We start from the raw sequence: 56875 nt of genomic DNA on the forward strand, positions 1-56875 counted from the left end.
GGACTCGGCCGGACCGCCGCAACAGTGGGTGAATGCACCGGATTGAGACACCGGTTGGCAGCGGACCCCGAGGCGCGCCAGCTTTTCCTCGGGAACATCCGACAGCCCAAGATACCGACCATAGAAGCAGGGATCGTGGAGGGTCACCGTGCGCGTGCCGTCGGCCTGGGGAAGGTCGATTTTTTCGAAGTAGGGAGTGACCTCAAAACTTGCGCCGGTATACTTGGGGTAAAGCTCCTTGAGGGCATAGGTGGTATGCGGATCCACCGTGATCAGTCGTTTGATGCCGGCGGACTGCAGCTTTTTTGCCACCCAGCGGGCATGGCGCACGAAGCTTTTCTGGTCCCCGAGATCGTAGAGCAGTACGCCGCTGTACTGGTCCAGGCGGGGATCATAGAAGAAATCGACCTTCGAGGCCGTCAGAATCTTTACGATGTCAAGCAGGATCCGGTTGTATTTGCGTTTCTCCCGGTTGGGTGTCATCAGGGCCAGGCCCAGCCCAGAGACGAAGCCGGGAACATGGCGGGCATAGCGCAGATAGTCGGCCCACTCGGTGTCTTCATACTTTGCCAGGACCTGCGTGGAGGCTTCGATGTAGGGGATGAACTGGTACATCATGCCGGTGAATAAAAGCGTCTCCCCCGTGTATGGCAGTTTGCTGTCCCGCCACCAGCGGTTGACCAGGGCATTGGGAATGCCGAAGGGGTTGCGGGTTTGCCTGAGGTTCGCGGCGATGGTTTCGATAATGTCTCGGGGATTATACATCAGGACGCCCTCCAGTGATCGACCACCATACGTTTCAGGGAGAGGATGATCTCTCCGGGGTTGGCCTCCCGCGGGCAGGTCTGGGTGCACAGACCGCAGTGAAGGCATTTCCAAAGTTCGTCGGCATGCTCCAGGATCCGTTCCCGCGCGCCGATCTGGATGTAGCGGATCATTTTGCGGGGGAAATGTTCGTGGAGCAGCGGGCAGATGGCGGCACAAGTGCCGCAGTTGAAACAGGCCAGAGCCGTATCTTCGCCATATTTCATCATCTCCTGGGAAAAATCCGGGATGAGCGTTAGCATGGGTGATCTCCCGTTGGTCTTATGCATGGGTCGAGGCCATGGTGTAGCGGTAGTAGCCGCCATCCTTGCCGTCTTCGACGATCTGGCCATATTTTTTCATGGTGGCCAGGAACCAGAGGACCCGGTCGGTGGGCATGCCGGTATGCTCGGCGATTTCAGGTACCGTGGCCGCGCCCATGGCAAGCCTTTCTTTAATGGCCGTAAGGGTTTTGCGCTGGGTTTTCACGGCCGCCGTGGCCCGCAGGATCGATTCCCGGCGCTGATGACGCAGCGCTTTGAGGGCTGCTTTGGGGTCTGTATCGGAATGCATGACAATTCTCCCGGTTGGGGTGCATTGGGCGGGTAGCGTCGTTACGCCGCCTCGGTTTCGGCAACGATCATGTCGACCATCGCCTCGTACTGTTTCAGGGTCATGCCGTTGATATTGATGGCATTCTCCGGGCAGACGGCGACGCAGGCGCCGCATCCCAGACACAGGGCCGGCGTCACCTGGGCGCGTTGCACGGTTTGGCCTTCCACGTTGGTGTCGACCAGGGTGAGGGCCCCGTCGTTGAGGCAGGCGGCAACACAGTTGCCGGTGCCGTTGCAGCGCGACAGGTCAACCTCGGCCACGAAAGGATCCAATTCCACATGGCCGCGGGCCAGAAGGGCTGCTGCCTTGGCCGCTGCGGCCCCGGCCGCGCTGACCGATTCACCGATGTCGAAAGGGGCCTGGCAGGTGCCGGCCAAAAGAACGCCGCCCACGGGCAGTTCCACCGGCCGCAGCTTGGATGGACCTCCAACAGGAAGCGGTCGGCGCCGACCGGCAGTTTCATCATGTCGACCAGATCGGTTACACGGGTGGCTCCATGCCGGTGGCCAGAACGACCAGGTCCGCCGGCACGCCGATGGTCTCACCGAAGGTCAGGCCGTCGGTGACGCTAACCGTCAGCGGGTAGTCGCCGGTCGCGTCGTTCCGGTTGACCGCGGGGGCGTCGTCGGCCTCGAAGCGGGCGAATACCACGCCGCTTCTCGCCGCCGCCTCATAGACCGCTTCCTGTCCGCGACCATAGGTGCGGATATCCCGGTACATGTCGAACACTTGGGTGCCGGGACAGGTTTCACGGATGCGATTGGCCGTGGCCAGGGTGGCCGTGCAGCAGGTGCGCGAGCAGTATTCGTTCAGGTGGCCGGATTCGTCCTCCGGATGAATTCCCGGAATCTGGCGGCTGCCCACGCAGTGAATCATGACCATGCTGCGAATCCGGCGACCGTCGATTTCAAGGCAGTTGCGACCGGCCGGCTGATCCGCCATCTTTTCGATCAGTTGGGGCAAGGTGATCACATGCGGTGACTCCCCGAAGCCGTATTCGCCGTGCCTGGGCGTATACGGCGTGAACCCGGTGGCCAGGACGATCATGCCGGTCTCTAGGCTGATCGTTGACGGCTTGGCCGGTGGCGAGGCGGGCAGCATGCCGATAAAGGGGATCGTGCGGGTGGTATCGATCTTCTCGTCATCGATCCGTTTCAGGCGCTCGATGGTTTCGGCGTCCGTCGGCGGCGTCTGCCGTACGGAGAGGCGAAAATTGCCGATGTAGCCGCCGAATCCGTCGACCTGGGCGCAGGTGAGCACCGTGATGGATGGATGGGCAAGTACCTGACCTACCAACGCGTCGAGCAGGTCGGTGGCCTTTTCTTGGGTCGGCGCGATGCGATCCAGGCGGGATACCTGGCCGCCGAGAAAGGGCGAGCGTTCGATGAGGCTCACCGGAAACCCCCGCTGGGCGATATCGATGGCGGTGCGCAGCCCGGCCACGCCGCCGCCGATAACCGTGGCGTGCTGGGTGGCGTTCACCTGGATTGGCTGCAGCGGTTTGAGTTGTTGTGCTTTGGCGGCGGCCGCGGCCACCAGACGGGTGGCCTTTTCCGTGGCCAAATCGCCATGGTGCACCCAACTCACCTGCTCGCGGATGTTGGCGTGTTCGTAGATAAAGGGGTTCTCGCCGGCGCGTTCGATGGCGCTGCGGAAGGTGGCCTCGTGAAGGCTAGGCGCGCACGAAGCCACCACCACCCGGTCCACCGTTCCGCTTTTCAGGTCCTCCATGATCAGTTCCTGGCCCGGATCCGAGCACATGAACATATTGGTGCGGGCCACGGCCACGCCGGGAAGTGAGGCCACCCGTTCACGCACCGCCTCCACATCCACGTGGTCGGAAATATTGCCGCCACAGTAGCAAAGGTAGATGCCGACTTTCTTATTTGCATCAGGGGTTGATGATCGTTTTTCGTCCGTCATCTGGATGTCTCCCAATGAACGCTTGCGCTGCCGCCGTCGATCGCCGTCAGGCGGCGGCCGTTTTGCGGGATCGCGCGGTAAGGTAATTGGCCGCTTCGGTGGCGGCGCTGCCCGCTTCGGTGATGGTGTCCACGATATCCTTGGGACCGGCACCGGCACCGGCCGTGAAAACGCCTTCCACATCGGTCAGGGTGGGGGCGATTTTGGGCCGGATGGTATTAATGAAGTGATCGGACCCTATGGACACCGGACAGATGCCGGCGGGATTCCACGACGGAAGCATGCCCATGGAAAGCACGGTCAGGTCGTGCTCGGCCGTCGTGATGCCCCCGCCGAGCTGATCCTCGTAATGCAGGACCACATTGCCGTTGTCGCCGGCTTCGATATAGGCAACTTTGGCCTTGACGAAATTGATCCCCATGGCCTTGGCGTTCTGGTAGAACTGCTCATAGCCTTTGCCGAAGGCCCGGATATCCATATAATAGATGGTGATGTCCGCCAGGGGCAGGGCGCCGGAGAGCAGCATGGCCTGTTTGATGGCGTACATGCAGCACACCCGCGAGCAGTAGGAAACGCCCATGCTCTTGTCGCGGGAACCGGCACATTGAATGTAAGCGATGTTGTCCGGTTCCATTCCGTCGGAAGGCCTGAGCACGCGGTTGTAGGGGCCGTGGGGGGCGAGCAGACGTTCCATCTGCAGGGCGTCGATGGCGTTGGGGATGGTTCCGCGCCCGTACTGGGGCTTGTCCGTCATGGGGCTCAAGTCAAAGCCGGTGGTGAGGATGGCGGTGCCCGCCTCGATGACAAAGGGCTGCGGCTGCTGGAAGTAGTCGATGGCCCCGGTGGGGCAGACGGAGGCGCATTTCCCGCAGAGCATGCAGTGATCGGTGTCGAGGATGGCGAGCTGGGGGATGGCGTTGGAAAAGGGAATCGCAATGGCCTTGGTGGCGCAAAAGCCGCCCTGCTCCGCATCGGCAACCAGTACCGGGCAATTATATTCGCATTGGCGGCAGCCGATGCACTTGTCCGCATCCACGTATCGGGGACGCTGAACGACCTTGGCGCTAAATTCGTCGCCGTTTCGATCCAGGGACTTGAGATCGCAGTAGGTGAACAGGGTGATGTTTGCATGATGCGCCGCCGCCGCCATTTTGGGGGTCGTGATGCAACTGGCGCAATCCAGGGTGGGAAACACCTTGGACAGGCGAATCATCTTGCCGCCGATGGATGCGTCTTTTTCGACAATCGCCACGCGAAATCCCTGGTCGGCCAGATCCAGGGCCGATTGCAGGCCGGCGATGCCGCCGCCGACAACCAGTGCGTCGAAACGCTTTACCGTGCCGGATTCCATCATTTTACTTTCCTTTCTAGGCTGCCGATTTGAAAGTCGGTGGCCCCAGTTCCTGCACCAGGGCGTTCATATCGTTGACTTCCTTTAAAAACGCCCGGTTGCAGACCGTACAGATGGCGGTCAACCGCAGGCGGCGGATGTCGATATCGGCTGTCTTCATCATCTGGTAGACTCGGTCGAGGCGTTTGGCCAGGGCGTGGTAGGCCCCTTCGTAGGGACACTCCTCGCCGCAGGACATCACCAGGATACCGCTGATGCCCTTTTTGAAGCAGTCCAGGTAAAACTGCTCGGGGAACAGCACCGGGGCGCGGACCCGGAGAATATAGGTGTTGGCCGGATAGCTGGCGTGGGCCTGGCCCACCGAGTTGGCGCCCGGGTAGGCGCAGCTCTCGGTGGCCAGGATCAGGATTTTGCCGGTGCGATTGGCATTGGCAGTCATTGTCGCCCCACTATTTCTTGCGGCAGATGAAGTGTTTGTCATAGCCGTCGGCTTCGACGACGCCCAGGTAATCGTGGCCGACTTTCTTGGCCCAGGCCGGAATATCCGTGCGGGTGCCGCTGTCGTTGGAGTAAATCTCGAGGACTTCACCGACTCTGACCTTGCCGATGCCTTTTTTGGCTTCCAGCAAGGGGCCAGGACAGGCACTTCCCCGGGCGTCAACAGTACTTGCGGCGGTAAGGGCGGAGAGATCTTGTGACATGGTGTGACTCCTTCTTGTTTATGGGTTTGGGGTGATTATCGTTTTTTCAACCTGAGTTGAATCGCAGGCGTATCGCTCGTTATGATTTTTTTGCCGATCAGTTCGTAGGCAGACGCGGGAAGAATTCGCATGAGATCGTTGAAAATCTCGGTTTCCGTTTGATTGATGCCACAAAGCAGTTCCATCTCTTCTCCGGGTTGCATGGCATTGAACGCGTTGGTGATCTGCAGCAGCGAAAACGGAATCAATGTTCGGCGAAGATCGAAGGTTGCCATGCTGGTGCCTATTGTTGTCATGGTGTTGATCAGCCAGTTACCAGGCTTAAAAGCAATGGTGATGCCAGGGCGTCAAAGGAAAATATGAATGTTAAAATTTATTAATAATAACAAATATTAAATGTTTATCTGAGAAAAAAACCGGCGAGAAAAAGAGATGTCCTGAGGATTAAGTGTTGCCTGTGAAGGTGTTCACATGTTAACTTTATTTACGCAAAAAACGTCAACATAGTTAACAATGGTAGGGCCGATGAACGATTTGGATTTGAATGCATATTGGAAATCCATTGTCGACACGATTCAGGATGGCGTCATGGTGGTGAGCCCCCAGGGAATTATCATCTCGGTCAATCGCGCCTTTGAAGAGATCACCGGGTATCCCCATGGTGAGATTGTCGGCCGTGCCTGTACGACGCTCAACTGCACCTCTTGCGAAATCGCCCGGGAGAAACCGGGGTGCCATTGGTGCGTGATGTTCGAGAAAGGCCAGCTCAAAAAGCAGCGCTGCACGATCGCCCGCAAGGATGGGCGGTCGGTCCAAATCCTCAAGAACGCATCGGTATTGAAGGACCCTGGCGGGACCGTTTGTGGTGCCGTGGAGACCATTACCGACATCACCGACCTGGTCGAAAAGGAGACCCAGATCGCAAGTTTCCGGCGGGAACTGGCCGCCGAAGACCGCTTTCATGGCATGATCGGTGTCAGCCAGCCGATGCAGCGGGTGTTTGAATTGATTGGCAATGCGGCGGTTTCCGACGCGCCGGTAATTATCTACGGGGAGAGCGGGTCGGGCAAGGAGATGGTCGCCCAGGCGATCCACGAGGCCGGCAGCCGGCGCAAGGGGCCCTATGTGAAGGTCAACTGTGCCGCGCTGAACGAATCCCTTTTGGAAAGCGAGCTTTTCGGTCATGTGAAGGGCGCCTATACCGGGGCCCACAAAAGCCGGGAAGGCCGATTCGAGGCGGCGGATAGGGGTGACATCTTTCTGGACGAAATCGGTGACCTGCCCCTTTCCACCCAGGTCAAGCTGCTGCGGGTGTTGGAAGAGAAGGTGATCGAGCGCGTGGGAGACCACCAGCCCATTTCCGTTGATGTGCGCTTTATTTCAGCCACCAACCGCGATCTGCCGGCATTGATCGCCGCCGGTGCGTTCCGGGACGATTTTTATTATCGCATTAACGTGATACCCATCCGGATTCCCCCTTGCGGGAACGGGCCGAGGATATCCCGTTGCTGGCGCGTTCGTTTTTCAACCGCATCCTGCTCAAAAGCGAAAAGAAGCTTGATGGCATATCCAAGGCGGCCATGGACCGCATCATGGCCTACCCCTGGCCGGGCAATGCGCGCGAACTGAAAAGCGCCTTCGAGTTTGCCTTTGTCAGCTGTCCCGGCGGCATGATCGGGCCCGAGCATCTGCCGCCCCAAATCACGGCGCAACCTTCCGTATGCATCGAATCGCCGCCGGGCAACACCGGGCAGAGCTTGGACGAGATCAAGCGCCAGCGCTTGGTTGACGCCCTGGCGCGTGCCGGTGGCAATCGTACCGAGGCCGCCCGACTGCTGGGGCTTTCACGAACCAGTGTATGGAAGCAGATCAAGCGGTACAACCTGTGAACGGAGAAATGATGATGGAAATGGATATTACCTTTGCCGGTGGCAAGAAGGTCAATGCCCAGTACAAGGGCTTCACCCACCATACCGATCAGTCGGCAAGCGAAGGTGGCGGCGGATCGGCGCCCGAACCCTTCGACCTGTTCCTGGCGTCCATGGGCACTTGTGCCGGCGCGTATGTGGTCTACTTTTGCGAAAGCCGCAACATCTCCACCGATGGCATCCGCATGACGATGCGCATGCTCCAGAACGAGAAAACCCACTTGATGGAAACCATCGACATCGATCTTTTTTTGCCGCCCGAATTCCCGGAGAAGTACCGCAAGGCCGTGGTCCGTGCCGCCGGCATGTGTACGGTCAAGCGGACGCTGGTCAACCCGCCGGTGGTTAAAATTCATGCGCGATGATGGTTGTGCATTGGCTGGCCAGTGGCCGGATTCCGCTTTGGCGCCGGCTATATCGGGTTGCATGCCGGAGACGGGTCAGGTATAGAGATCGTGTAAGATCGGCACATCGAAAGGCTTTGTTCACGCATTTGCGTTTAATCGAAAGCGGACGGCGGCAGATGACAGCCGCAGCCATCTCAGCGGATAACCATGAAAACAATGCACACAAGTAAAACGGCCTACCGCGTGGGGTGGCTCATTGACGGGAGTGGACAGCCAGCCCTTGCAAATCGGATCATCATAGTGGACGGCGAACGATTCGAAGCCGTTCTCGAACCCGATGAAGCGCTGCCGTCGGAGGTGGGCATTGTCGATCTTTCCGACTGCACGGTCTTTCCGGCGCTGATCGACAGTCATGCGCACCTGCTCATGTCCGGTTCCACCGACCCGGTCGTGCGCAAATATCAACTGGAGAATACGCAGTGTTATGACGACCGCGCCACCATCATTGCCGAGCATCTCGCCCAGCACCTGTCCTGCGGCGTGCTGGGCGTTCGTGACGGCGGCGATCAGCAGGGTGATGTTCTGCGGTACAAAACGGATTCCACCCAACCGACTTCCCCCGTGACGATTGCCGCCCCCGGTCGGGCCCGTCACGCGCCGGGCCGTTATGGCAACCTCATCGGCATTCCCGTGGAGGCCGGCATGAGCCTTGCCCAAAGCCTTTTCAGCGGCAATACCCGGCGAGATCATGTCAAGATTGTCAACTCCGGCCTTAACAGCCTTACCCAGTTCGGCATCGAAACCCCACCGCAGTTCGATGCCGACGATCTGCGTGGTGCCGTGGCCGCAGCGCGCGAGCATGGACTCCCCACCATGGTGCATGCCAACGGCCACCTGCCGGTGAAGCTGGCCGTTGAGGCGGGGTGCAGCAGCATCGAGCACGGATTCTTCATGGGGCGGGAGAACATGCGCCGCATGGCCGATGAGGGGGTCGTTTGGGTGCCCACGACCGTGACCATGCAGGCTTACCAGGATTACCTGGCGAGCCAGGGGCATCGCAGTGACCCTTCCTTTGCCGAAGTCTCGCGGAAGAATCTCGAACATCAGCTGGAGCAGATCAACACCGCACGACAGTTGGGGGTGACCCTGGCCGTGGGCACGGATGCGGGTAGCCCTGGCGTCCATCATGGCACGGCCATGCAAACCGAAATTCAGCTTTTTATCAAGGCGGGCTTTCGTGTGGAGGCGGCGATCCGCTGTGCCAGCCGCAATGGCGCCCGTTTGATGGGCTTGCTGGATCGGGGAAAAATCAGCGCCGGTCTGCGTGCCGACTTTTTGGCCGTTCGCACGCCGCCCCAAACGCTTCCGCAAGCACTCCATGCGATTGTCTATCGGGTGGTCAACGGCCGACCGACTTGATTTAAAAGATGCCTGCACTGACGTCCCATTTGATGATCCGAACCGTGCAATTCAAGCAGGTTTACTCATCAATTGACCGTCTGCGATTGCCGATCCGTTCTTTTTGCCGACAGACTTTGTTGAAAAGTCGCCTGAGGGGGGTGGTCACCCTATTCATGGTCGACTCCCTGCTGCGGAAAATTTCTTCCAGGGAGAGATGCGGATCCCGGGCCGGGCTTCTCAGGTAACGCCTGAGGGCCGTCAAGCGATTCTTGATCTCCTTTTCCGCGCGGAATCTGAGAATTTCCTTTTTCCTCAGAATGGTTTCCTTGACCGCCTCGTCGGCACCGTCGCCTTGGTGTTTATCCAGCTTGTAGCGGATGCGGATGGTGATCAGCTCCTGAAGCAGCTGTTCATATTCCGGATCGAGGCAGATCACTTCGGGAACGAGATCCCCGAAATGGGTCACCCCCAAAATATCCTTGTCCTGGTTCCAGTAGTTCACCAAGAATTCCGGCTCCAGATCCATGTAATTCTTCAGCGGCATGTACATGCGCCGCAGATACATGAGCACCTTCTCGGTCTTTTTGCGTTGACCGCCGATAATCACCGAGCCGCCCACCTCGCCGCGCTTGACGCCCTTGGTCCATGGGGCACCGGTGATGCCGAAGTCATTGTATACCGGGATGTGCATCAGCGCCGACAGGGTATTGAGGGCCAGCGCGTAGCCGGCCGAAGGGCCGCCGACATTGTACGATGCCGAGAGCAACTGGTGATGGATGGTATAATTCTCCAAAAATTCGCCCAACAATCGTGCCGTGCTGACCTTGGGATCCATGTCCTGCAGATAGTTCTTGACCATGGTCAGGGCTTCGTGGGCGCTCTGCTGGGTCATTTGCACCGCCATCTCCATCTGTGCGCCGGCGGATGAAGAGGAGGAAACCGCACCGGTAACCATGACCTTTTCCGCGGAAAGGCTGTAGGTCAAGCTGGTGGCGATGGGCAGCAGCACACCGGTGACATCGTTGGCCCCCACACCGATGATAAATCCCACCTGCGGCTCCTGGCTCAGTTCGGCCTCCAGGAACTCGTCCAGCACGACCTTGCCTTTTTTGGTGGGGCTTTCGGAAATTTCATGACGCGCCGACCTGAGATGGCTGGGCACCATCGGATAGTCGCCGGGTTGCTGGATCGGCGCCAACAGGTCCAGCATGGCGGCGTAGTGGTCGATGAAGCGATCCGGCGCATTGCGCACGGTGGTTTTCAACTGGTTGTGGGTATCGATGGCCTCCAAAATGCCTATCAGTGTCTTGAAGTTGAACTTGAAAAAATTTTGGCGGGTTTTGGCCGGTTCGTGATGGATCTGGCGCAGGCGCTGGATCACCTCGAACTCGGTGTTTCGCAAGGCGCGAGCCTTTTCCACAAAGGCGGTATAATCGGCCGGTGTGTTGCAAACGCCCTTGGCCGCCTCGACGATGCTGGCCGTATTCAGGTCAGCGGAAAGCGGCATGCCGTCCAGCGCGTTATCGATGATCCGGATGATATCGTCCTTGTTCAAGAGCCCCTTGATTTCCATCACCTTGAGGCGCTTGGAACGGATCAGGGCCGGATCCAGAATGTCCAGGCGGTTGGTGGTCAGAACGGTGAAGACCTTGTGCAGGGGGGTCTCTCCGTCGATGAGGTTGAGGAACTTGTTGGTCAGCTTGTCCGACGGGTTGCCGCCCGTGTCGCTACGCCTGGGCGCCAGGGCATCGCCTTCATCAAAAAAACCACCGTTGGTGCGATCATCTTGGCGATGTCATAAACCCGTTCAAGGTTGTCCACGGCACCGTCCACGGGATTGGACGGATCCTGGAGCGCGCTGGCGCTGGTGGCGATGTCATGCACATCGGTATTTTCACTCAGCCAGGTGCGCACCAGGAAGGTCTTGCCGCTGCCCGGCGGCCCGTTGAGCACAACGCCTTTCTCCTCACTGACATTGTAATACAGGCAGTTGTTGGACATTTCCGAAAACACGTCCTTGACGCCGCCCACATAGCTTCCCATTTAACGTCACGGTCCATGCGGCCGACAATTTTTTTATACAGATCGCCATAGGAGTTCTGGGCCACCAGTTCAAAGGCCTTTCTGACCAGCATGGCATCGTCCAGATAGGCGGCGGCAAAACCGCCCCTGATCTGGATGATCGAGTGAATCAGCTTGCGCACATAGGAAGGGATTACCTTGAGGGTCCGCTCCTTGAAAATCGCGTAGAGCTTGTCCACGGTTTTCGAGATATCCTCGGGGAAAAGACATCCCCCGCGTTCGCAGACATCGCCGTTTTGCTGGGACAATACCAGGATATCATTGCGCAACAGCTCCAGGCGCACCACCTCGCGCAGGTTATCCGGGTTGGTCCAGTAGTCGGAGATGTTGATGATGCTGCCCTTTTCGACAAAGCGACGGTAAATGGCGCCATCGAAGCGCTCGGGTTGATCCGTCGTAGCGATCAACAGGCAATCCCGTTTGCCGCTGATAATCTCATCCAGCACGATATTGGAGGTATCCACCAGCGTGCGCTGCTGGCGGGTGACCCCGGAATCCCGACCGGTGGCCTTGCCGAAGGCACTGTGGGCCTCCTCGATATGGCGAATGGATGTGCGCCGCGGATCCCCCAAGGCCTTTTTGAAATAGTTGCCCGGTTCGCCGGCCAGGGCCGTCTGGAAGTCATTGGGGGTGACCATGGCGTAATCCACCCAGATCCCCTGTTCCTCGAGTTGGGAAAGGCCCCGGCCGATTTTGCCTTTGAGAATCCAGCGCAGGATCGGAATCCGTGACAAGCGCTTGTAATTTCGGATTCGCTGACGTCGGGAAATTTCGACGGCCAGGGTGGGATCGATCTCCTCGATGGTCTTCCAGAAGGGTTCGCTGGCCAGGGCTTCCTCTTTTTTGCGGCGCAGGTCAATCTCCGGGCGGACGTCGTTGCCGAAGATGATCCGCTCGATGGCCTGGTTTACCGTTGAGGTCTTCCCGCTGCCCGAAGGGCCCACAAACAGCAACAGCGCGGCTTTGGGAACGCTCGGATCCGAGATGTACTCCTTGCGCAAGTGGGCGCGATAGACTTTTTCGAAAAGCGCGTAAAGCTCCACCGGAATGTGAACATCCACCAGTTCTTTGTCGAGCAGGGAGAGCAGGTAGCGATAATCCTTGGACGAGACCTCTTTCTCGAGGATCCGGTTCCAAGCCTCCTGGGGATTGGTATGACCCGAAATTTCGAATCGTTTCTGCCAGTCGGTGAGGATGTCCGGATCCTTGAGCACGTCAAAATGTTTTTCCGGCGCATCCATGAAAATCGAGAGAACCGCTTCCAACAGGCTGTTGAGGAGTCCCATGGGCGGCCGGTACTGATTCAGCCGGGCCCGCATGAAGGATTTGGTCTCCTGGGGCCAGGCGGAAACCAGTTCGTTGATTTCACGAATCCGGTTTTCTGGCAGCTGGACGTAGGTGATCTCTCTAGTTAGCCGTCTGGCCATGGGTTCCTCCCTTGGGCCGGTTTTTAGCGGCATCGAATGCGGGAAGGGCGATTGCCGGGGTGTTGCCCTGGGTGTTCTGGATAACGACGGTGTTTTGTCCCTGTTGCTGCTTTTCGTAGGCCGTGGCCCATTTCTGCTGGGTGAGGAATTCCAGCAGCGCCGCATTGGTCGCGTCGTCCTTACCGCCCACGGCATGCTGCAGGTTTTTGATGCCGTCCAGGTATGCCGCATACAACTTGCGGATACGGCTGGCTTCCTGATCGGCCGCGTAATTTTCGGCTTCGGCGATCAATTCACGCCTTTTTTTCTCCTCCGAGGCTTCCACCAGCTTGTCGCCAAAGCGGCTCTCCTTGAGCACGAAGCTGACCACTTCAATGCCGTATTTCTTTTCCAGGGTCGGTCCGCCGACATTGATGGGACGGGATTTCAGCGCCTTGAAGATCGCTTCCTTGATGGTCTCCCGGTCACTGATCAAACGGTCCACGTCCTGGGCCTGGAGAATGTCCTTGACGATGCCGTCGTAGTCTCCCTGGAGCAGTTCCAGGGGGTTCAGATTCTCGATGGCCCAGCGGTGCAGGTCGCGAATCCGGTAGGTCAACACGCCCGATGTCCACAAGGCCACATTGCCTTTGGAGATGATGCGCATGGGCGCCGGGCTGCCACCCAATGGCATGGTCTGGTTCATTAGGGGGACTTCCTGTTCGATCCGGGTGAAGTAGGGCAGTCGCGCATGCCAGCCGACCTCGGTCACCGCCTGGCGTACGCCGCCGAATCGTTCGAGCACCACGGCATAATTCATTTTGACTTTGAAAATCGTTTTGGTGGCATAAATCGCGGCAGCCAGTCCGTAAATCAATCCGACGACCGTGATCAGGGCAAGCAGGCGGCGCAAGATGGTTTTTACAAAGGAACGCCGCAACATCGGGTTGGGGGGGAATTGGGCATGTCAGCTCCTTTGGTTTTTACAGATTTCCGGCCAACGCCAGTTGGTTGCGATTAATCGCGATGTGGAAATCCGGCTGAACGAGATCGTGGTGGTGAACCTCAAAGGGCAGGTACACCAGAAGGTAGCGGAGCGCCTTGACCTGAATCGCGGGAAGATCCGCTTCCACCCGCTTCTGGGGCCGAATGAAACCGGCTATGTTCAGCTTGAGGGATTCCACCGATTCGGTGACCGGCAAATTGACCGGATGCATGGGACCTTTGGGGACTTCGGGAACCAGGTGCTCCCGAGGTTGGGAAAGCGTGGTTTGGTGTGTCAAACGCAGAAAACTCTGCGGACGGACCTTGAACGCCGGCCCCCAAAAATAAAAGGGGATCTTTTCCCAGCCGGGCTGAGGAATTTTGGGCAGGTTGGCGGTTTTGATCAAGTCGGCATAGCTGTCAAGAAGGATGCCGGATGCCCGGGCCCGGATTCGCCAGAAGGGTAGATACAGGACTTCGTTCGCCGTTGTCGTGGACATATGGGCGACATTGACCCGGCTTAAGCCTTGTTGGGTGGCTTGCCACATGGAGGCACAATTGGTGCAATGTAACACCAACGCATCCCGGCTGCGTCGAGATCCCAGCCGCATGCGGGACACAAGGTGGGGATGAATTGGATTTGCCACCGGGCCGGCCTCCGGGGTATTGGCCGGGATCGAAAGGCGCTTCCATTTCTGCCGATACCGGCTGGTTCAGGACAGCGTCCATGATCTTCCGGTCGGCATAAAAAGGGGCGTAGATCAGACTCAGGGACTCGCCGATATGGGCCTGGTGTAAAATTCTTGGACCCGAACGATTGTTGAAACGCGACAGAAAGGTGTCTTTAACCGCCCGAAAGGAAGGTTGGGTTTGATGAACCACCCGTCGGTATCAGGGTTGACGAATTTCAGTGCCATGGCCTGGCTGCGCAGGCCGACGGAAACCGGAAAGAGCGGTGCGGCGACCGCCTGCTGGCTGGCATCCAGAAACCGGTTCTGAATGCCAGCGGGCAGGCAGGAGAACAACATTCCCTTGAAACGCCAGTAAGGAAAGTAGATCAGCGCTTTGCCGGCCGGTGCATGGTGAGGTAAACGATAACGGAAATAGGGGTGCGCCACCAAGTAGGATTTAACTTTGCAGAAAGCGCACGTCACCAGCCGGTCTGTCTCTTGGAGTTCGGCCGGAGCACCACATTGGGGACATTGATGGGCGATGAAAAATTAATATTTCTCTCCGCACTGGGTACAGAAACGGGCGCCGGTCAGATTTTCGGCACCGCATTTGGCGCAATGCACCGGTTTGGGCTTCTCTTCCACAGGGTGGCCGCATCGCGAGCAGAATCGGGCGTTGGGTGTCAGGTTTTTCCCACACTTGCTACACTGGGTGAAAACCAGTTGCTGATGCCCGCACATGGGGCAGAACTTGGCGGCCAAAGGGATGCTGGCCTGACATTCGGGACACATCGTTTCCTGCGAAACGGGGGACGGTGGCCCGCCTGACGGGGATGGACGACCCGTAGCGTTAAAATACTGGGCAAACATCGCCGGCATCATCAATCCCAGACTCGTTCCCATGCCCGATGAGCCATTCCCTTCACCTTCGGCGGCCTTCTCCATGGCCATGGCCGCTTTCATCTGCATGAGTTTGTTCATGTCGTCGATGACACCCATGCGACTCCGGTCGTCGATGGCTTTCTGCACATCCGGCGGCGGGGTGATGGCATTGGTGTAAAGGTGGGTCAAACCCAGGCCGAAATGCTTGAAATCCTCCTGCAACCGTTGGGTCAAACCCGCTGAAAGTTCGTCGTATTTTGCCGGTAGGTTCAAAATTGAATCAATGGTTTCCCCCATGAAATCGTTGAACCGTGAAACGATGACCCGATTGAGGTATTCTTCGATCTCCTCGGTGGTGAACATGCCCTGGGTTCCCACCATGGTATTGATGAAAAGCACCGGTTGAACCACCTGCAGGTTAAAAACGCCGAAAGCCCTGAGGCGCACCAATCCCAATTCGGTATCCTTAAACGCGACTGGATCACGGGTGCCCCATTTGAGATTGGTGAACACCTTCATATTGACAAAGTAAACCTCTGCCCGCAATGGACTCTTCATCCCCCAGGGCAGACTGGCGATCTTGGTGAGAATGGGGATGTTGCCGGTTTTCAGGGTGTGACGGCCTGGGCCAAACGCTTCGATGGCCCGGCCTTTATAGAAGAAAATGCCCGCTTGGCTTTCCCTTACGGTCAACTGGGCGCCCCACTTGATTTCGCCGGAACCTTTTTCCGGCAACCGATGGACAAATTCACGGCCGCTTTCGTCAAACCATTCGAGGTTTTCAAGAAAGACGCGATTGTCGGCTTGCATGGTTTGCTCCTTTATGTCTGTTTCATGTAGCGATGGGATGTGACGCATTCCTCGATTTCAGTTGCCATATCGGTCCAAGTATCGTCAGGATATGAAAAAACCTAAGCCCTTCTGGTGGGGAATACGTCAATCCCGAGGGAAACGACTGAAAGCGCAAACGATCATGGGGCAATGGAGGTCTTGTGGGCCTGTAAATGGCCAACAGGGGCTTTTGTACGCATGGTAAACGGTAGGTCACGGGTGATCCGTGGGGATGGACGTTAGCTGATCGATCTTCTGGTTGGCACGATTCAATTCATTTTTTGCTTGTTGAAGATCATCCATAACGGCGGAGAGTTGTTTGCGTAATCGTTCGGAAGACGCTTTTTCCGTTTTAAGGTTTTTCCGAATGGCTTCAAGGCTTGCGGTCACCTTTTCCATCTCACCTTGCAGGTTGCCGATGGCGTCTGTTTTCGATGAAGATTTTGCCTTTGTTGCCTGCAACGCCTGATCATACAACGAGAATGCCCGGTTGCCGGTAATCAGGGCACAAATCGCAAAAAAAATCGCCATTGCGATACAGACCATCGACAATACCGGGAGCTTTTGACGCCAGAAAGTGTAAGTTTGCAGCCCGTTTGTCACGTCCGAGGCCATGGTTTCCTTTCTATAAGAATCGCGCAGTGTTGTATATTTCGGTTTGTTGTCGTCAGTGGATTAGTCGTCAAAAATACCAACAATGACGGACAATGACCATTCCCGATATTTCTTGTCAATCTTTGCCGACACAGGCAATCCGATCGTGGCCAGCACCCGTTGCAGAAAAGATGCGTAGGATGGCGCGGTCTCTTTACTGTTGACCACTAAAACGATCCCTTGGGGAGGATCCGCAAAAGCGCTTTTTGCCACGCCATTGGTTTTCCAACCGTCAGCAGCCAGTGTTTCATCGATCTGCTTGGCCGTCAGCTCCGAGCCTTCGTCGCCGAGCACACAGAAAATGTCGATGTTGCCTTTGGGGCCTGGGTCGAGCAGATCAATGAGTTGTCCCTTCTGGCTTTCTGACAACCCACCCTCGATTTCAAGATCGATATCAAGGGTCACGCCATCGATGCCATCGTTCACCGACTCCAGCTCAAGAAAATCCGTTACACGGTCCAATTCGTCCGGTTCATGGTCCAAGGCAGCGACTTCGTTGTCCTGGGGCGGGATCATCTCACTTGTCTGGGGCTCCTGGGGGTCATGGGCTTTAATGGCGGCTTCGGCAATTTTCAGCCGCTTTTTCGCATCAAGGAGTGCTTGACGGAGTTCTTCTGCGGAGGATTTGGTGCTCTTTAGCTTGAGTTGGTTGATATCCTGATGCTGCTGTGTTTCAAGCAGCTCCTTACGAATGGATTCAGCAGCCTTCTCAAGGCTTCGAATCTGTTTGCTAGCGGCTTCCAATCTTTCGGTAAGCCGTCGATTCTCTTTATTGGCCTTATTCGTGCCAAGCACCCACAGAATTCCGGCCAGAATTGCGAAAGCGACACTCACCAGTAACATCGAACCATGCAGCGCGATCAGGGATTCCAAATGGGTCCACCATGACAACATTGTCGGCAACCTTTCGGGGATGGGGAAAGCATTCTATGCTTGCCAGCAACTATTGATATTACAAATGAAATAACTATAGTTCAAGGTATTTCTGGGGTACTGGAAGAAGAACCCATACCTTTTCAGGGATGGTTGGCAACCCTGCGGTTTTATGCTACGGGGTAAGCCGCTTTTTCCAAATCCGTCAAGCATATACTGGAGGTAACCCGTATGGGATGGATGGGTAAAATTGTCGGTGGGACCATCGGTTTTGCCATTGGAGGGCCGCTGGGCGCCATTTTCGGCGCAGCTTTTGGTCATGCTTTCGATACTGGCGCAGAAATCGACGAAAAAGCAGCCCACCAACGATTGTCAAGCACGGAGCAGCACCAGCTGACCTTTTTTGTGGCGGCTTTTTCCATGTTGGCCAAACTTTCTCAAACCGACGGGCATGTCACCCGTGAAGAGATCGACTCCATCGAAACGTTCATGGAGAGGGATCTGCATTTAACCCCCCAAAGCCGTAACGTGGCGGTCAATATCTTCCGCACCGCCCTTAATGCACCGGGGACATTCGATGATTTTGCCCGGCAGTTTTACGGCCAATTTCAGCTTAAGCCCCAGATGCTGGAGTTGATGATTGATATCCTCATTCGGGTCGCTGTTGCCGATGGCCAAATGACGGCTGGAGAAGAAAACTTAATCCTGTCGGCCGTAACCATCTTCAATTTCAGCCATTCCCGCTACGAACAGCTGAAATCCCAGTACGTCAAAACCGCTGACAAAGCCTACGCCGTGTTGGGGTGCAGCCCGAACGATTCTGATGAACAGGTAAAACGATGTTATCGCCAGCGCGTTCAGGAATACCATCCGGATAAGATCGCCGCCAAAGGATTGCCGGAAGAGTTCACCCGCTTTGCCCAGGACAAGTTCAGGGAGATCCAGGATGCATGGGAACAGATCAAGGACGCCCGTGGAATCAAATAATCTACCGGCACGGAAAAAAATGCCCATGGGAAAGATCAAAATTGCCCCGGTGCGCTGCATTTGAAAGCCGGGCACCGCTTTCGTCAATGATGAACCAAGGACCCGGATCATTCGGCAAAATGAATCACCGGTTCCCGGCGAACGCTAAAAAAATCTATAAAATACAGACTGTTTATATGTATTGAGACAAACCCGGATTGGTTTTTAGGAGGTGGCTGCCCAGTCGGAAAGGGAACTGAATAACGACGTTGTTAATCCAATTTGTTCTTGTTGCACAGTGCTTGCATAAGACGTTGACATCCTTTTTGACGGATTCCTAAAAAAGGATGTCGTTTTAACGCGCTTATTATAGGAGATGAAATGATAACCCTTGATCCTGAAAAATCCATCCTGAACATCGCCGACCGAAAAAAAGGAGACAAGCGGGAGGAAACAGGAACTGCTGAATTTGATTCTCTTTTCAAGGACTTGATCAAAACCGAGGACGCTTCGAATACGGTTTCTGGGCAGGATACGGCCGTTTTTGATATCCGACCGGTGCGCTTTTCAGAACCCACGCCATCGTCACAAGCGACGACCGTCGATCATGTTCAGCAATTGATTGAAACCATGGATGTGTATCAGCAAAAATTGAGCGAACCCCGTGCAACATTGAAGGAGATCGAACCTTACCTTGAGGACCTGGCTTCCCACGCCAAGTCCCTTGAAGACCATTGCAACTCGGTGTCGGATGACGATGAACTGAAAGCCATTGTCAATCAGTCACTGGCCCTCGCATCCATGGAAATCGTTCGGTATAGAAATGGTGAGTACAATAATCCGTAATCCTGATATATTGTACGCCATTCTGGCTGGAATTAGAAATTGGCAATGTTTTTTGCGAACTCGGGATCGTTAAACAGTCGCTTTGCAAATTTAAGGTATTTTTCAGCAATGGCGCGGACAGCCAATTGCAGTGCATATGGTCTCACCGGTTTTTCGATTAAATGATTCACATCGGACGCGATGCACATGTTGACCACATCATCGCTGGCATTCCCCGTTACGATAATGGCGTCGGAATGCGCGGTGGGGAACTTTTCCTCAATGGTATCCAGGAAATAGAATCCGCTCGACCCGCCTAAAAAAACATCGACCACAAAAATTGCGACACCGATATCTCTACCCAGGCAATAATAGGTCGCTTCCTCAGGATCGGTGAAGGACAAAACTTTGCCCCATGCGTAAAAACGTTCAATGGTCGTTGAGATCAGTTCACACACATCTGGGTCGTCATCGACAATGATTACATCCAGCCCATCACTCATATGCTTATCTCCCCCCATCGGAAAAAAGTGCATTCTCGCATAATTTACCGACACCCCTATATATGGGTATCCCCAATGCCGTATTTGGCTATCTTCCGATAAACCGTGGTGATGTTGATACCCAATAATTTGGCCGCTTCTGCCTTGTTCCCACCCGTCTTTCCCAGCGCTTGCATAATCACTTTTTTTCGATTGCCTGCAGGTTGAAGGTGCTCTCGGCTGAGAAGTCGGTGGTCGTCTTTTGTGCGATTTCAGGAGGGAGATCGTCGACATCCAACACCTCCTTGACACCCATGGCAAAGGCACGTTGAATCACATTTTCGAGTTGGCGGATATTCCCCGGCCAATGATACCCCATCAGTTTACCCATTGCCTCCGGAGTGACCACCCATCGTGTTGTCGCCTTTAAATTTTGAAATGAAATGGTTCACCAATAAAGGAATGTCTTCCATGATTTCCCGTAAAGGGGGCATGGTGATGGAGATCACGTTGAGGCGGTAAAAAAGATCCTCCCGAAATGTTTTGTTTTTTATGGCCTCATCAATATTTTTATTCGTAGCGGCAATCACCCGAACATCGACCTCTTGCTCCCTTGTATCACCCACCGGGCGAACTCTTTTTTCCTGCAGTACACGTAAAAGGCTTACTTGGACGGCCGGTGAGACTTCCGCGATTTCATCCAGAAAAATGGTCCCCCCATCAGCGGCCTGGAATAGGCCATCGGCATCCTTCGAAGCCCCGGTGAAAGCGCCCTTAATATGTCCAAAGAGTTCTCTCTCCAGCAAGCTTTCGGCAATGGCACCGCAGTTTACCGGTATAAAAGGGCCATCTCGGCGGTCACTGTTGTTGTGAATGATATTGGCGGTCAACCCTTTGCCGGTGCCGCTTTCACCCTCAATCAACACAGTGGGGCTACCAAAGCTGATCTTGTCGATAACATCGTATATTTCTTGCATTTTTGGGGACATTCCGACAAGTTCATCATATTTAAAATGCTCTTTTAGACGGCCGCGAATCCTTAAATTTTCTTCTTTTAAGCGCTGCTTTTCAATAATTCGTTCGATCAGGATTTTAAATCGATCAAAATTGATCGGTTTCTGAAGAAAATCGTAACTACCCAATCTCATGGCCTCAATGGCCGATTCAATGGTGCCATAACCGGAAACGATGATGACTTCGGTCTCGGGGGAGGCTTCTTTGATGCGTCGAAGGAGTTCCATCCCGTTGATTTCGGGCATGATCAGATCACTAAAGACCACACTGAAGTGCTGGTTACGAACCCTTTCGATGGCCTTAAGACCACTCGATTCAGTTTCCACCGCAAATCCGCAGCGACTTAAGAATTGTTGAACGATAGATAAGATTTGTTGATCATCATCAACAAAAAGAACTTTATGATTTTTCATACTTTCTTTTAATCAACAGTCCACAAAAGAATACAAAGAGAAAAGGGGGTTAAAAAAAATATGTTGGAGTCAAATCCTCCCTGAACCGCACGTATTATTCTATAAATCCAATATTTCTATATATGTCTGAACGTTGCGGGAAAGTCAAGTGAGAGGTGGTGTGTTTTCAATGGTTCTGTCGAAATGCATTGGCATCCATTCTGCTACAGCATGTGCCACTTGGTTTCTGCAAATGTCGTCACCATTGATTCACAGCCCTGGCAGTATCTTGATGCTGACTTGAATGAGCCTCCTGTTCTACCGGTTGAATGTTGTTTGCGATAAATGATGTGCCATTAAGGTATGGTACAACTCTACAACCCAACTTCATGGAGGTTCTATGAAAAGCACAATTCAGAAAAACTTTTATCAAACGATTTGCATCGCGCTTCTGGTCATTTTTGTGGGTGCCTATTGCGCCGCAGCAGCGGAAACGATCAATATCAACACCGCAACGGTCGAGGACTTGGTCAAATTGGATCGTGTGGGCCAAAAATATGCCGAACGAATCGTCGCGTACCGGAACGAATTTGGTCCTTTCGAAAAACCAGAGGACATCATGAACGTCAAAGGAATTGGTGAAAAGACCTGGGAGGTCAACAAAAACCGCATTACCATTTGATATTTGATAAAGGCATGGTGGGCACCCCGTTGATCTGTGTGACGGGGTGCCCACCATTAAATTTGGATCCCGCAATATTTTTACTTAGCTGCCTACCGTATTTCTGCAATACTCTTCTTATAAAATAGAGGTTGACCCTCAATCAATTTTATGTTCAATAGCTGAACGCTCAAACTCTTATTCCCCAAACATCCCTATACACCGATTCCGGCGATTTTTATTGCTCCATGCCTAAAACCGCTTGTAACTCACCCGGCGGAGCTATATCCAAAACAAATGGAATTGAAACGTTTAAAGACGTTCTTCATGCTTGAAATGATTGCCGAAAATCGTCCTCGGTCCCAACGCGAATTTTCCGATTCGCTCGACATTTCCTTGGGGCTGGTCAATACTTTTATTAAACGGCTCATTAATAAAGGGTATTGTACGGTAAAGGCATTGCCCAGAAAGCGAATCCGATATGTACTGACACCGCTGGGCGCCACCGAAAAGACCAAGCTTGCATATGAATATATTTCGAGTGCCTATCAATCCTTCAAAACAGTTTGTTGTCGTCTGGAACGATTTTATGCGACTATCGAAGATGAAGGATTCCGCCGAATTGTGTTTTACGGGGCAGGGGAGATGAGTGAGATCGCCTTGCTCGCATTGAAAGAAACGAATCTCAACGTAATTGCCGTTGTCGATCCCGTTAAAGCAGGAGAACGATGGGCCGGTCACGTCGTAAAGCCCATATCCGATCTTGATGGCCTGGATTTTGATGCTGTTTTGGTCACAACGACAGACAACCCTGAAAAAGTGATCGAAACACTCGGAAAAAGCCGTTTTTCCCTGGATCGGGTCCGTTTTTTCGGTTGAAGAGCCGTTGGCAATGTTTTGAATCGTCGCTGCATAGAAATCGGCCAATTTTCCTCCGACTTCCTTGACGCCGCCGTTCTCTTTTTGACAGAAATCAATTGATGTCATAAAATCATATCAAAATGATTGCCTTAAATGAAATCATTGATTAGGAGGCTTTTATGAAAGCTGTTACCATCAGGGGGGTGGAACCTGAAATTGCTGAAAAGCTAAAATCAAAAGCCGCGAATGAGGGGAAAAGCGTAAATCAACTAATTCTCGAAATTATCAAGACGAATCTTGGATTAAAAAAAGAAAAGAAATATTCCCGTGAATATGATGATTTGGATAGCTTGTTTGGCAGCTGGACAAATGAAGAATATATGGAAATACAATCCGCTATCGATCAATCACGCCAGATCGACCAGAAACTCTGGAAATGAAGAACGTTTTGATTGACACTAATATCTATTCCCTCGCCATGAAAGGCGATGAAAAAGTTGTCGCTGAATTGAGAAAAATAGACTGTATCGGGTTTTCTGCAATAAGCATCGGAGAGCTTTTTTCCGGCTTCAAGGGCGGGCGCCGCGAAAGCAAAAACCGGCAAGAACTGGATATATTCCTAGATTCGCCACGGGTTCGCGTACACACGATCGATGAGGAGACCGCTGACTTTTATGCTGCTATTGTAAATGACCTAAAAATGGCGGGAACTCCCATTCCTACTAACGATGTCTGGATTGCGGCCTCTGTTTTTCAGCATGGGTATAAAATTTATTCCATGGATAGGCATTTCCAATTGATTCCCGGACTTTTGAGATTCGAAGCATCTGAACGTTGAAAATGACCGACGACAAAAAAGCTCACATGGAGGAGCACCGGTGCGATTCATTGATTTAGGGGCTCAGCAGAAACGGATTCGGAAACAAATCGAGGCCAGCATTAGCGACGTGTTGGATCATGGAAGCTATATCATGGGCCCGGAGGTTGGTCGACTGGAAGAAGTGCTTGGTAGGTATTGCGGTGTCAGGCACGCTATTTCCTGTTCATCGGGCACCGACGCCCTGCTACTGGCACTGATGGCGTACAACGTTGGTCCAGGGGACGCCATTTTAACATCACCGTTCACTTTTATTGCCACTGCCGAGGTTATCCGGATCCTCGGTGCGACACCTGTGTTTGTCGATATTCACCCGGATACCTTCAACATCGATCCTTCAAAAATCAAGCTGGCATTATCAGCCTGAAAGCCGCTGATAATGCCCAATATCCACTCCCTGAGGGTTCAACCCGCTTGAAAGTGAAGGGAATCATTGCGGTGGACCTCTTTGGGTTGCCAGCGGATTACGATGCGATTACAGCCATCGCGAAAGACAATAACCTGTTTGTCATCGAGGATGCAGCACAATCATTTGGTGCGGACTATCATGGAAGAAAAGCGTGCAGCCTTGCCGATGTAGCCTGCACTTCATTTTTTCCTGCAAAACCATTGGGGGGGTATGGCGATGGGGGGATGTGCTTCACGGATAACGATGATTTGGCCGATTTAATCAAATCATTGCGTATTCATGGCAAGGGCATTCATAAATACGATAACGTCCGCATCGGCATTAACGGTCGATTGGACACCCTTCAGGCGGCGATTTTAAAGGCCAAGTTTGAGATTTTTCCAGAAGAGGTTGAACTCCGTCAGCAGGTGGTTCAACGTTACAACGAGATGTTGGTTTCTCTTCAGCCGGACTTAGCCGAAATTAAAACGCCCATGGTTCCAGATGGGATGCGCTCCGTATGGGCGCAATATTCTCTGTTGGCCAAAGATACCGAACACCGCACCAAAATCCAGGAGAGATCAAACGCAGCGGGGATACCCACTGCCATTTATTATCCGATTCCTCTGCATCTTCAGGCGGCATTTTCCAATCTGGATTATACGAAAGGTGATTTCCCAGTGAGCGAAGATTTTTCGCAACGTATCTTCAGTCTTCCCATGCATCCGTACTTGACGGCAGAGGATCAAAAACGGATTTCCAATGTAATTCTATCGACTGGTAGAGAATAAATACCGATCACTCAAACAAGCTTTAAGGTATTGAAAAATGGCTGAACATCATGGAAATACCACAAGCGGAAAATCAATATATTGAATTCAAATCCGAGAAAGTGTCCGCAAAAAATCTTGCAGAAGAGATTGTTGCTTTCGCCAATGCCGAAGGTGGTGAGATATGGATAGGCGTGGAAGACGACCTTCAAATTACGGGAATATCCCGTTCTTATGAAGAAGATATTATAAACATATGTCGCAGTGCAGTAATCCCGCCTCTGCAGCCGACATACGAGGAGGTGGATAGCGAAATAAAAGGAATTAAAATTGCGCGAATTTCCATCCCCAAAGGCGTTGACAGGCCCTATTACACGTCAAAAAATCAATATTATATTCGAGTCGGATCGACAAAGCGCATCGCTTCCAGAGAGGAACTGATTCGACTTTTTCAGGCTTCCGGTCTGTTTCATTACGATCGGGTCGAAATCGATGGGACGAGTGTTTCCCATTTGGATTTTTCTGCAATTTCCGATTATTTCTCCAATTATCAAATCAGTTTCGCCACTGAATCTGAGGATGAAAAAATACGATTATTGACTGCCAGCGATGTTCTGGGGCCCAACGAGAAATCAACCTTGGGCGGGATGTTGGTATTTGGGATTAGTCCTGAAAAAATATTACCGCAGGCCGGAATCGCTTTTGCTCATTTTTCAGGCAACCATCTGGATGCCGAGCTCCTTGATAAAAAGAATTTTGGCGGTAGTCTGCCGCGTCAGGTCGACAACGCACTTGCAGCCATTAAAGCGAACAGGCCTGTCGCCTCGACAATTCAGGGTGCCAAGCGTGTGGAGAGCCCCCATTATCCGGATAAGGTGTTTCGAGAACTATTGGTTAATGCCACGGTACATCGAAATTACAGCGTTGTTGGGTCTCAAATACGGGTTTTTATGTTCAATGACCGTATTGAATTTATCCTGCTTATAACGGATTTAGGGGAGCTTGATTCAAATGAACTGAACATGCTGTGACCATGCCGCATGAAAAACACAACATGTTGATTTTACAGTAAATTTTCAAGTCTAGATTTTTTGCTAATAATTTTATATAGTTAGAGACACATCCCCGCCAAAGGAGGTCTCTAACTATATGGGAATAGCAGATTCAACATCCGCTAACCGTAACAACAGAACCATATGCCTGCCCTTTTCTCAAGACAATTATGAATGCAACATCCTTAACCCAGAAGATTTCAGGCTTTGCATCGACCAACGAATCGAGCTGTTCCCGGAACTGTTTCCCGATGCGATCGCAAATGGATATCAGATGAAGGACATTTACCGTTCAAAAAAGCAGTCCATTTTGATCCGTCGAATAAAAATTGCTGGTGTCAACTACACCATCCGGCCTTCATTCATTATGCCTTACCTCGTTGGATGGGTAGACGAAATCGAAACGGCACTTTTTTTCAGGAAGTTCAACATTCCCTTTTGGGCTTTGAGTTATGGTTTTGGAAAAGACCCCATGTATTGGTATCGCATCGAGCAATCGATTGGGAGAAACAGCATTGTCGGAACAACGATCAGACGAGCTAAAGATCTTCCCAAGCACCTTGCCGCCGATGAAAAACATACTCGGATTTCAGGTGAAAAAACATATGTGGCCACGACGGTTGGCGGTGGCTGTATCCTGGGTGCCGATGTTTCCAGAGACGCTGGTGAGCAAGCGTTAACGGATGCATATCAGGTCTATAAAAATGAAGCCCGGCATTTAAATACGGCTTACTCACCAGAGACCGTGAATATGGATGGATGGAAAGCCACCCGAAAGGCATGGCAATCGCTTTTCCCGGCGGTGGTTATCATTTGCTGCTTTTTGCATGTGTTCATCAAAATCCGTGACCGTGCCAAAAAGAAATACCGGGATATCTACGAGAATGTCGCCTCGAAGTTCTGGGATTGTTATCGTGCCGAAAGCAAGGGATCGTTTTGTCAACGAATAAGAAGACTGATCGAATGGTGCGAAAGCAACGATGCACCCTCTGTAATCATTGATCCCTTAACGAAGCTACGGAAAAACATTGCTTCATACCGAGTGGCCTATGACCATCCGAAAGCCCATCGAACCAGTAATATGGTCGATCGGTTAATGCAACGGATGGATCGGCACCTGTATAGTACCCAATATTTTCATGGATCAACGGATTCAGCCCAGTTGAGTATTCGAGGTTGGACTCTGATCAACAACTTTGCTCCGTTCAATCCTCGAACCGCAAATGCCTTCAATGGATTGAAAAGCCCGGCTGAACGATTAAACCAATTCCGATATCACGATAACTGGCTGCACAATTTGTACGTTTCGGCTTCTTTGGGTGGGTACCGGAGCCCTCCCCAAAATCCGATATAATCAGAATTTATCAGTCCCGGTCGACTGCCCAACACGGTAAGTATTGAAAAACTTTCCGTTGGCACCAGTTTCGCTCGCAATCCGCTATTGGTTCGACTGATGGAAAATCTTGGCTATATGGATAAACTCGGTCGGGGATTACCAATGGTCTGCCAGGAGGCAAAAAGACTAAACACAGATGTCATTTTTGAGGATTCCGGCGAAACATTCAGGGTAACGCTACCATTTTCCTGAACATCGAGCATCCCACATTGAATGATGAAATCGCTTCTCCCATCGTTTGCCAAAAGGAAAAATATGGATCGATTTGTTGCCGCCAGTGAATGCTCGTGGCGCAATAGAGCAATCAATCCTCTTTAACCGTCCACAGGGTTTTTAAGAGACGCATGAAAGCATCCCCGTTATATATTCCACAAATCGGTGCATTGGGTCTCATTTGTGGCGAATCCGCAGACACGTTGAATAATTTTCGTGAGCAGTATACGGACGTAGAGACCTGCCTGAGCATACCAGATGTCCTCAAAGAGGACGCTATCCACGGGGTTCACCATCGGCAAGGGATGCAAGATCCAGAACAATGTTTCCGTTTACAAGGGGGGCACGCTTGAAGATGGCGTATTCTGTGGCCCGAGCATGGTCTTTACCGCATCTATAATCCACGAGCTGAAATCCGCAAGATGGATCAGGTACGGCCGACACTGGTAAAGAATGGTGCGTGGCTGGGTGCCAATTCGACCATTGTTTGCGGGACGACTATTGGCCGCTATGCCTTTGTCGGGGACGGTGCTCTGGTGAATAAAAAGGTAGTCGCCATGAAGTAGATGTTGCCGTTGATCCCAAAAGTGGAATTGATGATGCATTGGTGTGCATCGAGTTGAAGATTAAACTGTACAAAAAAACTGAACCTATTGTCAGCTTTCCTCATAACCGGCAGAGTCGGATTGAAACTGTATGATTTGACGTCTAACGAAAATGGTGGGATCAAAATGACTAAAAAAAAGGCCCTAATCACAGGAATCACGGGGCAAGACGGCGCCTATCTGGCTGAGTTACTGCTTGAAAAAGGATATGAAGTTCACGGCATCAAACGACGTAGTTCCTTGTTCAACACAGATAGAATAGACCACCTTTACCAAGATCCCCATGAAAAAAATTGCCGTTTTGTTCTTCATTACGGAGATTTGACGGATTCATCCAGCCTGATCCATATCATCGAGAAGGTTAAGCCTGATGAGCTTTACAACCTTGCGGCACAATCCCATGTTGCCGTCTCCTTTGAAGAGCCGGAATACACCGCCAATGCTGATGCACTCGGTACGCTCAGACTCCTGGAAGCCATCCGGATCCTGGGGTTTGCACATAAAACACGTTTCTATCAGCGTCCACATCCGAGTTGTTCGGCCTCGTACAACAGGTACCACAAGACGAGTTGACGCCGTTTTACCCCCGTTCGCCCTATGGTGTTGCCAAATTATATGCCTACTGGATCACGGTAAACTACCGGGAAGCATACGGTATTTATGCCTGTAACGGCATCCTGTACAATCACGAGTCACCATTGCGTGGGGAAACGTTTATCACCCGCAAAATTACCCGAGGATTGGCACGGATCAAATTAGGACTTGAATCATGCCTCTATGTGGGCAATCTGAATGCCAAACGGGATTGGGGTCACGCGAAAGATTACGTCGAAATGCAATGGCTCATGCTACAGCAGGATGCTCCGGCGGATTTCGTGATCGCCACGGGTCAGCAGTACAGCGTGCACGAATTCATCGACAAAGCGGCCGCCTGCCTGGATATCCGGATGACGTGGAAGGGCAGCGGAATTGACGAAAGCGGTTACGACCAGCACGGGAACCGTATTGTCGCCGTCGACCCGCGGTACTTTCGGCCCACAGAGGTTGAGTCCCTGCTGGGCAATGCGGCCAAAGCGAAAACGAGTCTCGGATGGCAGCCGAAAACCACCATTGATGAACTCATTCGTGAGATGGTTACCCACGACCTCGAATTGGCCAAGCGCGACGATCTTGTCAAGCGCCATGGATATCGTGTTTTGGACCACAAAGAGTGACGCGTTGAAACAGATCCAATGAAAAAAGAAAGCAAGATATTCGTCGCCGGGCACCGTGGCCTGGTGGGATCGGCCATCACTGAAGCCCTTGAGCGGCGAGGCTACAACAATCTGATTCAAAAAACGCATGCACATTTGGACCTTGAAGATCAACGCGCCGTGGCTGATTTTTTCGCCAGCGAAAAGCCGGATTTCGTCTTTCTGGCCGCTGCCAAAGTGGGTGGCATTTTGGCCAACAACACCTATCCGGCAGACTTCATTTACCGGAATCTTGCCATTCAGAATCATGTGATTCAGAGTGCGTGGAAACATGGCGTGAAACGGCTGATTTTCTTGGGATCCTCATGCATCTATCCCCGTGATTGCCCCCAACCGATCAAGGAATCCTATTTATTGAACGGTCCCTTGGAACCTACCAACCGTTCCTATGCGGTGGCCAAAATTGCCGGTATCGAAATGTGCTGGGCCTATAATCGTCAGTACGGCACCCAATTCATGCCGGTCATGCCGACCAATCTGTATGGCCCCGGAGACAACTACGACCTGCAGACGTCCCACGTCCTACCGGCGATCATCCGCAAATGCCATTTGGCGAAGCTGGCTCAACAGGGCGACGTGACAGGTATCAAAGCCGATGAAATTTCCGTCGGACCAATTCCGGCGGAAGTTAAGGCTGCGCTGGGTGTCAATCCCGCTATCTCGCAAATGGATGTAGCCGTGTCACCAGCGCCGATATTCTGGGGAACCGGTAGTGTACGCAGAGAATTTTTGTATAGTGCGGATATGGCCGATGCTTGCATTCATATCATGTCCCTACCCGAACGCATTTTCCGGCAGTTCCTAAATGAAGCGGAACCGCCGCTGATCAACATTGGTTGCGGCACGGACCAAACCATCGCCGAATGTGTCGATCTGGTACGCGATGTGGTCGGCTACGATGGCGATGTTATCTGGGATCGCGACAAACCGGACGGTACGCCACAAAAACTGCTCAATACGAAAAAACTGACCGAATTGGGATGGCAGCCGCGAATCAATTTAAAGGAAGGGCTCAAAAGCGCTTATTTAGACTACTTGGATCGCATTGCGATATAGGGTGACGATATTGAAACGAGTGCTCGAAAATGAATATTAAACGTGCCGTTATGGTTACCGGCGGGGCGGGTTTCATCGGTTCAAACTTTATCCATACATATTTGGAAGAAAACAGCAATGATATTATCGTCAATTTAGATAAATTGACTTATGCCGGTAATCCTGAGAATCTATATCACTTAATTAATAATCCACGCCATGTATTCGTTAAGGGAGATATAGGCGATCGAGGAACCGTCTCTCAAATATTAAGGGAACACCGTCCCTGGGCCATTATCAATTTCGCGGCCGAAAGCCATGTGGACCGATCCATTTCAGCGCCCGATGATTTCATTCATACCAACATGGTTGGAACATTTAACCTGTTGCAACAGGTGCGGGCTTATTGGGAGAAACTGTCGAGCGGGGAACAATCCAATTTTCGATTCTTGCACGTATCTACAGATGAAGTTTACGGTTCCCTGGAATATGACGATCCGGCATTCTCGGAAACGACCGCCTATTCCCCCAACAGTCCTTATTCCGCCTCCAAAGCCGCCTCTGATCATATAGTGAGAGCATATCACCACACATATGGCCTGCCCACCCTGACCACCAATTGCTCGAACAACTACGGCCCATACCAGTTCCCCGAGAAACTGATTCCTATGGTCATTCATAACGCGCTTAACGGCAGGCCGATTCCGGTCTATGGAGACGGCGCGAACATCCGGGACTGGCTGTATGTGGTCGATCATTGCAAGGCCATCATCCAAGCGCTTCAAAAGGGCATACCCGGAGAGGTTTACAACATCGGCGGCAACAGCGAGAAAACCAATCTTGAAGTGGTGAACACGATCTGTACCATTTTAGACGGAATTCGTCCGTTGACGGGCAACATGCACTACCATGATCTCATTAAATTTGTTAAGGACCGTCCGGGTCATGATCGGCGCTACGCTATCGATGCTTCGAAAATCCGAAAGGTAATCGGCTGGATGCCTGAAGAGACGTTTGAATCAGGCATCCAAAAACCGTGAGGTGGTATCTGGATAATACCCAGTGGGTGGAAAACGTTACCAGCGGGTCCTACCAGCAGTGGATCGAAACCAATTACGGGAGACGATGATGCAACGCAAAGGAATCATTCTGGCTGGTGGCAGCGGAACACGCCTTTACCCGATCACGATTGCCATTTCCAAGCAATTGCTGCCCATTTATGACAAACCGATGGTCTATTACCCGCTTACCACGCTCATGCTGGCGGGCATCAGGGACATCCTGGTCATCTCCACCCCCCAGGATACGCCGCGGTTCGAACAGCTTTTAGGTGACGGTACGCAGTGGGGGATCAATATTTCCTATGCAGTTCAACCGAATCCCGGGGGAATCGCACAGGCATTTATCATCGGCAGCGATTTCATTGGATCGAATCCCAGTGCCCTGGTCCTTGGGGACAATATTTTCCACGGGCATGATTTGGCGAAGCATCTGTCTGTTGCCAATCAAAAGACGGACATTTCCACCGTATTTGCTTATCAAGTTACCGATCCCCAGCGATATGGTGTGGTGAATTTTGACGCCGAGGGCAGAGTTATCGGCATAGAAGAAAAACCGAAACGGACCAAATCGGATTTTGCCATTACCGGTCTTTATTTTTATGACAATCAAGTTGTTGATATTGCCCGCGAAACAAGGCCGTCGGCAAGGGGCGAACTGGAAATCACCGATATCAACAGACATTATTTGGAACTGGGGAAACTGGAAGTCGCCTCATAGGAAGAGGGTATGCCTGGCTGGATACCGGTACCCATTCATCCCTCCTCGAAGCGTCCCGGTTCGTTGAAATTCTGGAGCGCCGGCAGGGGCTCAAAATTGCCTGCCCGGAGGAAATCGCATGGCGCTTGGGTTACATCTCCGACGACCAGTTGGAAACTTTCGGCTGCGCAATGAAAACCAATGGATATGGTCAATACCTCTTGAAAATTTTGAAGAAGAAATCGGGCGATGGTGATTGCCTGATGTTTTCTGCCATAGAAGAGTGACTATCTAATGAATGTCGTACAAACTGAAATTGCTGATGTTCTCATCCTGGAGCCAACGGTTTTCGGCGACGAGCGGGGATTTTTCTTCGAGAGCTTCAACCAAACCGTTTTCCAGGAAAAGACCGGTCTCACAGTCGATTTTGTCCAAGATAACCACTCTCGCTCGACGAAAAACGTCCTTCGCGGACTTCACTACCAGATCAAACAACCCCAGGGTAAACTGGTTCGCGTGATCAGCGGCGAGGTCTTCGACGTGGCTGTGGACATCCGCAGGTCATCGCCGGCTTTCGGAAAATGGTTCGGCCAGGTTCTTTCCGCTGAAAACAAGAAGCAGCTGTGGGTACCGCCCGGGTTCGCCCACGGCTTTCTGGTATTAACTGATTATGCAGAGTTTTTGTACAAAACGACCGATTATTACGCACCTGAACATGAACGCTGCATTCGCTGGAACGATCCTGATCTAAACATTCAATGGCCAATCAATAATGATGCACCCCTTATTTCAGCAAAGGATGCAGATGGCGTTTTGTTCAGGGATGCCGAGGTGTTTGCATGATGGTCTGCTCCTACCTTATACCTTTGATCTTTCTTTGTATGACCATATCAAATAATCGGACTTGATTGATCATATTTAGCGGGTGGGCAGGGTGTTTTATAGAAAGGCCTGATTGCTGCAATCCTTTCTTAAAAAGTAAACATACCCTTAACCCCTTGTGCCCTCAAGCAAAGCGTGGGAGATAAAAAAATACAGGAAAGAAAATGAAAATACTCATCATTGGCGGGAAGGGCCAGTTGGGGCGAACGCTTTCTGAAACCGCACCTGAATATTTTGACTTAAAATCATTCGATCTGCCGGAATTCGATATTACGAACTGGGAGAACGTTGAAACGATCGTTGAGCGTGAAAAACCAGAGGTAATCATCAATGCTTCTGCCTATACCGCCGTGGACCGAGCTGAAGAGGAGCCCGATCTTGCCTATGCAGTCAACGCCACCGGCCCGAAAAACTTGGCTGTTGCAGCTCAAAAAACAGGCAGCCGGTTGATTCACATATCCACGGATTATGTCTTCGATGGAACGGCCTGCAAACCCTAACTCGCGGCGCCACAGCCGCACGCGGTTCCCGTTACTGCCACCGCAGTCGCGGTAATCAAAAGACGCCGAGCATCAGGGTAGGCCGGCGATCCCATCTCCCGCCACCATCGCCGAATGCTTTCCACTGCAAACTCCGCGGTATCGTGGTCAATGCCCACGCTGACCCATCCGTTGTTGGCCGTGACATCGTAAACGCCATATGGCGCCACTTTACCCAGTTCGCGATCAATGAAGTCATGAACCCTGACTTGTTCCGGTTCGCCCTGAGGCTGCCATTCACGGCCAGTATTCTTGAAATCGCCGATCAACTCCTTTTTGTTGGTATTGACAGGGCGGCCTTGATGAAATCAGAAAAGTCAATTTTCGCCGTCCTCAAAGTGAACTTGAAAAATATAGCGATTCGATTGAACAGTATTTTCGGGAGAATCCGGTTGCCAATATTGCGCAAGCTGCTGCTGAAATCGAAAGGCTGACCGGAATTCGACGCAGCAAGACCAAAGTTGGTGTATTTCTAAAAAAGCTTGGCATGAAGTACCGCAAAGTCGGATCAGGGTCGATTCTACAGTGCCTTGCTGAGACGAGCGGCGATTACAAAAAGGAGTTGGACGCCTTACTGGCGTTAAATTTTCAATCATTTTCTAAATCACAAATTATAACCGTCTAAAGTATATAAGCAGCATTTTTTACGTTTTAATAGAACAACCAGATAATTTATTGAGGTCTGGAAAGCCATGCACAAAGGGCATGGCTTTCAGACCTCAATGAGGCTTACAGAAGGAACACTTGTGATGTCACATACTGAGCAAATAGATTTCTGTAGAAGGGTTCGTGAACGCTTTGCGAAATACTTCGAACGTGTATTTGTTTTAGATGCCGGTTCATTGGACATTAATGGGAATAATCAGTACTTATTCAAAGATGCCTTGTATCTGGGGGTTGATATTGGGTGCGGGAAGAATGTTGATGTGGTACAAAAGATACACGAATTACGTCTACCAGATAATACGTTTGACACGATTATCTCTACAGAAGTATTTGAGCATGATATGTTTTATGCAGAGAGTATTGAAAACATTTATAGAATGTTAAAGGCGGGTGGGATGTTCCTATTTACATGTGCTACAGAGGGGAGACCTGAACACGGAACAGAACGAAACCGACCGCAAGATGCACCATTGCTGCAGGGACATTATGAATGGTCACAGTATTATAAAAACTTGACTGAAGAAGACATATGGAAAGTAATTAATGTTGAAGAAAAATTTAGCCAATATAAATTCGAGAAAAACACATCCAATCATGACCTCTATTTTTGGGGAATCAAGAATGGTGTCTACGAGGCGAATGAAAATTATTCTATCTTGATGAAGAACTCCATCTCTCGTGTTGCAAAAGATGCAGAAATAAAAGAAATTATAAAGGTGTCACATAGAAGAGCCCATATCATCGAATCATTAGAAGCACATCTTAAAAGCAAAGAAAAAATGATGTGCGAAACCGAAGATCAATTCATGCGCGAAAGGGAAACATGGGCTTTTACAGAGTCTGACCTGAAGAAAAAGATATCAAGCCTTCAGGTCGAACGAGAGCAGCAGAAGGGAATGATCGCAGCTCTGGAAAATAGTCTTGAAAAAATACGAAGTGAACAACAGCACCAATATGGGATCTTATTTGAGAGAGAACGTGCAATCGAAGTGCTTAGTATTGAAAGAGATAAACAATTTCAACAGGTCATACAGCAAAAAGACAAAATTGATGACCTGCAAACACAGATAGATGGATATAAACAAACGATTCATGAACATCAACAGCGGCTGCAGAATGCTACTAGTGAGCTCGATTCTATAAAACTTGATATTGATGCATTCCTGTCTTTGGATTATTTGACAAAGAGAAAACAATGAAACGTAATGATTTGTTAAGACAAAAAGGCTTGATATACGCAACAAAGATAATCAACCTTGAAAACAAGATTAAAGTACTGCAAAAACAATTGCAGACACGACATATTGAAAATAGGAACATTAAAAGAAAAAATGGTAAGTTTGAAGTCAATGCCATTGAGCTATACAAAAAGATGAAGAGTAATAAAAGACTTCACACATACCGGCTGTATAAACAAATTGCGAGAACTCAACTATTTGATACAAACTTCTATATTGAACAATATACTCATACAAAGACAAACGCCAAGCGCGCTATATGGGATTACATACAAAACGGAGTTCTTGAAAATAGAAAGCCCAATACTTTTTTTAATCCCCAATTCTATCTCTCAGAGAATATTGACGTAGCACTGTCTGGAATGGAACCGTTGTTGCACTACGCTTTGTTCGGCTGGAAGGAAGGGCGTAACCCTTCAACAAAATTTGATACTAAGAAATATTTGGTGAATCACCCAGATGTGGCCAGAAGTGGCATGAACCCCTTGTTGCATTATCTAAAATATGGTCGAGAAGAGAACAGAAAGGTTTATAACGTCCATAATGCTACTGTACCTATATCGTCTGAAACATTTTCGAGCCCTTCGGTGGTTTTTCCACAAAATGAGGAAAGTACCGGCAGCTGCATTCTGAATGATGTAGTCTTTTCTAGCATAAGACGATTTCACGGGTTGTCTCCGATAATACAGAGGGAACGTCTTGATTTGGTGGTTCTCAACGAATCCAATTTCTTTGAGGTGTTACCATTTATAACACAACGAAAGGGAAAATTAATTGTAGAGCTTGAAATAGAAACGAACTCCCCTGGGCTGATTAATCTTCAATATATCACGGTCAACGATCAAAAATATAATGCTTCAAAATGTTTAACGAAAAAATTGTCAGAATCTGCCAATAGTGTACGATTTGAATTGGGTACTAAGTATCTAACTGGCTTGCAGCGTATCAATCTATCCAAGCTTTCCGGAAAAGTTTCCATCAAAAGAATTACACAGAGTTTTATTGAGAATGTTGACGAATCAACGGATCCTATTATGAGCTTTATTGTGCCGTGCTACAACCATGGTGAATACCTTGAAGAGACAATCAACAGTATTCGGGCAATTGAAGAAGACGAGCTCTATGAAATTATTGTCGTCGATGACGGCTCAACGGATCTGCACACGAAACAGGTGTTTAATAAGCTGCAAAATGATGGCATTACAATATTAGCTCAGCCTAACAAAGGGCTTGGCGCTGCCAGGAACAATGGAATTTCTCTGGCACGGGGTAAATATATCTTTCCGGTAGATGCGGATAACAGGATACGGACAGTCCACTTTTACAGAGCCGTAGAGATTATGGAAACGGACGAGACTGTTGGAGTCGTTTATGGGGATGTTCAGTCTTTGGGACGAAGAAATACCTCAATCGGGTACCCGAGTTTGAACTGAAACAACAGTTTATACAAAACAAAATTGATGCGTGTGCTGTCTACCGAAAATGCATCTGGGAAGAAGTCGGCGGATATGAAGAGCACATGATAGGTTACCAGGACTGGGACTTTTGGACATCCGTCGGCGTTTTAACTAAGTACAAATTTTACCATATGCATGAAGCCGGATTCGAATATCGCACAAGTGATCACTCAATGGTGTCGAATACAGTAATGTATCATAACGAGATTCTCAATTTCATCATCTCAAAACATTCGGGTGCGGTTCGAAGAGAGTTCAAAAAATGTATCCTGTGGTTGATCAATCAGTCAGCCCTACCGATATGAAACGGATCATTAGCTCTTATAACTCTAATGGCAAGCCGCTGGTGTCTGTGATTGTTCCAAATTATAATAAAGAATCTTTTTTGCCCATACGGCTGAATAGTATTTTTAAACAGACCTATCGAAATTTCGAAGTCATCTTGCTTGATGATGCTTCAACGGATGAAAGCATTACTGTCATTGAAAAATATCGCAAGAGATCAGATAAAGTTGCTCATGTCGAGTACAACGATAAAAATAGTGGAGGGGTATTCTACCAATGGGAGAAAGGGTTAAAACATGCCAAAGGGGAGCTCATTTGGATCGCAGAAGCTGATGATTATGCGGATACTGCATTCCTGGAACGAATCATCCCTAATTTAAATGATGCATTGAATGTCAAGATTGGATATGCTCAGTCCCATTTTATTAATTCGGAGGGGGATATTTTCGGAAATCATATCAACGTTCTTCAAGGATTAGATGCACGGTTGTGGAAAGATAACTTTATACATCCTGGCAGACAGTACGTAAAAAAGTTTATGAGAAGGATGAATGTTTTACCTAACGCAAGCGGGATTGTTTTCAGTAAAAGCTTGCTTAAAGATATTGATTGGTCTGAAATTCAAAGTTTTAGCGTCTGTGGGGACTGGATGTTATGGACACAGCTTTTGCACAAAACAAATATCTACTTTCATGCGGATTCGTTAAACTATTTTAGATTCCACAAAGATACCATGAGGAGTAAGAAGTCGAAGGATTTGACAAGAATTCATGAGCACTTGCGTGTTTTAAATTATATTAATGACCATTTTCACCTTACAAATGAGCAGCTAGAGGATGCTGTCAGTGGTTTTTTAAAGGGGCTGAAAAAACACCTAATAGAAAATGGACATGAAAGAAATGAATTGTTGAACCTATTGTTTGATCTAAAAAAGATTAGTAATAATTTATCCATAGCGATTGCGAAACAAGGACAGAATAATGCTGGATAAAATGAGACAAGACAGTATTCGATTCGTGTTATCATTATGGGATGAAGAGCGAGGTGGTTTTAGATTTGCCCATGGTAACGAGGTAACTTTGATGGGCACGGCATATGCGTTACACGCTTTGGAGTTTTTAGGTCATTTGAATCAAGTAACAGATGCAGATAAGAAAAAAATGATTTCATTTATTATGTCTGGTTGTCAAGGTGACGGAACCTTCCGTGACATGCTTTTCAAAGAAGAGATGATAGCTACTCAGGAGCACGATGTAGAATATTTTGAAGGCGAGACAACATGCTTTTGTCAGCAAGCACTTGATATTTTGGGACATATTTCTCCGTCGAGAAAGTTTCCCAAGAAAGTCTTGAGCAAAAAAAAATTACTGTCAGAGTTTGATTCGTACGACTGGAAAAACCCTCACTTAAATTCCAATCGTGTAATGTTTTGGTTGGCTCAATTTGTATTCGAAATAGAAAGACATTCCAGGAATGAACTGATTCCTCTTGTTGATGCTGCGCTGGATTGGATTGATGACAATCAAAGCAAATTGACAGGATTGTGGAAAGGCAATCTTCCTGTCAGCCTATCGGCTGCTATGGCTGGGACTTTCCATTTTACATTCTTCTATTTTTACAGACATCGTCCGCTTCTGTTTTTAAATCGAATTATTGATTCATGCATTAAACTTCAGCGTGATGATGGACTGTTTTCTCGAAACCAGGATGTTGGGCAGACATGCCTGGACTATGATGCATTGGATTTATTGGCTAAAGCTTCCTTAGTGAGCGATTATCGACAAGATATTCTTGACAATGTATTTCAAAAGGCGCGGGAGCCATTGAAAGAGTTATTAAATAGTGATGGCGGCTTTGCCAATTGTAAGTTCAGAACCCTCAAAAATCAAAAGCAGACGTTTGTGGCTAAGTATCACACTGCTGGAGATTTGTTCGTGCGATACTTCGGAAAGCAACTCGTTCTCAACATGGTTTAGAATGCTGGCATTGGTTCTGACTTACAGTGAAAATGAGATCAAAAAAAGTTCCTTTGTCTTTAGAAGACTACCATGGCTCGGATACCACGATATTGATGCCATAAAAAGATCATATAGAGGCAACTCCACCAACAATAAAGCCAATGTTATAAAAGGATTCCAAAACATTAAATTGGTTGAAGGGTTAAACCGTATTTATACAGATAATAATTCGAACGAAATGATTGTAACTTTTGATGTAAAGACGTGCGATCAGACATGGGTACAGATCAACACCGGAACGGAAATATTGAGCGAAGAAATATGTTCGAATTCGACGCTGTTTTTTATGTTCGATATCAACCGAAGTTTTGATATTGAATTGATTAGCGAGGGGTCTTATCGTATTGCCAACTTCGAAGCGATCCCTAAAATAGGATAAGAAAATGCTTTTTGTGTAAGCGTTCACGGGGCGGTTGCTTGAACCAGAGATTAGATCCAGCTCACATCAAATAATGGAGCAGTGGATTAAGCATAGTTGCGTGTTCTCGGTTGGGCTTTGGTCAACAATTTTGCTTCATTCAATCTTTGAACCGTAAATACGTACAATGGATTGCAAAGTCCGGCTGAACGGTTAAACAAATTCAGATATAACGACCTATTTGTTTCGGCTTCTTTGGGAGGGTACCAGGGGGCTCCCCAAAATCCGATATAATCAGAAAATTAATATATGCCGTTTGAGCGGTTCACAATTCAAGCCTCCGGCTTTGTCGGAGGCTTGAATTGTTTACATAATTTGGTGAACTAATGGAACAAATCTACATCGGTACCGAGGACCCCAACAGGTTGAGCAAACGCTGGTGGTCGGCCATCGCAAGGGATGTGCGGGTGGTATTCGCATATCGGCATTACATATACTTCTCCCTCGCCGCAATGCTCAAGGTTCGTTATCAACGGAGCGTTCTGGGGTTTTTCTGGACGGTTCTCAATCCGCTGGCGAGCCTTGTGATTCTCTCAGTTGTCTTTGGCAATATCATAGGCCAGAATATCCCCAATTACCATATCTATCTGTTTTGCGGTATGGTTCCATTCTCATTCCTGCAGCAAACCGTCATGGGTTGCAGCAAGAGCCTGATCACGAGTCAATCGGCAGTCAATCAAACAAACATGCCGCTAATCATCTATCCCTTAATCACGGCATGTTTCCAGTTGGTCGATTTTTTGTGCACTCTGATCGGGGTCTTCATTACTCTTTTATTTATGGGCGGAAAGGTTCATCTCCCCATCGTCCTGATGCCGCTTAACATTGTCACTCTGGCGCTGTTCGCCTTCGGACTTTCGCTGGTGGTTATGACGTTGACCACTTATTACCGGGATGTCGAATACTTTGTCTCCATTTTTTTTCGGGGGCTCTACTTCATCTCGCCGGTGCTGCTGACTCCCAATATGTTGGGAAAGTACAGTTTTCTCATGACTATTAATCCAGTTACCTATTTTCTGAATCTATTTCGGAGCAGCATCTACCATGGGTATTGGCCGGCATCGATAACCTGGCTGATTACCTTGACGATGAGCGTGGCAGCGATGATTGTAGGCTACGCGACTTATAAATGGTTTGAGAAACGATTTATTTTTCATCTATAATGAAAATGGCGCCGCATCGTGATGTCTAAGTTAAAAAGTTCAATTGATATGGAATCGGTTTCCCTGCGTTTTCGATCTTATGGTACCAGCCAAAATGGGAAGGGGCCAAAATTGCTCCGCCGGATCCTGCGCAACCAATACTCTAGATCGGAGGAACGCTGGATTTTTAGAGACTTGACAGTCCACATCACCAATGGCGAGCGCATCGGTATCGTGGGGCGTAATGGTGCCGGGAAATCGACGCTATTGAAGCTGATTGCCGGCGTCTACCCACCCACCCATGGCCGCATCCGGGTCGTCGGCCGGACATCTCCACTGATTGGTTTAGGGGCGGGTATGCAACCCGAGCTCTCTGGCGTCGAGAACGTCATTCTCATGGGGACCATGATGGCGATCCCCGTCGATGAGATGACCCGGCGGCTGAACCCGATCATCGAATTTGCCGGACTGGCAGCCTATGCCAATATGCCGGTAAAATACTACTCATCTGGCATGCGTCAGCGCCTCGCTTTTGCGACGGCAACGGAGATAGCACCTGACATTTTGCTAAGTGACGAGGTTTTTGCCGGCGGTGACGGAGAATTCAAACAGCGTGCCGAAAAACGCATTTCCGACGCTATCGACCAATCCAATATCTTCATCTTTGTCAGCCATAGCACCAATCTGCTGCATACCATCACCCAACGCACTTTATGGATCGAAGCGGGACGGATCGTTGGCGATGGCCCGACCAAGACGATATGCGGCCAGTACACCGATTTTCTCAAGCAAATCAAAAATGGCAGCGTCCCCAGGAAATAATTTCCCAACGCTCCCGAATCGATAAAAAAAATATGACCCATCCATCAACTTTAACCGAAAAGGCTGCCATTACAGCCACAACCGGAATTATGCGTATTTGTCGTGATAATATCGCCAGCCTGCTAACCAACGGCGAACTCTTCTTGGAGGAAGATCGCCTAACGGCTGGCAGTGGTGACGGCCGGTTGACCCTTACCTTTAGAAAGACAGTGTCTTTTCTGAAAGTCGTTAAACGGCTGACTTCAGCTGATTCAGGACGACTAATCCGCTTTCACTATCAGTACGGGCCTCACAATGATTTTACCGACGCGCAAACGATTTCGCTCGGGTATGCCGACGGTGTCCGTCACATCTACTTCTTTAAGTTCGACCCGGCAATCCGAAACCTTGCCTACCTTACCTACGACGGGTGCGGCTCGCTTGTTATCGATAAACTGGAATTCGTTCGGTTAGGCCGCATCACGTATTATTGTCAAAAACTCTGCTATCTCGCATTTCGCCTGGTGGAATTAGCCTATTCCCATCGGGGGCGTTTTATGGACGTCCTCCAGCAGATTAAAAGAGGCGGGATCCGTAATATCCTTCGTAAAGTCAAAGGGCGTATCTTTAGCTACGGCCTACCAGATTTCAGCGGGCTGCCAGATATCGGTGATCCATCGGCGCAGAGGCTCAACCGCCGATATAATTTTCCGGACCATAGCGGTGTGGCGACAGTCAGCAACGTTCAATCATCCTCACCGGGTGCGGCACCCCACTTCACGGTGATCGTTCTCGCGGAAAATGGAGCCACTCTGGAAGATTTGCAGGGTACGCTGACCTCTATCACCCATACTTCATACCCGAATTACGAGATCTTTGTCGGCAGCGGACACGAGAACAGTGAAGTTTTACGGGTGGCAGAGGCCGAAACGGTGGGACGCAATCTATCGTTCCACATTGCACCAGGTGCCGCCCCGGCGTCGATCCTCGACGCATTATTACAGCGAATTGACAGTGATTATTTTATCTTCCTGCTGGCCGGCGATCAGCTCACCGAAAACACCCTGCGACTCCTGGCAGCGCCCAGGACGGTGCACGTATCATCTATACCGATCATGATCACATTACACCGGGCGGGACCTATGCCCACCCGGCCTTCAAACCAGATTTCGATGAGGAACGTCTTTACTCCCACGACTATTTTTCCCGGGCCGTTGCTTTGTCTTCGATATTCATCCAGGGATTGGTGAGCTGTGATGTCCTGCTGAATGAAAACTATCTATACGACTTGTCGCTGCAGTGTCTCTTTTCAGCCCAATCGGTCCCTATTCACTTACCCTATGTACTGTTCCACCTGCATGATCCGTTAAATATCGTAACTGTTACCGCAAATGATGCTCTAAATGCTGCCTGGGTTGAGCGCTGCCAGGTACTTGAAAGACATTTCAAGCGCCATCAGATGGACGTGACCATCCGTCGGGGAAATTTTTTCCCGATTACCCACGTTCTACCGGTGTGGGACGAGAGTCCGCTGGTGAGCATCATCATCCCATTCCGCGATCGGGCTGACCTTCTGGAAACTTGTATCATGTCCATCCTGGAGAAGACCAGCTACCACCGTTTTGAGATCGTCGGGGTGGACAACCGCAGCCAGACGCCGGAAATAAAAGCCCTCAAGGCAGATCTTATACGCAATCATGCGCGAATCCAATTCCATGACTACGACGAACCGTTCAACTATGCAGCTATTAATAATCGGGCGGTGGAATCTTGGTGCCAGGGCGAATTCATTGTTCTGCTTAACAACGATATCGAAATCATTTCGCCGGACTGGATTGAAAGGCTGCTTGACCATGCCCGGCGCCCCGGCGTAGGGATTGTAGGGGCGAAGCTTTACTATCCCAGTGGTGAAATTCAGCATGCTGGTGTCGGCCTGGGGGTTAACGATCTGGTCGCTCATCTGCACCGCGGCTACCCATCGGATGCACCGGGTTACCTGTATGAGCCGCACATCGTGCATAATGTCAGCGCCGTAACGGCAGCGTGTCTGATGATCCGCCGATTACTCTATCAGGAAGTCGGAGGGATGGATGCCGTGCACTTGAAAGTTGCTTTCAACGATGTCGATCTGTGCCTGCGATTGAGAGCGAGAGGTTTCAAGATAATTTATACCCCCCTGTGCCAAGCCAGCCACCACGAATCCGTAACCCGTAAAATTCCGTCGACGCCTGAAGCAAAAGCCCAGTTCCAGTCTGAAGTGGCTTTCATGCAGCGCGCCCACCGACGACTGATCACTGACGGCGATCCATTTTACAACCCGAACCTTGCCCGACACCTGAATACACCTACTGCCGACGTTGCGATTTTGACGATCCGAATGAAAAGCGGTTATGGTGTCGACGTGGTCGTCGATGTCCAGGCTTGCGAACTGGTTCAAGCCGGATACAAAGTGACAGTGTACGCCATTGACTGCGATACGGAGCGATTCGCCGAGCGACCCTATTACCTGGTGAGGATCAATTCAGGGAAATTGGATACGTTTGTCGCAAGGTTGAACACATCGCCGCATACATATATCATCGCTCACTCAACACCGTTTTTCGAGATTCTGCCGCGCATCGATAAGCGCAAGGTGACCATCGCCTATGAACACGGTGACCCCAATCCTGATCTTTTCGACACCCACGAGCGTGAAACACGTCTTGCCATTAAGGCTTACAAACACGACGTCGTCTATGGGAGCTGCAATGCAGTGGTGGCCATCAGCCGTTTCATCCGCCGGGATATCGACTGGCCGGATGCCGTCGTCATTCATAACGGGGCCGACCACCTGCAAAACCGCTGTCCTCCAGCCGACGACGGCGAACCGTCGCCGGCCTTCTCTTCCAGCAAGATCAACATCCTGTGCGTTAGCCGGCTGGGATGCGGCGAATGTAACTACAAAGGCTATGACCAATTCATCGCTTTTAGCGACCTGATCGACACGGATCGCTTCACCTGCGTCCTCTTGGGTGCCGGTACCCGTGCGGACAAGCGCGCAATCGAGCGAGCGGGTATAAAGGTCATTCTTAACGCGTCGGACCGAGAACTTGTTAGAAGCTATCTGGCCTGCGACGTGTTTATCAGCTTCTCCAAATGGGAAGGGTTCAATCTGCCGCTGGTGGAGGCGCAGTATTTCGGCAAACCGGCCCTGGCGTTGGACCACAGCTCTCATCGGGAAGTCACGCCGCTCGTCTTCGACAGTCTGGATCAGATGGCGCAATTTCTAAGCGGCTGCAGCCACGAGGATCTGGTCGCTTACGGCCGTCGCGCCAAGGAGTTCGTTGGCCAATATTTGTGGTCGTCAAATGTTGCACAGCTGCGGCAGTTGATGCACGGTTTGATTTCGGGATTCGATTTTTACGCCGCAGCTGATGGCACGCCAGAGGCACCCCAAACGAGGACCCGCTTTGCCCGGCGCCGCGCCAGCACGATTCGGGAAGGGTATCGATTTGTATCCTCTCCAAAGACAAAATCGATTTCATTCGACCCTGCATCGAGTCGCTAATTCAGCATGTAGACACCCGCCAGGTCGAGATTCTGATCGGCGACACGGGCTCCACCGATCAGTCTGTCATAGAGTTTTATAAAAATCTGCCTGAGGTCGTGCAGGTATTTTATCTGAAGAATTACCATTTCTCCGCAAACAATAATCAGCTGGCTGATTGTGCTACAGGCGAATATCTGTTCTTCCTGAACAACGATACCCAAATCCGGTCGGCCCTGCTACCCAACCTGCTGCTGCCGTTCATCTCCGAAAAGGTGGGCGTTGTCGGCACCAGGCTACAGTTTCCCGACGCCACCCTGCAACACGCAGGTGCCGAGATATTCACGCGAGATCCTTACCGTTACGTCGGCTGGCATCCTTACGCCGGCTTTCCTGCGGATTTTACGGAGCCAACCGGATCAAGGAGATGCCCGGCGTTACCGGTGCGGCGCTCTTGATCCGGCACGACCGTTTTGATGCTGTCGGCGGTTTCGACGAAAGCTACAACGAAGAGTGCCAGGACATGGACCTGTGCATGAAAATCTGGGAGGCGGGCTACAAAGTCGTCTATTACCCCGATACCGATATTATTCATTACGAGAATGGCACCCGGACGATCGGCGAAGACAACAATGATCGGGCAACTTTCAGAACCAAATGGGCCAGGTTTATCGACGGGACGTTTTTCAATAGCGACACCCAGAGCCAGGACTGGGAACTGCACGTCTGTTTATCACTCAACGACGTGCGAAAAAACAAAAAGATCGAACATTTTTTACAAGAAATCGAACCGATCAAAACCAATTTGCGGCTGACCATTAAAACCTCAACTGGCTTGTTGGGCACTGGTAGCTTACCGGAGAGCGCATTAAGGGACGTGCGATACAGGGTCATTAAGAACGACTATGAAGATGGAATAAAATACGATGTCTTCCTATAAAAAAGCTGAAAAATTCCCGCCGACGAATACTATACTCAAAGCGATTGTCTGCGGCTATGAACGAGGAGGCACCACCCTGATCAACGAACTACTGCGTGCACATCCCGAACTGGATTCGGGGTTTGAGTGTGGTTTTTTACTGGCCACTTCTCCGCGTGACTATCTGAATCCTGAATTCAACGAATTCAACGGATCGTTGATTAGAAACGGTTGGAAGATCACACAGGAAGAACTTGTCGATTATATTTGTACGTCGGATAGCTGGTCGACAGCGTATCGACGATTGCGTGAGAAATCCAGGGTTATCTCGGATAAATCGGTCTTGCTTTTCGACAAGACACCAAAGTACCTCTTGCACCTTGATAGTGTTCTGGAAAAGGTACCTGGTGTTCCCTGTATCGTGATCGCCAAGGAGGCCAAGGGGGTTATCTGGTCATGGATTAAAAGGAGCCATTTGACCAGGGAAGCGGCGATAGAGAGCGATCAGCTATTTGCGTATGCCAACCGTTACGTTTCATACTTCAACGGATACAAGCGGGCGATGCGACTATACTCTGATCGTATTCTGCTGATTCATTACGACCGACTATGCCTGCAGCCGCATCGTGAGGTGAAGCGCATCTTCGATTTCCTCGGATTGAACTATTCCAGAAAATTATTGAAATTCGAGCCCAATTACGGTGTCCATGGATCGAAAGTGTCTATAAAGTACATGAATGAGTATAAGGACTATCTGCCTGAGCCGATACTTAACCGGATCGACGAACTGACGAAAAAGGCCTGCTGGGAGTTCGATGAGCCTGACAAAAGCAGAAAGCTTGCGCGATTGGCAGATCGCTGCCTGTCTTCGTTGAAAAACGTGATGAATGCAATCCGATAAATGACGTGCAGCGTAGGGCTTTGATGGTTCAAGGCTATCGAAGGATGCATGACCATGCATGACGGGCGGGTAGACATCCTGTTGGCGACCCACAACGGTGCCCACTTTCTCGACGATATAGTGGTCTCAATTGTCGCCCAGCGGTATCCGTCGTTTGCCATTCTTGTCCGCGATGACGGATCCGTCGACAGTACTTTGAATCGTCTCGCATCCCTTTGCCAAGCTTTTCCTGATCGGATCAGGGTCGTGGAACGGGATGTCCGGTCCCGGGGGCCGGTGCAAAGCTATGCACGTCTGCTCGATCAGTCGACGGCCGACTATGTCATGTTGTGCGACCAGGACGATGTCTGGCTCGAATCGAAAATCGAGCGATCGATGCGGCGGATGAGGCAGTTGGAGGCGGCCTACGGGAAGCAAACGCCAATTTTGGTGCATTCGGATTTAAAAGTCGTCGATGAGCGGCTCGTGCCGATCTGTGACTCCTTTGTTGCCAGCCAAGGCTGAATCCGCGGTGCGTTGATCTCAATCGGTTGCTGGTCAAGAATGTCGTCACTGGTTGTACTATGACCTTCAACCGTTCATTGAAAATCATGGTCGGCGAGATTCCAGGTGAAGCGCGTATGCACGACTGGTGGATCGCTCTGGTTGCGGCTCTGTTCGGTGTCGTTGATTTCATTGAGCAGCCAACAGTGCTGTATCGCCAACATGGCCGCAATCATGTCGGCGCCCGTCCCTTAAATGGGAAGTCGATTCTGACCTGGATGGGCCAGTGGCCTCAGTTGGCCGATGATTTCCGAAAGACCCTATGCCAGACAGAAGTTTTACTGTGCCGCTACGGCGAGGCCATGACCGCTAACGATCGCCGATTGTGCCAGACCTTTCTTTCGCTTCCCTCGGAAACTGCAGCCGGGCGAATCACCACCGTGCTTTCCCATCGTTTTTTCAGTCACGGCCTGTGGCGCACGATGGGACTGATGGCCATTATCGCCACCATGGCGAGGCGGTTTTCCCTCCCCCGCGGCAAAGCCGGTGACCGTTAAACGTCTAAATTTACTAAATTAGTAGCTGTGCTACGATTGAATTGAGAATATATTCAGCATGTTATTTTTTATATGTTGCCTCAAAATCAACATCTCCGATACGGCCGTCTCCGCCGAGGGGATTAAGCCAAGGGCTTCGATTTTCGCTTGAATCGTGAGAAGGAAAAACGCCATGGTGGCGATCATGTCCACAGCTACCTTCTATGCCTTGGTGATCCTTTTGAAGCTGGCATGTGATAACTGGGTTTGGCAAGTATAACCTGTGTCACATAAAACCTAAGTTGGATTACTATAGTTCGGTGGTATGTTCAAACATAAATGGATATGAGTATCACATGACTTTCAAGCAACTCAATTACTTTTTACCGACACAAATTCCGAATGATCGATCCGATTTTTTTCTTGAATTTCCCGCAAATCGTCTCTTGCTGGCACTTCGATACAAATACGGTGTGATAGCGGTTAGTGGTCTTAAATACCGCTGGGGTTTGTTCACAATTCAAGCCTCCGGCTTTTCCAGAGGTTAGTGACTTGCTGAAATTAATTGATTTAATTCAGATGCTGAACTTTAACAGTAAAGGGGACTATTATGGTACCTGAAATTGATAGGTCTCTATTTGATAGGGATGCTATGTTGCTGTGCGGAGACGAGGCATATGTCTCACAGTATTTCCGAGTCGGTAAGCAGGCCTGGGATATTATTCAATGGGCACTGTCTACCTCCAAAGGCAGGAACACCCCCAAAGATATCCTTGACCTACCATGTGGGGCCGGTCGTATTACACGCTGGCTGCGCGCCACATGGCCAGATGCGAGGATATTTGTCAGCGATATTAGCGACGACGAAATGCGTTTTTGCGCTGAGCACTTTTCCGGCCTGCCGGTCAAGGCGCATAATGATTTTAGTAAAATCAATATTCCTTCACATGTTGATGTCGTATGGTGTGGCTCTCTGATCACACATATTGATGCTAAACGAACAAGCCAACTACTGAACTGGTTTATGGAGCAACTGAACCCGGGTGGCGTGCTTATCGCCACAACTCATGGCCGGCAACGGATCAAATTGTTGGAAAAAAGTCCATCAGGTTTATCAGCTGATCAGCTCCATAAGGTTTTATCAGATTACCACGAGTATCAGTTCGGCCATCACGCTTATAATATAAATAGCCAAGGGTACGGTTTCTCACTGACATCATTACAATGGTTGGCATCTTGGATCGAAAACAGAAAAGATGCGAAGTTAATAGCTTTACAAGAAGCCGCGTGGGCTGATCGTCAAGATGTGCTCATAGTTCAGAAAACAACTATTTAAACCTGATATGGTTGAATATTTGTCAACAGAAACACGGATATTTCCCCGAAAGGGGTGAACTGCTTTTTACGAATCCGTCATGATTTACCGTAGAGAGTTAAATTTTGATACTATTTGATGTCATTTATGTTAATTTTAATAGTACTGACTGTCTTATTAACTCAGTTGGTTCAGTGCTTAAGTTTAAGCATGCCGAGGATTTTTTAAATATTATTGTTGTTGACAATCATTCTACCGATCAAATCCACCGAATAAAAGCATTGTATCCAAATATAAAGTTGATTCTTAATCCTAAAAATCGTGGATTTGGTACGGCAGTTAACCAAGCATTAACATGCGGAAGCTCAAAATATATCATCTTGCTCAATCCAGACTCTATTGTTCCTAAAGTTTTTATCAAAGATTGCTTATGCTTTATGGAACAAAATGAGCAAGTTGGAATCATGGGACCCATGGTTCTTAATGCAAATGGAAGTGTTCAGGGATCAGCTAGGAGTTTTCCCACTCCACTGACATCCTTATTCGGCCGAAACTCTCCAATAACTAAATTGTATCCTAATAATTCCATTACTCGCTCGAATATTCTGACTTGGCGAAGTTTCAACAACCAACCCGTCGAAGTCGACTGGGTATCAGGCGCGTGCATGGTTGTCAGAAGGGCGGCTTTGGAGACTGTCGGCGGGTTTGATGAACGTTTTTTTCTGTATTGGGAAGACACTGATCTTTGTCGTCGAATTAAGAATGCCGGATGGAAGATCATCTATTTTCCAAAAATCAAGGTTACCCACTTTGTGGGGAAAAGCAGTAAATATGCTCCTTACCATTCAATTTATCAATTTCATAAAAGTTGCTATTATCTTTGGTCTAAAAATACAAAATTACCATTGAGTATCCTTCTGCCATTTGCATTCTTATCTCTTATGATAAGAGGTCTTATTGCTGTGCTATATCACTACCTCAATTATATTCGATTCAGAATAATAGATAAAAAAGGATACAGTCTTTCATTGAAAAATATTATTTTTAAAATCTATTGTCTATTTGTTATGAAAAAAGGTAATATAAATGAAAAAAGATTAACATCTGATCAAAAAAAAAGTTTTGCATATAATCACCCGACTTATCGTTGGTGGTGCCCAAGAAAATACGATCTATTCTGCGGAATTGATGGATGGAAAAGAATATAACGTTGATGTTTTAAGCGGATCCCAGACCGGACCAGAGGGCAGCCTTATTGAAAATGCAATAAAACGCGGCGTTCGGCTCACCATCCAAGATAGCCTTGTTCGTGAAATCAGTCCACTAAAAGACATTGTTGCCTTTTTGCAGCTGTTAAAATTTATACGGTACAACCGGTATGACATCGTTCATACTCACAGTTCTAAAGCCGGCATTCTTGGACGTTGGGCTGCATGGTTAAATGGGGTTCCAATAATTGTTCATACAGTGCATGGATGGGGATTTCACAGATATCAGCACCCGGTGGTCCGGCAGTTTTATATTCTGGCCGAAAGACTTAGCGCACTTATTACGGACCGATTAATTGCCGTGACGAAAAAAGATATTGAAAAGGGTGTTGCGGCGGGTATCGGCGTGAGAAAACAATATGCATTGATTCGCAGTGGCATCGATTTGAAACAGTTTTCCGTTAATGATTCTCGAAAAGCAGCGATTCGGGCCGAATTAGGGATTCCTGAAAATGCGATCGTAATTGGTACGGTTACGCGGCTATCTGTTCAAAAGGCACCCCATGTTTTTATTGAAACGGCGGCAATCGTCAACGAACGATCTCCGGATACATTCTTTGTCATCGTCGGTGGAGGGCCCTTGCAAGATGAGCTTGAGCGGTTGGCTGAAAAATTAGGTATTAGCGGGCGGGTTTTATTTACAGGGATCAGAGATGACGTTCAGGATGTGTTGCATGCTTTTGATATTTTCATGCTGACCTCTCTCTGGGAAGGCTTGCCTAGAGTTATTCCTCAGGCGATTGCCTCCGGGGTGCCCGTAATTGCCAGCCGGGTAGATGGCAATGCAGAAATTATTAACCATAATGAGAACGGTTTACTTGTGGAGCCAAGAGATGCCAATGGTTTTGCGGAAGATGCCATAGATCTGATCAATAATAGAGAAAAAGCCCTTCGGATACGGAATAATGCGACGAAGAATATTGGCGAATACAATGTTCATAAAATGGTCGGAAATATAGAAGATCTCTATAAACTCGAGTTCTCGAAAAAATAGTACGGAACATTCTGTCGGTTTTGTTTGACAAAGGATGCTGAATATTAAAAAGACTTATGCTCAATCAATGAAAAATTCTTCGGTTCCTGTTTCGGTGATCATCCCTTGTTATAAATGCCAAACCACACTGCGCAGGGCATTGGTATCCATCGAGCGACAAAGTTTACAACCCGCTGAAATTATAGTAGTTGATGATGGGAATACACTTGAAGTCAGACAGCAAATAGTAACAATCTGTACGGAAAGTTCGTTGGCCGATAAAATATTCCTTATTCATTTAGCACCAAGAAGTGGACCCGCTGAAGCCAGAAATGCCGCTTGGAATGAAGCTTCGAATAAGTTTATCGCTTTCTTGGATGCTGATGATGATTGGCACCCAAACAAAATTGAGATTCAGTACCGTTTTATGACGAGCCATCCAGAAATCTCAATATCTGCTCATCAAATTAAAAAACATAAATCAAATGATCAGATTGTTTCATCCGTTAATCGAGCCACTGCTCGTCAAGTGACTTTTCCCAGAAAGCTAATCATCAATGAATTTAGCACGCCAACGGTAATGCTGAAAAAGTCGATACCTATACGTTTTGATTCTGGCAAAATGCACTCGGAAGATTATTTCCTGTGGCTGGAAATTTTGCGTAACGGATATAAAGGCGCTTATATATCGATGACGCTTGCCTATACCTATAAATCTTTTTATGGGGAAGGAGGGTTAAGCAAGGATCTATGGCAAATGGAAAAAGGGGAAATCGATACCTATATAAAGTTATACAAAAAAAGGTATATTCCTTTCCTCATTCTCAACGCTCTCCTCATCCTGTCAATTGCAAAATATCTTCGGCGAGTTATTGTCGTCAAGTTGGACTTATCCAGGCATTGATTGCCAAATCCAAATAGGCGCGAAGTCCACTTGAAAGCCTTCAAAAATATATCTTTCCTTTGGGCAAGCAGCATCAGTGGTGGAGGCCTCGTATTCATTGCGCAAATCCTTTTTGCGAGGCTTCTCACACCTTTTGATTTTGGAATATTATCAACATCACTGGTGTCGGTCACTATGCTCAGTCCCATAGCAGGCTTCGGTATCGGTCCCTTCTGGTTAAAAGTATTCGGCTTAGAAGGATGGCAGGGCAAACGCTGGTTGATTCCTTCCTTACAATTTGTCTGCATTTCAAGCTTGATGGCTGTTATTATCCTCTATTTTTACTCACGCACGGATACCTATTCAGGCAAGAATTCGATTATTTTATGGTTACTGCCTTTAATCTTCGCCTTTGTCATCATCGAACTGGTAACAGCCAGATTACAGCTGGAGGAGCGGTATACGGCGTTGAGCTTGTGGCAGATGATTCCCCAGGCCGGACGTTTGGTGGTCGCACTGGCGGCGATATTTTTCTCGGGGGAATTATACCTAATTGGTGCAGGATTCTTTATCCTCGCATTGGTCATCATCTTCATTGGACTTCCATTTATCATCGGGATGGTAAATAGCAACATGGTACTGGCTGGCCACGATCGGTCCTTAGCCGAATCGGTAATAGTTTCACCAACAATACCGGATGTCTTCCATGAGGCCTGGCCATTTGCTATCGCAGGATTTTCATTTCTGATTTATTTTCAAAGCGATTTAATCCTACTCAGGTGGATGCGAGGTGCGGAAGCGGCAGGCCAGTACAATGCCGCCTATACGATCATGGTGGCCGTCTATATGCTTCCCAGTGTTGTTTATCAGAAATATCTTCTGCCCAAGCAACATCGCTGGGCAGAACACGATCGCGAACGTTTTATCACCGTGTATCGATTCGGTTGTGGCGTCATGCTAATAACCGGATTGATCGTCATGGCTGTTCTTTTAGCTTCTTCTCTCTGGGCCGTACCGCTCGTTTTCGGCAACGCCTATTTTATAGCCGGCCGGATTCTTTTATTATTATCCATTTGCGTGCCCGTGCATTTTTTGGCCACCAGTGTCGGCGGAACCCTGGTAACCCAGAACCATATGCGCCATAAAGTCCGTTATATGGCATTGCCGCCGTTGTGAATATCATCCTGAACATCTTGCTCATTCCTGTCTTCTCGTATTATGGCGCAGCGGCCGCAACGGTCGTCAGTGAGACCTTGATACTGGCTATCTACCTGGTGGCCGTCAAAAAAGGGTGTTTGGAGCTGATGCCTGGCGAGGCTGGACATTGAGATTCAGACCATTCCATCATGAAGATGAAAAGTAACGTCGTAACGTCGATCGTCGATCATGGGCTTTGTGTTGGCTGCGGGATATGCGCGGGTTGCTGCCCTTCCAGTAATCTGACAATGCAGTGGCTGCAAAACGGTGATCTGGCTCCCTCAGTAACGGGTGCGTGTCCCTCACAATGCAGAGTCTGCCTTGATGTGTGTCCATTCGGAGAGCACAGTGCCAGTGAAGACCGGTTGGCGAAATCAATGTTTGAAAATGTCAGCGGTATCACCAACGATAAGGAAATCGGTTATATTCTAAAATCCTATGTTGGATATTCCCGTGTTAAAAAGCAGCGAGAAAGTGGCTCCTCCGGCGGCATCGCGACATGGCTGCTAAAATCACTACTTGAAACAGGTGACGTCGATGCTTGTATTTGCGTCGCGTCTTCTGAAAGTGATGATCGCCTGTTTGCATATCAACCGGTGGACAATGCTCAAACGCTGAAGCGTACCGCTGGTTCGCGGTATTATCCGGTAGACATGGCCAGCATTCTTGCCATCCTGAATGCGCGTGATGTTGAACGCCGCTACGCAATTATCGGTTTGCCTTGTTTCCTCAAAGGCTTGCGCCTGGCGATGGAACGTTTTCCGCGCTTGCAACGGCGTATAATTTATACGATAGGCTTGGCCTGTGGTCATCTGCCGAACCGCTTTTATACCGAATATCTCACCCGTCTTTCTGGACTGAATCCAGCCGATGTGGTTTCTGTGCAGTATCGGCTCAAGACAGGGACGACGCGAGCCGGCAACTATCGTTTTCAGGCGGTTGCAAAAAGCGGTCGGAAGGGGTGGGCCATCCCCTTTTCGAAAATCAATGCCATATGGCAGGATGGCTTCTTTATGTTGAATGCCTGCAACTACTGCGATGACATTTTTGCTGAAGTCGCCGATATCGCTTTAATGGACGCCTGGTTGCCGGAGTACGAGTGTGATCCCAACGGCCACTCGCTGATCGTGGTCAGAAACCCGGATCTTTGTACGGTGCTTGAAAAGGGCCACGAAAATGGCACATGCCGTCTCAAAGCGATTTCCAAGGATAAAATTCTTGAGAGTCAGCAGAGCGTTATCGAAGATAAACGCAAGATGATCACCGGCCGGCTGTATCGCGCCACGATCAAATCCATAAGCGTCCCAACAAAGCGTGCCATTCCAAACGGGCAGGTTTACCGCAAACACAAACGGCGGATCGAGGCACGGTTCAAGGTCCAGTATCGAAGCAAGATGTACTGGTACCTTAATCGACATCGAGATTTAAAAGCATTTCAACGTAAATTTATGTTCACCACCCTGCCTTTTGTCCTTCACCGGGTCTCGGGCAGAGTTCGACGGGTGTTGCGCAACCCCTCAAAGCTGATGACCTTATTAAGAAGATGAAGAAATGATACGGTTTTATTTCACAGGCCAGCGATCCTTTGCCAATCGCGGGTGCGAAGCAATCGTTCGCAGCACGGTGGGCCTGTTGCATCAGGCGTTTGAATCGGTGCAGATACTGATTCCGAGCGACAATCAGACTCGTGACAGCGCACAGTGGCCGGACGCAGCGGGAAAAGGCGTTCGATTTGTTCCGGCCTATTTCCCGTTCTGGTCACGCTACTGGGTTAATCTGCAGCGGCTGCCGTTCGCTTTCCTGAAAAAGGCGGGCTGGCCGTTTATAATACCTCGCAGCATTCGGCAAACGTTTTCTCAGATTGACGCCGTGCTTTCAGTAGGAGGCGACAATTATTCCCTGGACTATCGTTTGCCCTCCCCGTTATTGGGCCTCGACCAAATGGCGATGGATACCGGCAAGCCGGTGGCCTGTGGGGGGCTTCCGTTGGCCCCTTTGAAGCCGAACCTGATTTTGTACCGGTCATTCAAAAACATTTGGCACGAATGCGTCTGATTGCGGTAAGGGAATCGGTATCTGAATTCTATCTTGGCGATACGCTAGGACTAAAGAATGTCCTTCGCATGGTTGATCCTGCATTTACCCTTGTACCGGAAAAAACCGACCTTCGACCATTCTGGCCTGACAAAACCGATTCAGGACTGTTGGGTCTGAATATCAGTCCGTTGCTTGAACGGTATCGTAAAGGCCAGGACGATCTGATCTATGAGATAGCGCATTTTATCAAATTCGTAGTGAACACTCTGGATCTGTCTATTCTTCTCGTGCCGCACGTAATCGAATCGGATGGCTCGACCAGAAACGACGATGCCGCGTATATGCAGGCCGTGTTGCAGCAGACTGGGACTATGCATGGCCGGGTAAAAATGATGGATCCACGGCTCAATGCGGCCCAAATAAAATATGTGGTGGGGCATTGCCGCTACTTTATCGGTGCGCGAACCCACTCGACCATCGCGGCACTGAGCAGTGGTGTGCCGACGATTTCAATCGCCTACAGTATCAAGGCCAAGGGGATCAACAAGGACCTTTTTGGTCACTTGGACTACGTTCTGGAAACGCCGCAATTAAGTGCCGCATCGTTACAGGACAGGATGAAATTGATGATCGCCGGAGAAAGTTCAATAAAGTCGCATTTGGAGCGGAAAATGGGAACTGTGCATCGGCAAATAGAAACGGGGGTACACCGTTTGAAAGAAATGATTCACAGTACAGAAAGCGCTGAGAACTGATTATGTGCGGGGTTGTGGGCTACTATTGTCAGCAGGAAAACGGCGACATGCGATCGTGGATGCCGACCGCCCTGGATCGACTTCTTCCAAGGGGGCCTGATGACGGTGGGTCCTATTTTGATATGGAAGGCCGGCTCGGGCTCGGACACCGCAGACTGTCCATTATCGATTTGAGTCAGGCCGGACATCAACCCATGCAGAGTGCCGATGGGGATGCATGGATTGTTTACAATGGAGAGATATATAACTTTCAAGCGATTCGCAAGCAACTTTATAAACTGGATTACCAATTTAATAGCGACAGCGATACGGAAGTTATTCTGGCGGCCTATCGGCAATGGGGCGCGGCATGCCTGGATCGCTTTGTGGGGATGTTTGCCTTTGCAATTTGGGAGCATTCCAGGCAGAGGCTTTTCTTGGCCCGTGACCGTTTGGGAATCAAGCCGCTTTATTATTTTTTCGACGGACACATTCTGATCTTCGGATCCGAGCTGAAGGCGCTGATGGCGTTCCCTCAATTCCCGCGCGTGGTGGACCCGGATTCCTTTCAATTGTATCTTCATTATCAAGTATATCCCGGCCCCCAGAACTGTCTTTAAACAGACTTTTAAATTGGAACCCGGGCACTGCTTGTT

The 56875-nt window shown here is 49.8% G+C and carries 65 protein-coding genes and 4 pseudogenes (1 of these 69 cut by a window edge); 46 read left to right on the plus strand and 23 right to left on the minus strand.

Going from position 1 to position 56875, the window contains the following annotated elements; all coding sequences use genetic code 11:
* The 9 genes from JCM12296_RS02570 to JCM12296_RS02610 form a co-directional block, all read right to left on the minus strand.
* On the minus strand, positions 1 to 765 hold a 765-nt coding region (locus JCM12296_RS02570; protein WP_054689446.1), incomplete at its 3' end, for a (Fe-S)-binding protein.
* On the minus strand, positions 765 to 1067 hold the full coding sequence (locus JCM12296_RS02575) for a 4Fe-4S dicluster domain-containing protein (RefSeq protein WP_054689605.1): 303 nt from the start codon (positions 1065 to 1067) through the stop codon (positions 765 to 767). The genes JCM12296_RS02575 and JCM12296_RS02570, both read right to left, overlap by 1 nt.
* A gap of 19 nt (positions 1068 to 1086) precedes the next feature.
* Complete coding sequence (locus JCM12296_RS02580) at positions 1087 to 1377, minus strand: hypothetical protein (protein ID WP_054689449.1); 291 nt, start codon at positions 1375 to 1377, stop codon at positions 1087 to 1089.
* 41 nt (positions 1378 to 1418) lie between these two features.
* Positions 1419 to 1823 (minus strand): 4Fe-4S dicluster domain-containing protein, encoded by a 405-nt coding sequence (locus JCM12296_RS41255; protein ID WP_218187944.1) that lies wholly within the window; start codon positions 1821 to 1823, stop codon positions 1419 to 1421.
* Between the two features lie 76 nt (positions 1824 to 1899).
* Positions 1900 to 3342 carry a CoB--CoM heterodisulfide reductase iron-sulfur subunit A family protein gene (locus tag JCM12296_RS02590; protein ID WP_054689453.1) on the minus strand — a complete coding sequence of 481 codons (1443 nt, stop codon included), beginning with the start codon at positions 3340 to 3342 and terminating at the stop codon, positions 1900 to 1902.
* Between the two features lie 46 nt (positions 3343 to 3388).
* Entirely contained in the window at positions 3389 to 4696 is a 1308-nt protein-coding gene (locus JCM12296_RS02595; RefSeq protein WP_246803932.1) for a CoB--CoM heterodisulfide reductase iron-sulfur subunit A family protein, read from the minus strand.
* Between the two features lie 13 nt (positions 4697 to 4709).
* Positions 4710 to 5132 (minus strand): hydrogenase iron-sulfur subunit, encoded by a 423-nt coding sequence (locus JCM12296_RS02600; RefSeq protein ID WP_054689455.1) that lies wholly within the window; start codon positions 5130 to 5132, stop codon positions 4710 to 4712.
* Between the two features lie 10 nt (positions 5133 to 5142).
* Positions 5143 to 5394, minus strand: coding sequence for a sulfurtransferase TusA family protein (locus JCM12296_RS02605; protein ID WP_054689457.1), 252 nt, complete (start codon positions 5392 to 5394; stop codon positions 5143 to 5145).
* Between the two features lie 35 nt (positions 5395 to 5429).
* The gene (locus JCM12296_RS02610) at positions 5430 to 5690 is read right to left on the minus strand and encodes a hypothetical protein (RefSeq protein WP_157067320.1); all 261 of its coding nucleotides are present in this window, start codon (positions 5688 to 5690) and stop codon (positions 5430 to 5432) included.
* A gap of 229 nt (positions 5691 to 5919) precedes the next feature.
* On the opposite strand from JCM12296_RS02610, the gene JCM12296_RS02615 reads away from it, so the two are divergent.
* The 4 genes from JCM12296_RS02615 (at position 5920) to JCM12296_RS02625 (ending at position 9088) form a co-directional block, all read left to right on the plus strand.
* Positions 5920 to 7023 (plus strand): sigma-54 interaction domain-containing protein, encoded by a 1104-nt coding sequence (locus tag JCM12296_RS02615; protein ID WP_306303939.1) that lies wholly within the window; start codon positions 5920 to 5922, stop codon positions 7021 to 7023.
* Entirely contained in the window at positions 6930 to 7283 is a 354-nt protein-coding gene (locus tag JCM12296_RS48815; RefSeq protein ID WP_479690849.1) for an AAA-type ATPase lid domain-containing protein, read from the plus strand. Before JCM12296_RS02615 ends, JCM12296_RS48815 begins: the two co-directional genes overlap by 94 nt.
* Positions 7280 to 7687, plus strand: a complete 408-nt coding sequence (locus JCM12296_RS02620; protein WP_246803933.1) for an OsmC family protein — start codon at positions 7280 to 7282, stop codon at positions 7685 to 7687. The genes JCM12296_RS48815 and JCM12296_RS02620 overlap by 4 nt, the downstream gene beginning before the upstream one ends.
* Positions 7688 to 7969: 282 nt before the next feature.
* Positions 7970 to 9088 carry an amidohydrolase family protein gene (locus JCM12296_RS02625; protein ID WP_172683738.1) on the plus strand — a complete coding sequence of 373 codons (1119 nt, stop codon included), beginning with the start codon at positions 7970 to 7972 and terminating at the stop codon, positions 9086 to 9088.
* 61 nt (positions 9089 to 9149) lie between these two features.
* On the opposite strand, the gene JCM12296_RS43280 is transcribed toward JCM12296_RS02625, so the two are convergent.
* From JCM12296_RS43280 to JCM12296_RS02660, 9 genes and pseudogenes are all read right to left on the minus strand, one after another.
* A complete protein-coding gene (locus JCM12296_RS43280) occupies positions 9150 to 10643 on the minus strand; it encodes a S16 family serine protease (RefSeq protein WP_246803940.1) in 1494 nt (497 codons plus the stop codon).
* 60 nt (positions 10644 to 10703) lie between these two features.
* Positions 10704 to 11071 (minus strand): annotated as a pseudogene (locus JCM12296_RS43290) (ATP-binding protein); the annotation flags it as partial.
* Positions 10969 to 12579 carry a P-loop NTPase family protein gene (locus JCM12296_RS43295; protein WP_246803935.1) on the minus strand — a complete coding sequence of 537 codons (1611 nt, stop codon included), beginning with the start codon at positions 12577 to 12579 and terminating at the stop codon, positions 10969 to 10971. The pseudogene JCM12296_RS43290 and the gene JCM12296_RS43295, both read right to left, overlap by 103 nt.
* Positions 12560 to 13471, minus strand: a complete 912-nt coding sequence (locus JCM12296_RS02635; RefSeq protein ID WP_246803936.1) for an SPFH domain-containing protein — start codon at positions 13469 to 13471, stop codon at positions 12560 to 12562. Before JCM12296_RS02635 ends, JCM12296_RS43295 begins: the two co-directional genes overlap by 20 nt.
* Positions 13472 to 13541: 70 nt before the next feature.
* Positions 13542 to 14189 carry a hypothetical protein gene (locus JCM12296_RS02640; RefSeq protein ID WP_157067321.1) on the minus strand — a complete coding sequence of 216 codons (648 nt, stop codon included), beginning with the start codon at positions 14187 to 14189 and terminating at the stop codon, positions 13542 to 13544.
* 120 nt (positions 14190 to 14309) lie between these two features.
* Positions 14310 to 14696: a hypothetical protein gene (locus tag JCM12296_RS02645; protein WP_054689470.1), complete on the minus strand. Its 387-nt coding sequence runs from the start codon at positions 14694 to 14696 to the stop codon at positions 14310 to 14312.
* Between the two features lie 66 nt (positions 14697 to 14762).
* The gene (locus JCM12296_RS02650) at positions 14763 to 15905 is read right to left on the minus strand and encodes an SPFH domain-containing protein (protein ID WP_054689472.1); all 1143 of its coding nucleotides are present in this window, start codon (positions 15903 to 15905) and stop codon (positions 14763 to 14765) included.
* A 234-nt stretch (positions 15906 to 16139) separates the two neighbouring features.
* On the minus strand, positions 16140 to 16541 hold the full coding sequence (locus JCM12296_RS02655) for a hypothetical protein (protein WP_054689474.1): 402 nt from the start codon (positions 16539 to 16541) through the stop codon (positions 16140 to 16142).
* Positions 16542 to 16601: 60 nt separating this feature from the next.
* Complete coding sequence (locus tag JCM12296_RS02660) at positions 16602 to 17453, minus strand: hypothetical protein (RefSeq protein WP_157067322.1); 852 nt, start codon at positions 17451 to 17453, stop codon at positions 16602 to 16604.
* 231 nt (positions 17454 to 17684) lie between these two features.
* Here JCM12296_RS02660 and JCM12296_RS02665 point away from each other — a divergent pair, with 231 nt between their 5' ends.
* Together JCM12296_RS02665 and JCM12296_RS02670 are read left to right on the plus strand one after the other, a co-directional pair.
* Positions 17685 to 18440 carry a TerB family tellurite resistance protein gene (locus tag JCM12296_RS02665; protein WP_054689479.1) on the plus strand — a complete coding sequence of 252 codons (756 nt, stop codon included), beginning with the start codon at positions 17685 to 17687 and terminating at the stop codon, positions 18438 to 18440.
* Positions 18441 to 18800: 360 nt separating this feature from the next.
* Positions 18801 to 19265, plus strand: a complete 465-nt coding sequence (locus JCM12296_RS02670) for a hypothetical protein (RefSeq protein WP_054689480.1) — start codon at positions 18801 to 18803, stop codon at positions 19263 to 19265.
* A 32-nt stretch (positions 19266 to 19297) separates the two neighbouring features.
* Here JCM12296_RS02670 and JCM12296_RS02675 read toward each other — a convergent pair whose 3' ends face one another.
* The 4 genes from JCM12296_RS02675 to JCM12296_RS02685 are packed head-to-tail and all read right to left on the minus strand — an operon-like array spanning position 19298 to position 21153.
* On the minus strand, positions 19298 to 19747 hold the full coding sequence (locus tag JCM12296_RS02675; RefSeq protein WP_054689481.1) for a response regulator: 450 nt from the start codon (positions 19745 to 19747) through the stop codon (positions 19298 to 19300).
* A gap of 56 nt (positions 19748 to 19803) precedes the next feature.
* Complete coding sequence (locus tag JCM12296_RS50055; protein WP_157067326.1) at positions 19804 to 19923, minus strand: helix-turn-helix domain-containing protein; 120 nt, start codon at positions 19921 to 19923, stop codon at positions 19804 to 19806.
* Positions 19924 to 19925: 2 nt separating this feature from the next.
* Positions 19926 to 20117 (minus strand): AAA-type ATPase lid domain-containing protein, encoded by a 192-nt coding sequence (locus JCM12296_RS02680; protein ID WP_054689483.1) that lies wholly within the window; start codon positions 20115 to 20117, stop codon positions 19926 to 19928.
* A complete protein-coding gene (locus tag JCM12296_RS02685; protein WP_054689485.1) occupies positions 20110 to 21153 on the minus strand; it encodes a sigma-54-dependent transcriptional regulator in 1044 nt (347 codons plus the stop codon). The genes JCM12296_RS02680 and JCM12296_RS02685 overlap by 8 nt, the downstream gene beginning before the upstream one ends.
* Positions 21154 to 21532: 379 nt before the next feature.
* Between JCM12296_RS02685 and JCM12296_RS02690 the strand changes: the two genes are divergently transcribed.
* The 17 genes and pseudogenes from JCM12296_RS02690 (at position 21533) to JCM12296_RS02750 (ending at position 33383) form a co-directional block, all read left to right on the plus strand.
* Positions 21533 to 21814, plus strand: coding sequence for a ComEA family DNA-binding protein (locus tag JCM12296_RS02690; RefSeq protein WP_054689487.1), 282 nt, complete (start codon positions 21533 to 21535; stop codon positions 21812 to 21814).
* Positions 21815 to 22090: 276 nt separating this feature from the next.
* A complete protein-coding gene (locus JCM12296_RS02695; RefSeq protein WP_054689489.1) occupies positions 22091 to 22672 on the plus strand; it encodes a winged helix-turn-helix transcriptional regulator in 582 nt (193 codons plus the stop codon).
* Positions 22673 to 22833: 161 nt separating this feature from the next.
* A complete protein-coding gene (locus JCM12296_RS02700) occupies positions 22834 to 23094 on the plus strand; it encodes a FitA-like ribbon-helix-helix domain-containing protein (protein ID WP_054689497.1) in 261 nt (86 codons plus the stop codon).
* Entirely contained in the window at positions 23091 to 23492 is a 402-nt protein-coding gene (locus JCM12296_RS02705) for a type II toxin-antitoxin system VapC family toxin (protein ID WP_054689499.1), read from the plus strand. The genes JCM12296_RS02700 and JCM12296_RS02705 overlap by 4 nt, the downstream gene beginning before the upstream one ends.
* 40 nt (positions 23493 to 23532) lie before the next feature.
* Positions 23533 to 23898, plus strand: coding sequence for an aminotransferase class I/II-fold pyridoxal phosphate-dependent enzyme (locus JCM12296_RS46965; protein ID WP_281491907.1), 366 nt, complete (start codon positions 23533 to 23535; stop codon positions 23896 to 23898).
* Positions 23899 to 23951: 53 nt separating this feature from the next.
* Positions 23952 to 24710: a DegT/DnrJ/EryC1/StrS family aminotransferase gene (locus tag JCM12296_RS02710; RefSeq protein ID WP_281491910.1), complete on the plus strand. Its 759-nt coding sequence runs from the start codon at positions 23952 to 23954 to the stop codon at positions 24708 to 24710.
* Positions 24711 to 24760: 50 nt separating this feature from the next.
* Positions 24761 to 25720 (plus strand): AlbA family DNA-binding domain-containing protein, encoded by a 960-nt coding sequence (locus JCM12296_RS02715; RefSeq protein ID WP_054689501.1) that lies wholly within the window; start codon positions 24761 to 24763, stop codon positions 25718 to 25720.
* A gap of 118 nt (positions 25721 to 25838) precedes the next feature.
* The gene (locus JCM12296_RS43300; protein WP_054689504.1) at positions 25839 to 27095 is read left to right on the plus strand and encodes a hypothetical protein; all 1257 of its coding nucleotides are present in this window, start codon (positions 25839 to 25841) and stop codon (positions 27093 to 27095) included.
* Positions 27096 to 27104: 9 nt separating this feature from the next.
* Entirely contained in the window at positions 27105 to 27329 is a 225-nt protein-coding gene (locus JCM12296_RS35745) for an ATP-binding protein (RefSeq protein ID WP_083455744.1), read from the plus strand.
* Between the two features lie 315 nt (positions 27330 to 27644).
* A pseudogene (locus JCM12296_RS35750) lies at positions 27645 to 27901 on the plus strand (acyltransferase); the annotation flags it as partial.
* A gap of 180 nt (positions 27902 to 28081) precedes the next feature.
* Positions 28082 to 29169: pseudogene (gmd, locus tag JCM12296_RS02725) on the plus strand (GDP-mannose 4,6-dehydratase).
* A gap of 18 nt (positions 29170 to 29187) precedes the next feature.
* A complete protein-coding gene (locus JCM12296_RS02730) occupies positions 29188 to 30264 on the plus strand; it encodes a GDP-L-fucose synthase family protein (RefSeq protein WP_054689507.1) in 1077 nt (358 codons plus the stop codon).
* Positions 30265 to 30293: 29 nt separating this feature from the next.
* Entirely contained in the window at positions 30294 to 31283 is a 990-nt protein-coding gene (gene rfbB / locus JCM12296_RS02735) for a dTDP-glucose 4,6-dehydratase (RefSeq protein ID WP_479690846.1), read from the plus strand.
* A gap of 85 nt (positions 31284 to 31368) precedes the next feature.
* On the plus strand, positions 31369 to 32022 hold the full coding sequence (gene rfbA / locus JCM12296_RS02740; RefSeq protein ID WP_479690847.1) for a glucose-1-phosphate thymidylyltransferase RfbA: 654 nt from the start codon (positions 31369 to 31371) through the stop codon (positions 32020 to 32022).
* Between the two features lie 125 nt (positions 32023 to 32147).
* Positions 32148 to 32288 (plus strand): hypothetical protein, encoded by a 141-nt coding sequence (locus JCM12296_RS51280; RefSeq protein WP_479690848.1) that lies wholly within the window; start codon positions 32148 to 32150, stop codon positions 32286 to 32288.
* Between the two features lie 7 nt (positions 32289 to 32295).
* On the plus strand, positions 32296 to 32844 hold the full coding sequence (gene rfbC, locus JCM12296_RS02745; protein ID WP_054689510.1) for a dTDP-4-dehydrorhamnose 3,5-epimerase: 549 nt from the start codon (positions 32296 to 32298) through the stop codon (positions 32842 to 32844).
* Between the two features lie 203 nt (positions 32845 to 33047).
* Positions 33048 to 33383 (plus strand): SDR family oxidoreductase, encoded by a 336-nt coding sequence (locus JCM12296_RS02750; protein WP_054689512.1) that lies wholly within the window; start codon positions 33048 to 33050, stop codon positions 33381 to 33383.
* Here JCM12296_RS02750 and JCM12296_RS35755 read toward each other — a convergent pair.
* Positions 33381 to 33712: pseudogene (locus JCM12296_RS35755) on the minus strand (ISAzo13-like element transposase-related protein); the annotation flags it as partial. The gene JCM12296_RS02750 and the pseudogene JCM12296_RS35755 overlap by 3 nt on opposite strands.
* Positions 33713 to 34171: 459 nt before the next feature.
* Here JCM12296_RS35755 and JCM12296_RS02760 point away from each other — a divergent pair.
* The 23 genes from JCM12296_RS02760 to JCM12296_RS02875 all read left to right on the plus strand — a co-directional run.
* A complete protein-coding gene (locus JCM12296_RS02760) occupies positions 34172 to 35287 on the plus strand; it encodes a class I SAM-dependent methyltransferase (protein ID WP_054689516.1) in 1116 nt (371 codons plus the stop codon).
* Positions 35284 to 36759: a glycosyltransferase family A protein gene (locus JCM12296_RS02765; RefSeq protein WP_054689518.1), complete on the plus strand. Its 1476-nt coding sequence runs from the start codon at positions 35284 to 35286 to the stop codon at positions 36757 to 36759. The genes JCM12296_RS02760 and JCM12296_RS02765 overlap by 4 nt, the downstream gene beginning before the upstream one ends.
* 286 nt (positions 36760 to 37045) lie before the next feature.
* The gene (locus tag JCM12296_RS02775) at positions 37046 to 38059 is read left to right on the plus strand and encodes a glycosyltransferase family 2 protein (protein WP_083455746.1); all 1014 of its coding nucleotides are present in this window, start codon (positions 37046 to 37048) and stop codon (positions 38057 to 38059) included.
* The gene (locus tag JCM12296_RS02780; RefSeq protein WP_054689524.1) at positions 38049 to 39044 is read left to right on the plus strand and encodes a prenyltransferase/squalene oxidase repeat-containing protein; all 996 of its coding nucleotides are present in this window, start codon (positions 38049 to 38051) and stop codon (positions 39042 to 39044) included. The genes JCM12296_RS02775 and JCM12296_RS02780 overlap by 11 nt, the downstream gene beginning before the upstream one ends.
* 786 nt (positions 39045 to 39830) lie before the next feature.
* Positions 39831 to 40667 carry an ABC transporter permease gene (locus JCM12296_RS02790; protein ID WP_054689528.1) on the plus strand — a complete coding sequence of 279 codons (837 nt, stop codon included), beginning with the start codon at positions 39831 to 39833 and terminating at the stop codon, positions 40665 to 40667.
* 111 nt (positions 40668 to 40778) lie between these two features.
* Positions 40779 to 41468, plus strand: coding sequence for an ABC transporter ATP-binding protein (locus tag JCM12296_RS02795; RefSeq protein WP_172683739.1), 690 nt, complete (start codon positions 40779 to 40781; stop codon positions 41466 to 41468).
* Between the two features lie 32 nt (positions 41469 to 41500).
* Positions 41501 to 42697, plus strand: coding sequence for a glycosyltransferase family A protein (locus tag JCM12296_RS02800; RefSeq protein ID WP_157067323.1), 1197 nt, complete (start codon positions 41501 to 41503; stop codon positions 42695 to 42697).
* Complete coding sequence (locus JCM12296_RS02805; protein ID WP_157067324.1) at positions 42694 to 44994, plus strand: glycosyltransferase; 2301 nt, start codon at positions 42694 to 42696, stop codon at positions 44992 to 44994. The genes JCM12296_RS02800 and JCM12296_RS02805 overlap by 4 nt, the downstream gene beginning before the upstream one ends.
* Entirely contained in the window at positions 44994 to 45431 is a 438-nt protein-coding gene (locus tag JCM12296_RS35760; protein ID WP_246803942.1) for a glycosyltransferase, read from the plus strand. Before JCM12296_RS02805 ends, JCM12296_RS35760 begins: the two co-directional genes overlap by 1 nt.
* Complete coding sequence (locus JCM12296_RS02815; RefSeq protein ID WP_054689538.1) at positions 45401 to 45913, plus strand: glycosyltransferase family protein; 513 nt, start codon at positions 45401 to 45403, stop codon at positions 45911 to 45913. Before JCM12296_RS35760 ends, JCM12296_RS02815 begins: the two co-directional genes overlap by 31 nt.
* On the plus strand, positions 45900 to 46793 hold the full coding sequence (locus JCM12296_RS02820; RefSeq protein ID WP_054689539.1) for a sulfotransferase family protein: 894 nt from the start codon (positions 45900 to 45902) through the stop codon (positions 46791 to 46793). Before JCM12296_RS02815 ends, JCM12296_RS02820 begins: the two co-directional genes overlap by 14 nt.
* A gap of 48 nt (positions 46794 to 46841) precedes the next feature.
* Positions 46842 to 47297, plus strand: a complete 456-nt coding sequence (locus JCM12296_RS02825) for a glycosyltransferase (protein WP_083455749.1) — start codon at positions 46842 to 46844, stop codon at positions 47295 to 47297.
* A 26-nt stretch (positions 47298 to 47323) separates the two neighbouring features.
* On the plus strand, positions 47324 to 47833 hold the full coding sequence (locus JCM12296_RS02830; RefSeq protein WP_157067325.1) for a glycosyltransferase family protein: 510 nt from the start codon (positions 47324 to 47326) through the stop codon (positions 47831 to 47833).
* 589 nt (positions 47834 to 48422) lie between these two features.
* Entirely contained in the window at positions 48423 to 49148 is a 726-nt protein-coding gene (locus JCM12296_RS02835) for a class I SAM-dependent methyltransferase (RefSeq protein ID WP_054689548.1), read from the plus strand.
* Positions 49149 to 49252: 104 nt separating this feature from the next.
* Complete coding sequence (locus JCM12296_RS35765; protein WP_172683740.1) at positions 49253 to 50335, plus strand: glycosyltransferase family 2 protein; 1083 nt, start codon at positions 49253 to 49255, stop codon at positions 50333 to 50335.
* The gene (locus JCM12296_RS02840) at positions 50316 to 51389 is read left to right on the plus strand and encodes a glycosyltransferase family 4 protein (RefSeq protein WP_083455751.1); all 1074 of its coding nucleotides are present in this window, start codon (positions 50316 to 50318) and stop codon (positions 51387 to 51389) included. Before JCM12296_RS35765 ends, JCM12296_RS02840 begins: the two co-directional genes overlap by 20 nt.
* Positions 51390 to 51423: 34 nt before the next feature.
* Positions 51424 to 52272 (plus strand): glycosyltransferase family 2 protein, encoded by an 849-nt coding sequence (locus JCM12296_RS02845; RefSeq protein ID WP_083455752.1) that lies wholly within the window; start codon positions 51424 to 51426, stop codon positions 52270 to 52272.
* Between the two features lie 30 nt (positions 52273 to 52302).
* Positions 52303 to 53427 (plus strand): oligosaccharide flippase family protein, encoded by a 1125-nt coding sequence (locus tag JCM12296_RS02850; protein WP_172683741.1) that lies wholly within the window; start codon positions 52303 to 52305, stop codon positions 53425 to 53427.
* Between the two features lie 398 nt (positions 53428 to 53825).
* Positions 53826 to 54995: a Coenzyme F420 hydrogenase/dehydrogenase, beta subunit C-terminal domain gene (locus JCM12296_RS02855; RefSeq protein WP_054689558.1), complete on the plus strand. Its 1170-nt coding sequence runs from the start codon at positions 53826 to 53828 to the stop codon at positions 54993 to 54995.
* A 4-nt stretch (positions 54996 to 54999) separates the two neighbouring features.
* Positions 55000 to 55503, plus strand: a complete 504-nt coding sequence (locus JCM12296_RS43305) for a hypothetical protein (RefSeq protein WP_054689562.1) — start codon at positions 55000 to 55002, stop codon at positions 55501 to 55503.
* Complete coding sequence (locus tag JCM12296_RS02865) at positions 55473 to 56240, plus strand: polysaccharide pyruvyl transferase family protein (protein WP_246803943.1); 768 nt, start codon at positions 55473 to 55475, stop codon at positions 56238 to 56240. The genes JCM12296_RS43305 and JCM12296_RS02865 overlap by 31 nt, the downstream gene beginning before the upstream one ends.
* Before the next feature lie 59 nt (positions 56241 to 56299).
* Entirely contained in the window at positions 56300 to 56839 is a 540-nt protein-coding gene (locus JCM12296_RS02870) for an asparagine synthetase B family protein (RefSeq protein WP_172683743.1), read from the plus strand.
* 13 nt (positions 56840 to 56852) lie between these two features.
* Positions 56853 to 56875: the start of an asparagine synthetase B family protein gene (locus tag JCM12296_RS02875; protein ID WP_246803937.1), read on the plus strand. The gene runs 1300 nt beyond the window's last position; only the first 23 of its 1323 coding nucleotides appear in the window; its start codon is at positions 56853 to 56855; its stop codon lies off the right edge, out of view.

The sequence above is a fragment of the Desulfosarcina cetonica JCM 12296 genome, assembly GCF_001311845.1.
Classification (GTDB): domain Bacteria; phylum Desulfobacterota; class Desulfobacteria; order Desulfobacterales; family Desulfosarcinaceae; genus Desulfosarcina; species Desulfosarcina cetonica.

Excerpts from the sequence above, each read along its gene's own strand:
- JCM12296_RS02595 (WP_246803932.1), bottom strand. The coding sequence starts at position 4,696 with ATGATGGAATCCGGCACGGTAAAGCGTTTCGACGCACTGGTTGTCGGC.
- JCM12296_RS02800 (WP_157067323.1), top strand. The coding sequence starts at position 41,501 with ATGACCCATCCATCAACTTTAACCGAAAAGGCTGCCATTACAGCCACA.
- JCM12296_RS02655 (WP_054689474.1), bottom strand. The coding sequence starts at position 16,541 with ATGGCCTCGGACGTGACAAACGGGCTGCAAACTTACACTTTCTGGCGT.
- JCM12296_RS02675 (WP_054689481.1), bottom strand. The coding sequence starts at position 19,747 with ATGAGTGATGGGCTGGATGTAATCATTGTCGATGACGACCCAGATGTG.
- JCM12296_RS02700 (WP_054689497.1), top strand. The coding sequence starts at position 22,834 with ATGAAAGCTGTTACCATCAGGGGGGTGGAACCTGAAATTGCTGAAAAG.
- JCM12296_RS02590 (WP_054689453.1), bottom strand. The coding sequence starts at position 3,342 with ATGACGGACGAAAAACGATCATCAACCCCTGATGCAAATAAGAAAGTC.
- JCM12296_RS02705 (WP_054689499.1), top strand. The coding sequence starts at position 23,091 with ATGAAGAACGTTTTGATTGACACTAATATCTATTCCCTCGCCATGAAA.
- JCM12296_RS02855 (WP_054689558.1), top strand. The coding sequence starts at position 53,826 with ATGTTTGAAAATGTCAGCGGTATCACCAACGATAAGGAAATCGGTTAT.
- JCM12296_RS02790 (WP_054689528.1), top strand. The coding sequence starts at position 39,831 with ATGGAACAAATCTACATCGGTACCGAGGACCCCAACAGGTTGAGCAAA.
- rfbB (WP_479690846.1), top strand. The coding sequence starts at position 30,294 with ATGAATATTAAACGTGCCGTTATGGTTACCGGCGGGGCGGGTTTCATC.
- JCM12296_RS02695 (WP_054689489.1), top strand. The coding sequence starts at position 22,091 with ATGGAATTGAAACGTTTAAAGACGTTCTTCATGCTTGAAATGATTGCC.
- JCM12296_RS02665 (WP_054689479.1), top strand. The coding sequence starts at position 17,685 with ATGGGATGGATGGGTAAAATTGTCGGTGGGACCATCGGTTTTGCCATT.
- JCM12296_RS02835 (WP_054689548.1), top strand. The coding sequence starts at position 48,423 with ATGGTACCTGAAATTGATAGGTCTCTATTTGATAGGGATGCTATGTTG.
- JCM12296_RS02815 (WP_054689538.1), top strand. The coding sequence starts at position 45,401 with ATGCCCGGCGTTACCGGTGCGGCGCTCTTGATCCGGCACGACCGTTTT.
- JCM12296_RS02820 (WP_054689539.1), top strand. The coding sequence starts at position 45,900 with ATGTCTTCCTATAAAAAAGCTGAAAAATTCCCGCCGACGAATACTATA.
- JCM12296_RS02670 (WP_054689480.1), top strand. The coding sequence starts at position 18,801 with ATGATAACCCTTGATCCTGAAAAATCCATCCTGAACATCGCCGACCGA.
- JCM12296_RS02780 (WP_054689524.1), top strand. The coding sequence starts at position 38,049 with ATGCTGGATAAAATGAGACAAGACAGTATTCGATTCGTGTTATCATTA.
- JCM12296_RS02775 (WP_083455746.1), top strand. The coding sequence starts at position 37,046 with ATGTATCCTGTGGTTGATCAATCAGTCAGCCCTACCGATATGAAACGG.
- rfbC (WP_054689510.1), top strand. The coding sequence starts at position 32,296 with ATGAATGTCGTACAAACTGAAATTGCTGATGTTCTCATCCTGGAGCCA.
- JCM12296_RS43300 (WP_054689504.1), top strand. The coding sequence starts at position 25,839 with ATGGGAATAGCAGATTCAACATCCGCTAACCGTAACAACAGAACCATA.
- JCM12296_RS02870 (WP_172683743.1), top strand. The coding sequence starts at position 56,300 with ATGCCGACCGCCCTGGATCGACTTCTTCCAAGGGGGCCTGATGACGGT.
- JCM12296_RS02575 (WP_054689605.1), bottom strand. The coding sequence starts at position 1,067 with ATGCTAACGCTCATCCCGGATTTTTCCCAGGAGATGATGAAATATGGC.
- JCM12296_RS02615 (WP_306303939.1), top strand. The coding sequence starts at position 5,920 with ATGAACGATTTGGATTTGAATGCATATTGGAAATCCATTGTCGACACG.
- JCM12296_RS02685 (WP_054689485.1), bottom strand. The coding sequence starts at position 21,153 with ATGAAAAATCATAAAGTTCTTTTTGTTGATGATGATCAACAAATCTTA.
- JCM12296_RS02765 (WP_054689518.1), top strand. The coding sequence starts at position 35,284 with ATGAAACGTAATGATTTGTTAAGACAAAAAGGCTTGATATACGCAACA.
- JCM12296_RS02610 (WP_157067320.1), bottom strand. The coding sequence starts at position 5,690 with ATGACAACAATAGGCACCAGCATGGCAACCTTCGATCTTCGCCGAACA.
- JCM12296_RS02825 (WP_083455749.1), top strand. The coding sequence starts at position 46,842 with ATGACCATGCATGACGGGCGGGTAGACATCCTGTTGGCGACCCACAAC.
- JCM12296_RS50055 (WP_157067326.1), bottom strand. The coding sequence starts at position 19,923 with ATGCAAGCGCTGGGAAAGACGGGTGGGAACAAGGCAGAAGCGGCCAAA.
- JCM12296_RS02580 (WP_054689449.1), bottom strand. The coding sequence starts at position 1,377 with ATGCATTCCGATACAGACCCCAAAGCAGCCCTCAAAGCGCTGCGTCAT.
- JCM12296_RS02690 (WP_054689487.1), top strand. The coding sequence starts at position 21,533 with ATGAAAAGCACAATTCAGAAAAACTTTTATCAAACGATTTGCATCGCG.
- JCM12296_RS43280 (WP_246803940.1), bottom strand. The coding sequence starts at position 10,643 with ATGGAAATCAAGGGGCTCTTGAACAAGGACGATATCATCCGGATCATC.
- JCM12296_RS02730 (WP_054689507.1), top strand. The coding sequence starts at position 29,188 with ATGAAAAAAGAAAGCAAGATATTCGTCGCCGGGCACCGTGGCCTGGTG.
- JCM12296_RS02715 (WP_054689501.1), top strand. The coding sequence starts at position 24,761 with ATGGAAATACCACAAGCGGAAAATCAATATATTGAATTCAAATCCGAG.
- JCM12296_RS02760 (WP_054689516.1), top strand. The coding sequence starts at position 34,172 with ATGTCACATACTGAGCAAATAGATTTCTGTAGAAGGGTTCGTGAACGC.
- JCM12296_RS02600 (WP_054689455.1), bottom strand. The coding sequence starts at position 5,132 with ATGACTGCCAATGCCAATCGCACCGGCAAAATCCTGATCCTGGCCACC.
- JCM12296_RS43305 (WP_054689562.1), top strand. The coding sequence starts at position 55,000 with ATGATACGGTTTTATTTCACAGGCCAGCGATCCTTTGCCAATCGCGGG.
- JCM12296_RS02845 (WP_083455752.1), top strand. The coding sequence starts at position 51,424 with ATGCTGAATATTAAAAAGACTTATGCTCAATCAATGAAAAATTCTTCG.
- JCM12296_RS02650 (WP_054689472.1), bottom strand. The coding sequence starts at position 15,905 with ATGCAAGCCGACAATCGCGTCTTTCTTGAAAACCTCGAATGGTTTGAC.
- rfbA (WP_479690847.1), top strand. The coding sequence starts at position 31,369 with ATGATGCAACGCAAAGGAATCATTCTGGCTGGTGGCAGCGGAACACGC.
- JCM12296_RS02680 (WP_054689483.1), bottom strand. The coding sequence starts at position 20,117 with ATGGGTAAACTGATGGGGTATCATTGGCCGGGGAATATCCGCCAACTC.
- JCM12296_RS02840 (WP_083455751.1), top strand. The coding sequence starts at position 50,316 with ATGGATGGAAAAGAATATAACGTTGATGTTTTAAGCGGATCCCAGACC.
- JCM12296_RS43295 (WP_246803935.1), bottom strand. The coding sequence starts at position 12,579 with ATGGCCAGACGGCTAACTAGAGAGATCACCTACGTCCAGCTGCCAGAA.
- JCM12296_RS02750 (WP_054689512.1), top strand. The coding sequence starts at position 33,048 with ATGAAAATACTCATCATTGGCGGGAAGGGCCAGTTGGGGCGAACGCTT.
- JCM12296_RS02605 (WP_054689457.1), bottom strand. The coding sequence starts at position 5,394 with ATGTCACAAGATCTCTCCGCCCTTACCGCCGCAAGTACTGTTGACGCC.